At 52.4% G+C, this 49,082-nt stretch carries 50 protein-coding genes; 16 read left to right on the forward strand and 34 right to left on the reverse strand.

Translation table 11 applies throughout. The annotated features are described in order from the left end of the window. The 17 genes from VEI96_00920 to rpiA form a co-directional block, all read right to left on the reverse strand. Positions 1–2,332, reverse strand: a 2,332-nt coding sequence (locus VEI96_00920; protein HXX56544.1) for an ATP-binding protein, incomplete at its 3' end; no start/stop codon positions are given. Beyond that, a complete protein-coding gene (locus tag VEI96_00925; GenBank protein HXX56545.1) occupies positions 2,325–3,326 on the reverse strand; it encodes an HD domain-containing phosphohydrolase in 1,002 nt (333 codons plus the stop codon). The genes VEI96_00920 and VEI96_00925, both read right to left, overlap by 8 nt. Positions 3,327–3,759: 433 nt before the next feature. Beyond that, a complete protein-coding gene (locus VEI96_00930) occupies positions 3,760–4,656 on the reverse strand; it encodes an energy transducer TonB (protein HXX56546.1) in 897 nt (298 codons plus the stop codon). Between the two features lie 152 nt (positions 4,657–4,808). Beyond that, positions 4,809–5,936 (reverse strand): NAD(P)/FAD-dependent oxidoreductase, encoded by a 1,128-nt coding sequence (locus tag VEI96_00935; GenBank protein HXX56547.1) that lies wholly within the window; start codon positions 5,934–5,936, stop codon positions 4,809–4,811. A gap of 87 nt (positions 5,937–6,023) precedes the next feature. Further along, the gene (locus VEI96_00940) at positions 6,024–6,557 is read right to left on the reverse strand and encodes a Mov34/MPN/PAD-1 family protein (GenBank protein ID HXX56548.1); all 534 of its coding nucleotides are present in this window, start codon (positions 6,555–6,557) and stop codon (positions 6,024–6,026) included. Positions 6,558–6,565: 8 nt separating this feature from the next. Then, positions 6,566–7,009, reverse strand: a complete 444-nt coding sequence (locus VEI96_00945; protein HXX56549.1) for a universal stress protein — start codon at positions 7,007–7,009, stop codon at positions 6,566–6,568. A gap of 2 nt (positions 7,010–7,011) precedes the next feature. Continuing rightward, a complete protein-coding gene (locus VEI96_00950; protein ID HXX56550.1) occupies positions 7,012–8,004 on the reverse strand; it encodes a galactose-1-phosphate uridylyltransferase in 993 nt (330 codons plus the stop codon). After that, positions 8,004–8,894 (reverse strand): type III pantothenate kinase, encoded by an 891-nt coding sequence (locus VEI96_00955; protein HXX56551.1) that lies wholly within the window; start codon positions 8,892–8,894, stop codon positions 8,004–8,006. The genes VEI96_00950 and VEI96_00955 overlap by 1 nt, the downstream gene beginning before the upstream one ends. Further along, positions 8,800–9,585, reverse strand: coding sequence for a biotin--[acetyl-CoA-carboxylase] ligase (locus VEI96_00960; protein ID HXX56552.1), 786 nt, complete (start codon positions 9,583–9,585; stop codon positions 8,800–8,802). The genes VEI96_00955 and VEI96_00960 overlap by 95 nt, the downstream gene beginning before the upstream one ends. A 105-nt stretch (positions 9,586–9,690) precedes the next feature. Beyond that, positions 9,691–11,730: an excinuclease ABC subunit UvrB gene (gene uvrB / locus VEI96_00965; protein HXX56553.1), complete on the reverse strand. Its 2,040-nt coding sequence runs from the start codon at positions 11,728–11,730 to the stop codon at positions 9,691–9,693. A gap of 87 nt (positions 11,731–11,817) precedes the next feature. Continuing rightward, complete coding sequence (mtgA, locus tag VEI96_00970; GenBank protein ID HXX56554.1) at positions 11,818–12,618, reverse strand: monofunctional biosynthetic peptidoglycan transglycosylase; 801 nt, start codon at positions 12,616–12,618, stop codon at positions 11,818–11,820. Between the two features lie 27 nt (positions 12,619–12,645). Next, positions 12,646–13,164: a hypothetical protein gene (locus tag VEI96_00975; protein HXX56555.1), complete on the reverse strand. Its 519-nt coding sequence runs from the start codon at positions 13,162–13,164 to the stop codon at positions 12,646–12,648. Between the two features lie 25 nt (positions 13,165–13,189). Beyond that, on the reverse strand, positions 13,190–14,068 hold the full coding sequence (gene argB / locus VEI96_00980; GenBank protein ID HXX56556.1) for an acetylglutamate kinase: 879 nt from the start codon (positions 14,066–14,068) through the stop codon (positions 13,190–13,192). Between the two features lie 7 nt (positions 14,069–14,075). Continuing rightward, complete coding sequence (locus VEI96_00985; GenBank protein ID HXX56557.1) at positions 14,076–14,657, reverse strand: FmdE family protein; 582 nt, start codon at positions 14,655–14,657, stop codon at positions 14,076–14,078. Between the two features lie 109 nt (positions 14,658–14,766). Then, positions 14,767–17,436, reverse strand: coding sequence for an AMP-binding protein (locus VEI96_00990; protein ID HXX56558.1), 2,670 nt, complete (start codon positions 17,434–17,436; stop codon positions 14,767–14,769). 111 nt (positions 17,437–17,547) lie between these two features. Then, a complete protein-coding gene (locus VEI96_00995) occupies positions 17,548–17,958 on the reverse strand; it encodes a HEAT repeat domain-containing protein (protein HXX56559.1) in 411 nt (136 codons plus the stop codon). A 40-nt stretch (positions 17,959–17,998) separates the two neighbouring features. Next, a complete protein-coding gene (gene rpiA / locus VEI96_01000) occupies positions 17,999–18,817 on the reverse strand; it encodes a ribose-5-phosphate isomerase RpiA (protein ID HXX56560.1) in 819 nt (272 codons plus the stop codon). A 136-nt stretch (positions 18,818–18,953) separates the two neighbouring features. On the opposite strand from rpiA, the gene ettA reads away from it, so the two are divergent. Continuing rightward, complete coding sequence (ettA, locus tag VEI96_01005; protein HXX56561.1) at positions 18,954–20,639, forward strand: energy-dependent translational throttle protein EttA; 1,686 nt, start codon at positions 18,954–18,956, stop codon at positions 20,637–20,639. 42 nt (positions 20,640–20,681) lie between these two features. Here the strand turns inward: ettA and VEI96_01010 are convergent, their stop codons facing one another. After that, positions 20,682–21,140, reverse strand: coding sequence for a hypothetical protein (locus VEI96_01010; GenBank protein HXX56562.1), 459 nt, complete (start codon positions 21,138–21,140; stop codon positions 20,682–20,684). 59 nt (positions 21,141–21,199) lie between these two features. Continuing rightward, on the reverse strand, positions 21,200–22,078 hold the full coding sequence (locus VEI96_01015) for a cytochrome c3 family protein (protein HXX56563.1): 879 nt from the start codon (positions 22,076–22,078) through the stop codon (positions 21,200–21,202). A 299-nt stretch (positions 22,079–22,377) separates the two neighbouring features. Between VEI96_01015 and VEI96_01020 the strand changes: the two genes are divergently transcribed. The 5 genes from VEI96_01020 (at position 22,378) to VEI96_01040 (ending at position 26,334) form a co-directional block, all read left to right on the forward strand. Then, positions 22,378–22,848, forward strand: a complete 471-nt coding sequence (locus tag VEI96_01020; GenBank protein HXX56564.1) for a hypothetical protein — start codon at positions 22,378–22,380, stop codon at positions 22,846–22,848. 161 nt (positions 22,849–23,009) lie between these two features. Continuing rightward, positions 23,010–23,276: a hypothetical protein gene (locus VEI96_01025; GenBank protein HXX56565.1), complete on the forward strand. Its 267-nt coding sequence runs from the start codon at positions 23,010–23,012 to the stop codon at positions 23,274–23,276. 46 nt (positions 23,277–23,322) lie between these two features. Then, a complete protein-coding gene (locus VEI96_01030) occupies positions 23,323–23,667 on the forward strand; it encodes a YajD family HNH nuclease (protein HXX56566.1) in 345 nt (114 codons plus the stop codon). A 119-nt stretch (positions 23,668–23,786) separates the two neighbouring features. Beyond that, a complete protein-coding gene (gene thrC, locus VEI96_01035; protein HXX56567.1) occupies positions 23,787–25,133 on the forward strand; it encodes a threonine synthase in 1,347 nt (448 codons plus the stop codon). Then, positions 25,126–26,334, forward strand: coding sequence for an aminotransferase class I/II-fold pyridoxal phosphate-dependent enzyme (locus VEI96_01040; protein ID HXX56568.1), 1,209 nt, complete (start codon positions 25,126–25,128; stop codon positions 26,332–26,334). Before thrC ends, VEI96_01040 begins: the two co-directional genes overlap by 8 nt. A 6-nt stretch (positions 26,335–26,340) precedes the next feature. Here the strand turns inward: VEI96_01040 and VEI96_01045 are convergent, their stop codons facing one another. Genes VEI96_01045 through VEI96_01055 form a run of 3 tightly spaced genes read right to left on the reverse strand, consistent with a single transcriptional unit; the run spans position 26,341 to position 27,566 of the window. Beyond that, positions 26,341–27,108 (reverse strand): CBS domain-containing protein, encoded by a 768-nt coding sequence (locus VEI96_01045; protein HXX56569.1) that lies wholly within the window; start codon positions 27,106–27,108, stop codon positions 26,341–26,343. Between the two features lie 37 nt (positions 27,109–27,145). Next, positions 27,146–27,406 carry a DUF1059 domain-containing protein gene (locus tag VEI96_01050; protein HXX56570.1) on the reverse strand — a complete coding sequence of 87 codons (261 nt, stop codon included), beginning with the start codon at positions 27,404–27,406 and terminating at the stop codon, positions 27,146–27,148. Beyond that, a complete protein-coding gene (locus tag VEI96_01055; GenBank protein ID HXX56571.1) occupies positions 27,399–27,566 on the reverse strand; it encodes a hypothetical protein in 168 nt (55 codons plus the stop codon). The genes VEI96_01050 and VEI96_01055 overlap by 8 nt, the downstream gene beginning before the upstream one ends. 348 nt (positions 27,567–27,914) lie before the next feature. On the opposite strand from VEI96_01055, the gene trxB reads away from it, so the two are divergent. Next, positions 27,915–28,865: a thioredoxin-disulfide reductase gene (gene trxB / locus VEI96_01060; protein ID HXX56572.1), complete on the forward strand. Its 951-nt coding sequence runs from the start codon at positions 27,915–27,917 to the stop codon at positions 28,863–28,865. Between the two features lie 19 nt (positions 28,866–28,884). On the opposite strand, the gene VEI96_01065 is transcribed toward trxB, so the two are convergent. Together VEI96_01065 and VEI96_01070 are read right to left on the reverse strand one after the other, a co-directional pair. Beyond that, entirely contained in the window at positions 28,885–29,487 is a 603-nt protein-coding gene (locus VEI96_01065; protein ID HXX56573.1) for a DNA-3-methyladenine glycosylase, read from the reverse strand. After that, entirely contained in the window at positions 29,456–30,043 is a 588-nt protein-coding gene (locus tag VEI96_01070; GenBank protein HXX56574.1) for a DNA-3-methyladenine glycosylase I, read from the reverse strand. Before VEI96_01070 ends, VEI96_01065 begins: the two co-directional genes overlap by 32 nt. 280 nt (positions 30,044–30,323) lie before the next feature. Between VEI96_01070 and greB the strand changes: the two genes are divergently transcribed. Together greB and VEI96_01080 are read left to right on the forward strand one after the other, a co-directional pair. Next, on the forward strand, positions 30,324–30,818 hold the full coding sequence (gene greB / locus VEI96_01075; GenBank protein ID HXX56575.1) for a transcription elongation factor GreB: 495 nt from the start codon (positions 30,324–30,326) through the stop codon (positions 30,816–30,818). 407 nt (positions 30,819–31,225) lie between these two features. Beyond that, positions 31,226–32,377 carry a hypothetical protein gene (locus tag VEI96_01080; GenBank protein ID HXX56576.1) on the forward strand — a complete coding sequence of 384 codons (1,152 nt, stop codon included), beginning with the start codon at positions 31,226–31,228 and terminating at the stop codon, positions 32,375–32,377. A gap of 56 nt (positions 32,378–32,433) precedes the next feature. On the opposite strand, the gene VEI96_01085 is transcribed toward VEI96_01080, so the two are convergent. Next, complete coding sequence (locus VEI96_01085; protein HXX56577.1) at positions 32,434–33,123, reverse strand: hypothetical protein; 690 nt, start codon at positions 33,121–33,123, stop codon at positions 32,434–32,436. Between the two features lie 233 nt (positions 33,124–33,356). On the opposite strand from VEI96_01085, the gene VEI96_01090 reads away from it, so the two are divergent. Then, on the forward strand, positions 33,357–34,160 hold the full coding sequence (locus VEI96_01090; protein ID HXX56578.1) for a dienelactone hydrolase family protein: 804 nt from the start codon (positions 33,357–33,359) through the stop codon (positions 34,158–34,160). 16 nt (positions 34,161–34,176) lie between these two features. On the opposite strand, the gene VEI96_01095 is transcribed toward VEI96_01090, so the two are convergent. From VEI96_01095 to VEI96_01105, 3 genes are all read right to left on the reverse strand, one after another. Beyond that, on the reverse strand, positions 34,177–34,629 hold the full coding sequence (locus tag VEI96_01095; protein ID HXX56579.1) for a hypothetical protein: 453 nt from the start codon (positions 34,627–34,629) through the stop codon (positions 34,177–34,179). Positions 34,630–34,768: 139 nt separating this feature from the next. Next, on the reverse strand, positions 34,769–35,731 hold the full coding sequence (gene sppA, locus VEI96_01100; protein HXX56580.1) for a signal peptide peptidase SppA: 963 nt from the start codon (positions 35,729–35,731) through the stop codon (positions 34,769–34,771). 125 nt (positions 35,732–35,856) lie between these two features. Continuing rightward, the gene (locus VEI96_01105; GenBank protein HXX56581.1) at positions 35,857–37,029 is read right to left on the reverse strand and encodes a PQQ-dependent sugar dehydrogenase; all 1,173 of its coding nucleotides are present in this window, start codon (positions 37,027–37,029) and stop codon (positions 35,857–35,859) included. A gap of 255 nt (positions 37,030–37,284) precedes the next feature. On the opposite strand from VEI96_01105, the gene VEI96_01110 reads away from it, so the two are divergent. After that, positions 37,285–37,455, forward strand: coding sequence for a hypothetical protein (locus VEI96_01110; protein HXX56582.1), 171 nt, complete (start codon positions 37,285–37,287; stop codon positions 37,453–37,455). A gap of 253 nt (positions 37,456–37,708) precedes the next feature. Here the strand turns inward: VEI96_01110 and VEI96_01115 are convergent, their stop codons facing one another. The 3 genes from VEI96_01115 to VEI96_01125 form a co-directional block, all read right to left on the reverse strand. Beyond that, complete coding sequence (locus VEI96_01115) at positions 37,709–38,455, reverse strand: lipid-binding SYLF domain-containing protein (GenBank protein HXX56583.1); 747 nt, start codon at positions 38,453–38,455, stop codon at positions 37,709–37,711. A 430-nt stretch (positions 38,456–38,885) separates the two neighbouring features. Next, entirely contained in the window at positions 38,886–40,925 is a 2,040-nt protein-coding gene (locus VEI96_01120; GenBank protein HXX56584.1) for an ATP-binding protein, read from the reverse strand. After that, positions 40,922–42,268 (reverse strand): sigma 54-interacting transcriptional regulator, encoded by a 1,347-nt coding sequence (locus VEI96_01125; GenBank protein HXX56585.1) that lies wholly within the window; start codon positions 42,266–42,268, stop codon positions 40,922–40,924. The genes VEI96_01120 and VEI96_01125 overlap by 4 nt, the downstream gene beginning before the upstream one ends. 232 nt (positions 42,269–42,500) lie before the next feature. Here VEI96_01125 and VEI96_01130 point away from each other — a divergent pair, with 232 nt between their 5' ends. The 3 genes from VEI96_01130 (at position 42,501) to VEI96_01140 (ending at position 45,044) form a co-directional block, all read left to right on the forward strand. Then, complete coding sequence (locus VEI96_01130) at positions 42,501–43,070, forward strand: universal stress protein (protein HXX56586.1); 570 nt, start codon at positions 42,501–42,503, stop codon at positions 43,068–43,070. Between the two features lie 36 nt (positions 43,071–43,106). Then, positions 43,107–43,616, forward strand: coding sequence for a universal stress protein (locus VEI96_01135; protein HXX56587.1), 510 nt, complete (start codon positions 43,107–43,109; stop codon positions 43,614–43,616). A gap of 333 nt (positions 43,617–43,949) precedes the next feature. Continuing rightward, on the forward strand, positions 43,950–45,044 hold the full coding sequence (locus tag VEI96_01140; protein ID HXX56588.1) for a YeeE/YedE family protein: 1,095 nt from the start codon (positions 43,950–43,952) through the stop codon (positions 45,042–45,044). Positions 45,045–45,146: 102 nt separating this feature from the next. On the opposite strand, the gene VEI96_01145 is transcribed toward VEI96_01140, so the two are convergent. Together VEI96_01145 and VEI96_01150 are read right to left on the reverse strand one after the other, a co-directional pair. After that, positions 45,147–46,178, reverse strand: a complete 1,032-nt coding sequence (locus tag VEI96_01145; GenBank protein ID HXX56589.1) for a hypothetical protein — start codon at positions 46,176–46,178, stop codon at positions 45,147–45,149. A 279-nt stretch (positions 46,179–46,457) separates the two neighbouring features. Continuing rightward, complete coding sequence (locus VEI96_01150; protein ID HXX56590.1) at positions 46,458–47,192, reverse strand: RNA methyltransferase; 735 nt, start codon at positions 47,190–47,192, stop codon at positions 46,458–46,460. A gap of 369 nt (positions 47,193–47,561) precedes the next feature. On the opposite strand from VEI96_01150, the gene VEI96_01155 reads away from it, so the two are divergent. Further along, positions 47,562–47,903 carry a hypothetical protein gene (locus tag VEI96_01155; protein ID HXX56591.1) on the forward strand — a complete coding sequence of 114 codons (342 nt, stop codon included), beginning with the start codon at positions 47,562–47,564 and terminating at the stop codon, positions 47,901–47,903. Between the two features lie 50 nt (positions 47,904–47,953). On the opposite strand, the gene VEI96_01160 is transcribed toward VEI96_01155, so the two are convergent. After that, positions 47,954–48,259 (reverse strand): hypothetical protein, encoded by a 306-nt coding sequence (locus VEI96_01160; GenBank protein ID HXX56592.1) that lies wholly within the window; start codon positions 48,257–48,259, stop codon positions 47,954–47,956. A gap of 241 nt (positions 48,260–48,500) precedes the next feature. Between VEI96_01160 and VEI96_01165 the strand changes: the two genes are divergently transcribed. Further along, the coding region (locus VEI96_01165) for a hypothetical protein (protein ID HXX56593.1) at positions 48,501–49,082 on the forward strand (582 nt) is incomplete at its 3' end.

The following is a 49,082-nucleotide window of genomic DNA, read 5'->3' on the forward strand; positions in this document are numbered from 1 at the left end:
CGGTCAGAATGAAAATCGGGATCTTTTTCGTCGACGGGTTTTCCTTTAACTCTTTGATGACGTCGAAACCGAGCATATCGGGGAGGAGAAAGTCGAGGAGGATTACGTCAGGCATTAACGCCGAGGCGAGTTCTATCCCACGCCTGCCTTCCTGGGCAGAGTAGATGAGAAACTCCTGAGATTGCGAGGGCTCTTTCAGAGAATCGAGTCCGTCAGCTGCCTGGATGATGAGTACCGTCACCGGCCGTTTCTTATACCGCAGAATACCGAGGCCTTCAAGCCTGTCGAGCAGGATTTCCTTTTCAAGGGGTTTCATGAGATAGTCCGTGGCGCCGAGCGCAAATGCGAGTTCCTTATTATCGATTACGGAATGAATGAGGACAGGGATATGAGCGGTAGACTCGTCGTCTTTCAAAGACTGGAGAACCTCCCAACCATCCTTTTTCGGGAGCATGATATCAAGGAGGATCGCGAACGGTCTCAGCTTCTTTGTTTTTTCTATAGCTTCCTCGCCGTCAAAGGCATGGGCAACCTTATACCCCGCCTGCGTGAGGTGCAGGGTGAGGAGTTCCGCACTCGAAATGTCATCCTCTACGACGAGTATGAGGGGTGCCCTCTCTTCCATCCAGGGGAAGTTGAGGTTCACTGCTTCCGCCTCCTCGGCAGGCGCTTCCTGGACGGGCACGGTCAGCGGTAACACAAAGGTGAACGTACTCCCCGCGCCGAGTTTGCTCTCGACGGATATCCTGCCCCCGTGGAGTTCAACAAGCTTCCTCGATAGTGCGAGGCCGAGCCCGGCACCCCCGTACTTCCTCGACAGCGCCGTGTCCGCCTGTTCGAATTCATCGAATATCCTCTCTCTATCGTCTGGACCGATCCCTATGCCGGTATCCCAAACGGAAAATCTCACGAACTGCTGACTCTCCAGTTCACCCTTTCCCTCCGTCCTTTCAATCTGAACCCCGATCTTTCCCCCCTCCGGCGTAAACTTAATAGCATTTGAGAGGAGGTTATAGAGGACCTGTTTCAGTTTGACCCTGTCGGCGGTGACGTATTCGATGTCACTGCTTATTGAGAGGTCGAGATCGATGATCTTCTTCTCGGCCATCGGCTGCATTATGGTGAAGACCTCGGAGAGCACCCCCATCACCGTGAAGGTCTCATAGCTCATATCGTATTTGCCTGACTCGATCTTTGCGAGGTCCAGACAATTGTTGATAATATCGAGGAGATGCTTGCCCGATGACTGGATCGTCCGCAAGTATCTCTTCTGGTCCTCCGTGAGTTCACCGAAGGTCTTCTCGAGCAGGATATCGGAAAATCCTATGATCGAGTTCAGGGGCGTTCTCAGTTCATGGTTTATATTGTTGATGAATCGTGACTTCAACTCACTCGATCTCTCAAGCTCCTGATTCGTCTTTTTGAGTTCATCTGTCCTCTCCGCCACCTTCTTTTCGAGGTGTTCACGGAGTTCCGAGATCTTTCCCTCCTGTTCCCTGATTCTCTGGAGCGCGGCGCTTCTGTCCGTCATGAGGCCGATGATCCTCGAGAGGAGATTGATGGCCCGTTTCTGTCTCTCAGAGACCTGTCGGGGTTTGAAATCGTCGAGGTACATGATGCCGAAGATACGTCCGTCTGCCATGATCGGAGAAACAAAAACCGCTGCGATCCCTTCATCCATGAGCGCGGCGTTGTTCGTATAATTGACCTTCGAGAGATCGGGTATCTCGATCATCTCCTTTTTCCTGATGACGAGATCCGTCAAGCCGTCGGCCATGATATTCCAGCGTTCATTAGCGGAGAACCTCTTGCTCAGGCCCTTGGACGCGAGGAGATGCATCTGTCCGTCCTCTATCATCGCGATGCTTCCTGCGGGCGAATCGGTCATCTCCAGTGCCCTTTCGAGAACGAATCTCATGAATCCGGGGAGGTCTTCTGCCCGGGAGATGTCTTCAGTGATCGTGATAATCCTTTTTTCGTCCTCTATAGCCTTGTAGAGTTCGACCATCGCCTTCTTCTGTTTCTCTATCATCTTCCAGAGAAACTTTGCACCCGATGCGTCGATAACCTCCATGTGCCTAAAGAGCGTCCGTATCGTATCGCTCAATATCGCGTCATCGGTAACATTGAGAATAATTTCGGGCTCGGCGGCCTTTGCAAGAAGCGTGACGTTATCGAAGACAGGAATTCCCCATTTCTTTGCGAGGACTACCCCGGGGGTCTCGAGGTTTCTTTCGTAAACCCCGACGATCTTTATATCGGGCTCACCCCGCAGCATGGAAAGTATGGTGCTCCCGGTTATGTTCCCGCCCGCGAGGGCAATCTTAAGCATTGACCATCCTCTGCAGCCCCGTCACCTGCATCATTTCGAGGAACTGGGATGTGAGAACCGGGTCCCACTGCCCGTCATTCCTTTCGAACCTTAATACCTCGAGCGCCGTCATAACAGATCTGCCTTCCCGGTACGGTCTCTGCGATACCATGGCGTCGAATGAATCGGCAATCGAGAGGATCCTGGCATGCAAAGGAATTCTTTCGCCTCTCAGCCCGTCAGGAAACCCGTTTCCATCCCACCTCTCGTGGTGGTTCCTAATGGCCGGGAGGGAATCTCGCATCGAAACGAGGGGTCTGCAAATCTCTTCTCCGATGAGGGTGTGGCGCCTGATTTCCCCGAACTCCTCCTCCGTGAGATTTCCTTCCTTGCAGAGCAGAGTGGAACTCAATCCTATCTTGCCGATATCATGGAGAATGCCTGCCTTCCTCAACTGTTGCTGTACCCTGCCCCCGAAGCCGAGGAAGGCGGCAAAGGACTTCGAAATGTCCCCCACTCGCGTTGAGTGTCCTCGGGTATAGGGATCACGCGATTCCATAGCCACGGCGAGGGTGAGGATCACGTTTTCGGAATGCTCAAGGTCATCCTGGAGGCTCTTCAACCTCAGCAGTGACTTCACCTTTGTTATGAGTTCCTCGGTGTCGAACGGCTTGCTGATGAAATCATCGGCACCGCTTTCAAGGCCGATGATCTTACTCTGCTTGTCAATGAGCGCGGTGAGGAGAATAACGGGAAAGAACTGTTTTTCGTTCATCTCTTTTATGGTCTTGCAGAGTTCGTAGCCGTCTATCCCCGGCATCATGACGTCAAGAACGGCTATGTCAACTCTTTGTGTCTGGAATATTTCGATCGCCGAATATGCGTCGAGTGCGGTAAAAACGACGAAGCCGTTTCTCGTGAAGATCGCTTCGAGGAGTTCGAGGTTCGGTAGGAGGTCGTCCACAACTAGGATGGAAGGTTTTTCCTCGGCGATGAGAACTTCTGTGGGAACCATAGAGAAATTAAAGCACGCATCAATTAATTTGTCAAGAAATTTCTTTTAATATTTGCGTGTTATGAGAATTATCTCACAAAAAACTTAAGGCTTAGAGAAGTCGCAGGCCAGCATAATAGCAGCAGCACTCATTGTCGAGGTCATTGATGAAGGATCTCTCCGAACCATCTTCAAAGAGAATTCTCACAAAACAGAAACCACCGGGAAGGCTCGAATGGCTTTCCTGAACGACCTCGCCATCACCCCAGTGATCGTGTCTGATATGTTTTACCCTATCACCAATTCGCAAATATAACCGCTGTTTCATTTCTTATTATAACACCGAGAAAGTACGCGCATTTCAGCGAGGCAAGTCGCGCAGTCTCTTGTGAGGGGCTGGCAGCGGCCTGAAATTCGCTGCTGTCTTTGGCGTGTCCTTCAAGCAGCAAATCGGCTAACGTATATACGTTCCATAGATGCTATAGACAAAGTGGCCGGTAATGGTGAGGTCGTCCTTACCCCACTCAGTCGGCAGGGGCCAGAACGGTTGAGCATCCCGTAACGCCTGCTGGGCCGCTTCATCAAGGCTCCTGTGTCCGGAAGTCCTCAACAGCTCCATATCTCCGAGCATCCCGTTCTTCTTTATCGTGAACCTGATATAGAGATCACCATAGATGCCCCTCATGGCTGCGTCAGGAGGGTATTTCCAGATGCCCTCGATCTTCTCTCTCAACCGTTCCATATACGTGCGATACTTGAATTCTTCATTGTGAAACGTGAGCGTGTTTTCACTTTTCTGTTCCTCCCGCTTGGCGAATTTTTCGACCACTTCCCTGTCGAAAAGCTTCTCTCTGACCGACGGCATCGGGACAGTCCTTCCCAGGTCTCCGGGTTTTTGAGAAGGCAGAGAGCGAAGTCCTTCTCCATCCTTCTGCCCTCCCGATGGAGCACTTCCGGGTGACTGTGCCTGAGAAATGCTTTTGTCTGTTTCTCCGGAAGCCCTATCAGACTCCTCGCGGGAAGGCGGAATGGGCAACTGGCGGGGAGGCGAAGATTGTGCAGGCTGCCTCTGAGGTCGGGCAACCGACGGTCTTGCGATACGACTATCCGCGGGTTTCACGGGAGGGGAAGGTCTCGAAGCGGATGGAGGATTAGCCCGCGCCTCCGGAATCTGCTTCAGTTCATCGGGGTTCACGAGCCGGGTAACGAAGGGTTTCTCCTTCTCCTTTTTTTCTGTCGGCAAGAGGAAGAATACCAGTCCAAGCAAGAGATGGACCGTGACGGAGAACACGATCGCCCCTCTCCAGGAGAGAAGTCCTCTCATCGTTCTAACGATGCGGTTTCTCTTCATGCGCAACTTCCAAACGTACCGTGCCGATCGGAACACCCGGCACTGCTAAGACGGGAAAGCGGAGAAGAGAGGACCCCTTTCCTTTGAGGGGAGTGCCGGAGATTCTTCCGGTCTTGAACGAGATTGTTATCGCTAAACAAAGAATACCCGGTTCAACGTTTCCAAGCAAGTAATCTTCTGAAAAGGTTCATGTAAGAGAGGATACTTCCTCTCCCCGGATCCTTCTTGAGCCAGAGCCTCATGGATGCGTCCTGCACCTCCGGTCTCTTGTGGAACTGAACGAGCCGTTCTGTCTGGTTGTCGTCCCTCAGGAAGAATTCCGAAAGGCGTTTCATGAGCGAAAACCGTTTGCCGAAGGCTTTTTCCCAGAGGCGCTTATACTCCCCTCTCCTTCCTTCAATGATCGCCGCTGCTGCAAATTCTGCAGACTTCATCGCATAATAGATTCCTTCATAGGTCAGCGGCAGCACCTGACCGGCCGCGTCTCCCGTAAAGAATACCCCGTCCTTTACAAAGATGTCACCCTGCCAGAGAGGTATCCGATGACCGCGTAAAGAAGCCCCGTTTCCCGTCATAGGGGTCCCTGCCTTCAACGCCCTTCTCTCGGCAAAACGCCTCCAGAGCATTCTTATCTCGCTGTTATTGACGGATCCTGTCCCTACGGATATGCCTCCGTTTTGCGGAAAGACCCATGAGTAGCAGCGCGGAGCGTGGGAGGAACCGAACCAGAATTCGCAGCAATCCGTCTGCGGCCCCTGTATCTTCGCCGAGACCGCGAGGAGAGACGTGACAGGTTGGATGTTGAGCGCTGCCCGGACCCGTGAGTTGACCCCGTCAGCCGCTATGACATGATCGGCTTCAATCAGAACTGTCCCGCCATGCACCGACACTTCCGAGACTGCCGTCTTACCGACCTTCACGAAGCGCCTGAATTCCCCTTCCATGAGCCATGCCCCGGACTTCCGCGTTTCCTCCCTGAGGGCCGAGTCGAAATCCCCCCTGTTAACGATGGCTATTGTGGCATCCTTCAATCGGATAGGAACGGGTTCCCCCCCGGGAGAGATGATCTTGATCGTATCCACGTGCTTCGTGACGGCGCTCTCAGTCAACTGCAGCTCGGTAAAGGCAGTAGACGGAATGCCCCCGCCACAGGGCTTGATGAAGGAGAGGTTCTTCTCGATGAGGACCGTGTCAATGCCCTCCCTCGCGAGCGCCCTTGCCGCTATCGACCCTGCGGGGCCCCCGCCCACTACCAACACTGCGGTTCTTATGCTCTTCATGGTTTATAATTCTGTCTGAGATTATCTATGGCCTGATTTCCGTCGCTCCGAAGAGTCGGGAGATCCTGATCGATGTCTTTCTATTCTTTAACTGACGGCAGGAGAACGGTTCGGGTTTAGAAAACTCGGCGGAAAGGGGCAATGGATCTTCGCTCTCTTGAACATATTCCGGTTCATAAAGTAGGCTGAAACCTTGAAGAAGAAGTCGCCTACGGAACCGGAGATCGTACCGTCTCTGTTTTCACCCCATCCCACGGTCTTCTCGTTATTATTGATCGCAATGATGAGGTAGACGAGACCCTTCTTCATTCCTTCTATGTCCTCTTCGCTCGGTATCGGGAGCCCTTTCGTCGTGCCAAACTGGGTATGTGAATGGAAATCACCGATAATCTGGAGCCTGTCGAATCTCTCGAGGATCGGCGCTATCCTCTTATGGTTTTTGTCATGAACGATAACACCTTTGTGCCTCCTATTCGCCGTTTGAAAACTGAAGGCATGCTCGACGATGAACCGGTCCTCCAGCCGGTACCCGAGAAGATAGCCAAGGCATTCCCTCTTATACACCTCAGCCGAGCTGAGGAGAATGTCGATAAACGCATTCTCTGACAGATATACTCTCATTTCCTAAATCATCGTGGTGCCCCCACGGTCAGGACAGGGCACCGTGCATTTCGCACGATCCGTTCCGCGGTGCTGCCGAATATAATCCTATCCAGTCCCTTTCTGCTGTGGGTACCCGTAATGAGGATGTCAATCGTATTCTCGTCTGCAAACTTCAGAATCTCTTCGTGAGGGATTCCCTTCAGGATCCGGTATTCGATCTCTTTGTACCCTCTCAGCTCTTCACAACACCACTTCTCGCATTCCTTCAGGGCATTCCGTTCCATGTCGCTGTAGAGCTCTTCTATATTAACATGGGGCACATAAAATCCGGTTCCTTTCGCTATATCATAGAGGACGTGAACGACGTAGAGCCGCGCCTGGTAATGCTTTGTCAGATCCACAACATAGGGGACGGCGTGTGCGGAGCCTTCCGAAAAATCTGTCGGGAAAAGAATTCTCTTAATTTCCATGGTCAAGCCTCCCTTAAATATTTTGCTGCATCCTCAGGGGATGTCGTAAGGATATGGAACCCCGACCCCCATTCAAATCCGCTTGTCCTGAGCAGACGGGGCATGATCTCGATGTGCCAGTGAAAATCCTCTCCCAGGGTGTGCCAGTGGTTACGCCGTGGAACCCTGTTTGGCGCGGTATGGAGGACATAACTGTACGGAGGGTCCTTCAAAATGGACCTCATGTTCTTGAGCATGCGAGAGAGGGTGAGTCCGAGGTCCTCTGTTTCCGCGTCACTGATGTCCTGGAATGCGCAACTATGCTTCTTCGGCAGTACCCAGAACTCAAAGGGAAACCTCGGGGCGAAGGGGCTGAAGACAAGGAAGTCTCTCGTTTCAGATATTATCCTGTCGCCGAACCTCAGCTCTTCACGCATCATGTCGCAGAAGATACACCTCTCCTTATAGACAAAGTACTGTTTGGCTCCGTCAAGCTCTTCCTTGACCTGTTTGGGGATTACCGGCGTTGCCGCAATTTCGGAATGGGGGTGGGTAAACGAAGCGCCGGCCGACCTTCCGGAATCCTTGTAGATAAGGGTGTAACGCAGCCTCGGGTCTCTTTCGAGGTCAGCGATCCTCTCCCGGTAAAGCCTGAGAACCCTCATGACTTGTTCCACTCCGATATCCTCCGGTTGTTTTGTGTGTTCCGGGGTCTCGACGATTAACTCGTTCGCACCGATGCCGTTCATCTTGTCATACATCCCGAGGCCTTTTCGTCCGAGTTCACCCTCAATCTGGAAAACAGGCTCGAAATTTGGGATGACCCGTGCCCACCATTTCCCGTCTTCCCGTACCGAGGCTATTTCTTTCGGGGTCTTTGTTTCGTTGCCGGCACAGAGGACGCAGGATGTCTCGTTCCTTTTTTCGGTCGTGGCATCGTATGCTTCCGGTGGTTTTGAGTCGTTCAGGACGGCCACCCATCTGCCGAGCAGCGGGTCTTTTCGCAGCTCATGCATCAGGTGTTCCTTTCATAAATCAACCTCAGGCCGCTCAGAGTCAGATCGGGTTCCATGCGGAAGCCTCTCCTGAGAAACCGTGCCATGATTCCGGCGTTTCCTCCCGTAATTACGACCTTGAAGTTGCAAGACGCTTCGTGTTCCATCTCGGTTACAAGCCTTTCGACGGCACCTGCCGTACCGTATATAATACCAGAAACCATGCAGCTCGGCGTGTCTTTTCCGACAGCAGACGGCCTGCGCTCCCCAGAGATTCGGTCGGGGCTTATATCGAGAGGGGGGAGCAGCGCCGTGCCGCCATGGAGCGCTTCAGCCATCAGACTTATCCCCGGCAGTATCGACCCTCCGATAAAGGTGTCGTCCTTAACCGCGCTGAGTGTCGTCGCCGAACCGAAATCGACGGCAATGACAGGGGATCCAAGGAGATTATACGCGGCAACAGCATTTGCGATTCTGTCTGTGCCGACATCAAAGGGTTTTGAGAGGTCGAAACGCAAACCTGTGTTCATGGAGGCAGTGATCATTAGCGGGTCACTGTTGCTTAAATTGGCAACTGCTTTACTAATGAGCCCGCTAAGTTCCGGGACCACTGAAGATAGCGCAACCCCTGCAAGCGGTTTTGGCCTTCGCGGAGACTGTCGAAAGGGCAGGAGAAATTCCTTGATTTCAGACTCGTATGCCCGATAAGGCCTCCTCGGACGGACAGGGATCTTCAGCCTGCCCCTGAGGATCGCATCGGAAAAAAGGCCGATCGTGATAAAAGAATTGCCTATATCTACCGCAAGGAGCACCCCCCTATTTCCCGTTCTGTTGAAGAATCGTGAGATCTCCTGTATGTATCGTCCTGATTTCGCCTGTCCGTACCTTGAGGAGTAACATGCCATGCTCATCTATATCTTCGGCGGTTCCGGTGAGGACTTCGGCTCCGGTCGTGACCCTAACAGTCTTCCCGAGTGTTGAGGAGAGGCGGCGCCATTCATCGAGCATTACCTTCCTCTCGTCTCCCATGAGAGCATCGTACCAGCATGCCATCTCATTGAGTATACCCGCGACGAGGACATCCTTCTGCTGTTCCCTCGATGCCTCTATCTTGAGAGACGTTGCCGTATCCCTCAATTCCGGAGGGAAGGCGTCGCCGTCTGCATTCGCGTTGATCCCGATGCCGATCACGGCAAAGATGATACGTTCGCCGGCTGATTTAATCTCGGTGAGAATGCCTCCCACTTTCTTATTCCCAATCATCAGGTCATTGGGCCATTTTATCGTTATCGGAAGCGCCGTCCCTTCTCTCAATGCACGCGCGCAGGCAATCGACGCCGCCATTGTCAGAAACGTTGCATTCCCCGACGTGATGCCGGGCCTGAGAATCAGGCTCATGTAAATATTGGTCCCGGAGAGAGATGCCCACGTTCTCCCGAGTCTCCCCTTGCCCTTCGTCTGACTCTCGGCAATGACCACCGTTCCATGGGGCGCCCCGGTCCCGCCCAATTCCATGGCAAAGGTATTAGTAGAAACGACTGTCCTGAGGACGACCAGGTTCCTCCCGATTGTTCCCTTGATCAGGGCTGGTAGCTGCTCCATTTCGGTTGCATTATATCACAAGAAAGTCGGTCCACGTCCCTCACGGAAGAATACGGCGATGGGGATAACCCTCCCGGACAACCTCTTCGCCAAAGCGATCTTCGATTATCTTCTTTTCGCCACCCGTTTTCTCACCTTCGGCTTATCAGGGGCCGTTGACGTCCCGAGTCCAACCTCGAGCAGGCTCTTCTTTATTTCCTTGATCCTCTCCCTCAGCACAACGGCCTTTTCGAAGTCCAGCTTCCCGGCTGCCTCTTTCATCTCCTTTTCGAGCCTTTTTATCGTCTCCTCATCATTCGCGTACGGGGAAGCATCTTCCGCTGCTGAAACCGTCCAGTAATCGGACTCATAGATCGAACTCAGGATGTCTTTAATACTCGATTTCACCGTCTCCGGCGTTATCCCCATCTTTGCATTGTATCTCTTCTGAACTCTCCTTCTCCTTTCCGTTTCCTCCATAGCCCTCTTAATGGAACCGGTGATGGTGTCAGCGTAAAGGATCACTTCACCGTTCAGGTTCCTCGCGGCCCTTCCCGCTGTCTGTATCAACGACCGTTCTGAACGGAGAAAGCCCTCCTTGTCGGCATCGAGGATTGCGACAAGAGATACCTCAGGAAGGTCAAGTCCCTCCCTCAGGAGATTCACCCCGATAAGGACATCGTATTTGCCCTGCCTCAGATCCCGCAACAACTCGACTCTCTGGAGGGTATCGATGTCAGAATGGAGGAACCGCGCCCTCACCCCTAATTCGATATAATAATCGGTCAGGTCTTCCGCCATCTTCTTTGTGAGCGTTGTAACGAGGATCCGTTCACCCTTTCCCGCCCTCTTTCTGATTTCGGAAAGGAGGTCATCCACCTGTCCCGCAATCGGTCTCACCTTCATCTCAGGGTCTATGAGGCCCGTGGGCCTTATCAACTGTTCGACGACTCCGCTCCGCGACTTTTCGAGCTCGTAAGGTCCCGGTGTCGCTGATACGTAGATCACCTGTCTCACTCGGTGCTCGAATTCTCTGAAGGTTAAGGGCCGGTTATCCAGGGCAGATGGCAGTCTGAAGCCAAAATTGACCAGGGTCTGTTTCCGCGACCTGTCTCCTTCGTACATCCCCCCCAGTTGCGGAACCGTTGCATGAGACTCGTCAATTATGATGAGGAAGTCTTCCGGAAAGTAGTCAATGAGGGTATATGACGGTTCACCGGCTGCCCTTCCGCTCAGGTGTCTCGAGTAGTTTTCTATTCCGTGGCAGTACCCGAATTCCTTAAGCATTTCGAGGTCGAACCTCGTTCTCTGCTCGATCCGCCGAGTCTCGAGAATCTTGCCCTCCTTGAGGAAATATTCGACCTGTTCTTTCATCTCGGCCTCTATCAGCTTGAGTGCAGGTTCGAGACGTTCCCGCGGCGTTATCCAGTGGCTGTTCGGAAAGAGCGCAAATTCGTTGAGCCTCTTCAGCACATCGCCGGTGAGGGGTTCGAACTCATAAAGGGCGTCGATGTCGTCCCCAAAAAATTCGAGCCTGACAGCCTTGTCGATAGAGAAAGACGGATACACCTCTATGATGTCTCCGCGCACCCTGAAGGTCCCTCGCCTGAAATCCGTGTCGGAGCGGATATACTGCATATCGACAAGCCTTTCGAGGAGACTGTCCCTCTCGGTATGCATCCCTTCCTCGATTACAAGATGCATGTCCCGGTAATCCTGGGGGGAGCCGATGCCATAGATGCACGAAACAGATGCGACGACAATGGTATCCCTCCGCTCAAGGACAGCCCTTGTGGCGGAATGGCGCAACCTGTCGATGTCGTCATTGATCATCGCGTCCTTCTCGATGTAGGTGTCGGTCGTGGGAATGTAGGCCTCGGGCTGATAGTAGTCATAATAGCTGACGAAAAACTCAACAGCATTTTCAGGAAATAATTCCTTGAATTCGCCATACAGCTGGGCCGCAAGGGTCTTGTTATGGGCGATGACGAGGGTCGGCCTGTTCACCTTCGCAACAACGCTAGCTACCGTGAATGTCTTTCCCGAACCGGTGACCCCGAGGAGGACCTGATGGTTCAGGCCTCTTCCTATGCCTTCGGCTAATGAGCTGATCGCTTTTGGCTGGTCGCCTTTCGGGGTAAAGCCTGTTGAGAGCTTAAAGTCCATGATTCAGTCTATCAATCAAGGTGAAGGAGGGTCAAGGATAAGTAGAGAATCGAACCGCCCGCTGGGAATAACGTAATTCGTGACGAATTAATCCGATGGTTTTTGCAGCTCAATATGAGCAGACGGGAAATCTCTTCCCTGCTCCGGTGAATGGTCATCGCCTTCGGTGACTTCGTCATAGTGAGGGATGACAATTCCCCTCCTGACCATAATGGTGTAAATGAGATTTGAACGGCTGACTACGTACCGCTGATCCCCATTGGGGTTATATTTCCTCGGGTTCGGAAGAACCGCAGCGAGCCGCGCAGCATCCTCCGGCTTGAGTTGCGATGCGGGCTTCCCGAAATAGTGCATCGAAGCGGCTTCGATCCCGAATATCCCTTCGCCCCACTCTATGACATTGAGATAGATTTCGAGGATCCGCTTTTTCGAAAGGACCTGCTCCATCCTCCAGGTTATTATCGCCTCAGCAATTTTTCGGAGCGGGTTCTTTGAAGGCGAAAGATAGAGATTCTTTGCGAGCTGCTGACTTATCGTGCTGCCGCCGAGCCTGAACTTCTTTGCCTTTATGTCCTTCTCAACAGCCTTCTCTATCGCCTCGTAGTCGAACCCCTCGTGCTTGTAGAACTTGTCATCCTCCGCGATGAGGACCGCCCTGATGAGATAGGGAGATACCTTCGAAAGGGGCACCCAGGCCTGGTAAATCTTGACTTTCTTCCCTTTCTCTTTCCATTCTCTCTCCCGATACTCCATGAGGGAGGTCCTTTTCGGGTTTTCTTTCCTGAGACGCGAAATGTCCGGCATGAAGAAGAAATAGGAGAGGGAGAGGAGAATGAGGAGAATAAGAAAGAGCGAAGAAGCCACCTTGAAAATCTGACGTTTAGTCACCGCTACAGAAATCTTCTTAAGTCCCTCTTATTGAAGTGGTCCCTTGATGAGACGGACATCGTCGATCCAGACCGTGCCCTTTCCGTTGATTACGAGATTGAGTTTTATGAGGTCAGGTTTTTCACCCTTCTTGAGGAAAAAAGGGGTTTCTGCCGTGGACCAATTCGTCGTTCCGGACAGAGGGTTCTGGAGGCCCCGCGAGAAGAACTCGCCCTTGCCCGGGAAATGACACCACATCTCGAGATAGACCTGGCCTTCTACGTTCTCCGTTCGGAGTTTTGCCTGGTACGTCAACCGAGCGTCTTCGACATCAATATCGTTCACCTCAAAGAGTCTCACTACCGTCGGTCCGGGTGCGGTGATCCTCAGAGAACCCTTGCCGTCGCTTGAAGTCTCTTTGTCGATTACGGCACCGGACTGCGTGATAATCCCGTCAAGACTGTCGAGGGGATATCTCTTCAGTTCTACCACCTGCTGGGAAGCCTTTGAACATCCGAGACTACAAAAGATCACGACACATATGCAGACGACGAGAAATGTCCTCATGTCTTGGCCTCCTGATCGATACTCATCACTTTACGATCTCTGTCCCGATCCCCTTCTTTGTGAATATCTCGAGAAGGAGACAGTGCGGAACCCTGCCGTCTATGATATGGGTCTTTTTCACCCCGGCGTCGAGGGCGCGGGTACAGGCCTGGACCTTCGGCAGCATCCCGCCCGAAATGACTTTCTCGCCGATAAGCTCCATGATATCCCTTTTGTCGAGCGTCGAGAGGATCTTACCCTCGCTGTCCTTTATCCCTTCCACATCGGTAAGGAGCATCAATTTTTCGGCCTTTAGCGAGGAGGCGATCGATGACGCCACGTAATCGGCATTGATGTTGTAGGCTTCACCTTTGGCCCCGACCCCTATGGGAGAGATGACAGCGATGAAACCGGGCTTTTCGAGTGAGTCCAGTATCGCCGGATCTACGGATTCGACCTCTCCCACCAGTCCGATGTCGATGGTCTCCTCACGACCCTTCTTTGCCGGCTTCTTCAGGAGTTTCTTTTTTGCCCTGATGAGACCTCCATCCTTACCGCTCAAGCCAACCGCTCTGCCCCCGTGACTATTTATCAACGCGACGATCTCCTTATTGATGAGGCCGCCGAGTACCATCTCCACGATATCCATGGTCTCGCGGTCAGTCACCCGCTGACCCTCAACGAAGGTCGGCTCCTTGCCCATCTTCTTCATCATGTGGCTGATCTTCGGTCCTCCGCCGTGTACGATCACTGGCCGTATGCCGATGAAGCTGAGGAGGACCACGTCCTGAGCAAAGGAGTTCTTCAAGGCGTCCTCAACCTGTGCGGCACCGCCATACTTTATGACGACGGTCTTGCCGTAAAAATTCCGGATATACGGCAGGGCTTCGACTAAGATGTTCGCCTTCTCAACTAAGTGTTTCACGGCTTAATCACTCCGCGCATGGGATGCAGACGGCCTTCCCCTCTTTGACCCGTGCCCTCGGTTCCGCAACCTTCTCTCCGCACCTCGCACACGTGATGCTCTGGTATATCTTTGCCTCGGGGGGGAGGGGGATATTCACCTTCTTTATTGTCAGGAGTTCCGATGCTGAGGCCTCCAGAATAGCCTCTGTCTTCCGCGTTTTTCTGTCATGCACGGCCTGTAAAACATCCTCAGAGCGGTCACCCTCTGCATAACGCTTCCAGACCTTCTTCTCTCCCTCCGTCTCGGGAGGGGGAGTAAAATCTATCGCGATCCGCACCGCCTCGCCGGACGGTCTCTCTATGAATGAATAAACCTGCTTCCCGTGATCTTTGAAGATGAGATTTCCCTTTCCGAAGGTGCAGCCAGTCAGAACCTGAATGGCATCGACAGCGCACGAATCGTTCTCGACTATCGCGACGAGCTCTTCATCCTCGGAGATCCCTTTCATGGCCAGTTTCTCCATTGCCGCCTTTGCAACTCGGTAGCCCAGCGCAAGCCCCGGGCAGCTATGGCCGTGAAATTCGACAACCTCTCCGAAGGTCTTCATTGCATCGATTTTACACCAAAGAGACGATTTTTAAAAGGACCGAACGCGATGCTTCCATGACGAATGCCGAACTCTCCCTATGCTTTTTATTGGCAACATGTGGCGCCGTTCAGGCACGTTCTCCTCGCAGCGTCCTCACGCGTTCCCTTATCTCATCGGAGAAGAATTGATAGTCATCGGTGCCTTCAGGTTTTCTCGTGAAGTCCATTTCCGACGGGTAAAGGGCATTCCCGAAAGTGAGCCGTATCTTCTCGATTCTCGGCCACAGTGCGCCTCGCGGCAAGGCACGAAAGGTGCCTTCGATTAAGACCGGTACGACCGGGATGTTATGCTCAACGGCGAGGATGCCGATGCCTTTCTTGAATTCCATGAGGGTTCCATCGGGAGACCTCCCTCCTTCGGGGAATATGCAGAGGGACCTCCCGTTCCTGAGGACGTAGGAAGAGAGCTGAAAGGCCTTGCCGAGGAACGTTTCGGGATCGATCGGTATGACGTGGGCGAGTCTCGCGAAGAGGGAGAGGAGGCGACCCGTGAAATACTTCTGATACCCCTGGAAATATAACACCTTGAAGATATCTTCCGGAACAGCGGAGCCGACGACAAATCCATCCATGTTACTGCAGTGATTCGGCGCAATGATGAACGGCGATGCCGGAAGGCTTTCGCTGCCCCTGACTTCGAACCTGAAAATGGACCTCAGGATAACTCTGAGAACCGCAAGAAGAACCACAATGAGAGACCACTCAATCCTGCCTTGTCCGAGCCCTATTCTCGCCCTTTCCTCATCCGTCGGTTCTTCGGCAAAGACATCCTTCCAGAATGGTTTCTCCTCTCGCTCCGCAGAACCCTTCAACGCAAATTCTTTTATGCTCGCGACAAGTTCACCGACGGTCTGGACCGTCGATGCAAACGTCTCCGGTAGCTTCAGAGAGAAAGCCCTCTCGAGAGCGACGACAAGCTCGACCCTCTGAAGAGAGTCGAAGCCAAGGTCGAGTTCGAGGCTGTCAGACATTCGGACCGTCTGTTGCTCCTTCAAGAACCTGGAAATACATTCTGCAACGACCCTTCCGATTTCATCTCTCAGTAATTCCGGGTCTTCTCCCCCTGACTCTCGATTCTTGGCTCTCTTCTCGTCAAGCAATCCCCTTATCATATGTCTCTTCAATTTCCCGAGAGGCGTTCTCGGCAGAGGGCCGGGATAAAGCGTGAAACCTTTCAGCCTCGCGTAGGGCGGTTGTTTCATAGAGACCCCGTTTATTGCGGATCTCAGGGATTCATGGATGTTCCCTATACGCTCCTTTCTCGCACAGTCGAGGTCAGGCACAATGATTCCATGAAGAGACGCCGCGCCTCCGCGGGCCCCATAATGGGTGACACAGAGTTCTTTTATTAACGGGATTTTCAGGTACGCCCTCTCGACGTCCTCGGGATAGACATTCTTCCCGGAACTGAGGACGATAACCTCCTTCACCCTCCCGGTAATGAAAAGGTAGTTCTCGCCATCGAGATAGCCGAGGTCTCCGCTCATAAACCAGCCGTCGCGAACGACCTCCGCGGTAGAAACAGGGTTCCTGTAATAGCCTCTCATAACCATCGGTCCTCGGATAGCTATCTCCCCTTCTCCGGCCTCCGACGGGCTCACGATCTTTATCTCGACGGACGGAAGGGGCTTTCCCGCGGAGCCGGGTTTTCTCTTCGCCAGGGGATTGAAGGTCACAATAGGAGATGTTTCGGTCAGGCCGTATCCTTCAAGCACCGTGAACCCGAGGGCCTCAAGGTCTTTCATCACTGAAGGGTCAAGCCGGGCTCCGCCGCAGGCGAAGAATCTAAATCGGGCGCCGAATGCGCGACGTACGGATCCGAACGCCCACTTGCCCAGGTTCAGGCCCGTCAGTCCTCTCAGCCTGCCGCAGAGATTCAGGAGCGCTCTCAGGGAAAAGGCAACGGCTGCGGGCGTCTCCTGAAACCTTCTCAGGATGCCGTTCCGCATGAGTTCGAGAATCTGGGGCACGGCGATGAGGATCGTCACCCCCCTGTCCTTCATTGTCGAGATGAGTTCGGGCCCTTTCATCCCGAGCGGGTATGTAATGGTCGCGCCGAGAAAGACAGGAACGAGGAAGGTGCACATGAACGAATAGGTGTGATGAAGGGGGAGGATCGAGAGTACGTTGTCTCCACGCGTCACAATCCCCGCGCTTATCGCCGCCTCAGCATCGGAACAGAAATTCCGGTGTGACAGCATCACCCCTTTCGGGTTTCCCGTCGTTCCCGAGGTGTATAGGATGGATGCCAGATCCTCCTCTGAGATCTTTTTTCTATCCTCACCAAATGGAGACGGACGAAGGCGCTGGGAAGTGTCACCGGCGATGCCGCACTCTTCCCGAAACTCGTCTGAATCCAGGTTCATCGTCTTGACCGTGACCCTCACATTTTCCGCTGTTTTCTCGCTCTGAAATAAAAAGACTGCCCTGGAGTCTAAAAGGAGGTTCCCCACCTCATCAGGCCCGAGCTGCGCGTCTATGGGGACAGCCACCCCACCCGCCATGAGGATTCCAAGATACGAGACACACCACTCAAACCTATTTTCTGAGAGAATCGCTACTCTGTCGCCGTTCTTAATCCCGGTCTTCATCAGATGCGATGCTATCCCCTCCGTGCACTTCAGGAAATCTCTGTAGGTGACTGTTTTCCAGGAGCCGTCAAAATATGCGAAGGCTATATCGTCGGAATAAAGTTCTGCAGAGTTCAGGAACCGGCCTATTATGGTGTCACCTTTCAAAGTTTAACCCGGAAGTCAATGGTGACGGACATGTGTCAGGAGAGATGAAGAACGGGCAACGGAGACGATGTAAAATTCGGAGGCCTGCTGCTGCCTCTCATCTGCTGATGCTCACCGGTTTGGTTTACCCAGAATCGACTTGATCTCATCTATCGCTTCCGTTGCGATCCGCCTCACTTCGTCATGCTCATCATGCAGGGCCTCAGACAAGAAAGGGATGGCCTCGCGGTTGCCGGTAATCCCCAGGAGATAGGCGGCATCGCCCCTGATGGTGGGGTTTTCGTTGTCGAGGAGAGCGACAATGGAAGGGATTGAAAGCGCGATATTCCCCGCGTCTTCCTCGGCAAGGGTCTCGAAAAGGGCCGAAATGCCGAGCCTGACACGCATTCTCTCATCTTTCATGAGGTCGCCGATCAGGGGATAGAGGCCCCTGTCGTGTTTGAACATGTCGACGATATTTTCGAGGAAGCCCTTTTCCATGTAATCGCCGATCATCGCCTTCATATCGAACGCATTCGTCATCGTAAAATAGCATACCACAAATAAAACCCTGTCAAGCGCGCTATGCCGGACCGGGCCGATCGGAAGGACGACGGAGTTCCAGAACCTCTGCGCCTTTCCCGATCAAGACGATGTCAGTCATGGCAATGAAGAGGCCGTGCTCCACCACGCCGGGCATGTGAGAGAGTTCACCCGCAAGCCCTGCAGGATCGGGAATCTCCCCGAAGCTGCAGTCCAGGATATGATGACCCTCATCCGTGACGAACTGCCGTCCTTTCCGGTCTTTTCGCACGGTAACGGAAGCGCCGAGCGCTTCGATGCGCCGGGCCAGCAGGGCCTGTGCGAAAGGTACGACCTCTACGGGCAGTGGAAAATTTCCGAGCGCCGGGACCTGCTTGCTCGCATCCGCGATGATAACCACTGTATGGGAGGCGCTGGCAACGATCTTCTCGCGCAGGAGGGCACCACCACCACCCTTAATGAGATTGAGAGCGGGGTCGATTTCATCGGCGCCGTCGATCGTCACATCGATCTCCGAACATTCGTCGAAGGTCGTCAGGGGGATACCGAGACCTGCCGCCAGGACCCGTGAGTTAACGGAGGTGGGGATGGCGCGGATTTTCAGGCCGGCCTGCACGAGTTCTCCCAGGAGGCGGATCGCGTGCGAGGCGGTAGAGCCGGTCCCGAGCCCCACTACATAGCCATCCCGGACGAAGGCGAGACTTCGTCCGGCCGCTGCCTGTTTTTCCCGTTCACTTGCCATTGCGGTTCGACGTTGCGCTGCCGGCATCGATATGCTCACGGACAGCGCTCGTGGCCTCTCATAATCTTCGGTACAGATAATAGTTGATATCTCGCGCGTATCACCTCTTTTTATCATACGGCGCGACGCCTGTCAAGGAGATACAGGTCCCTCATCACGGAACCGATTGGGATAGCGCTGATTGTGGTATACTTCAAAACCGTTACTGCCTTGACGAGAAGATTATCGGTCTGAAGGAAGGATCTGGAATGCGATGAGCAACGAACCGAATAAAGTCATTTACTCCATGGTCGGGGTGAGCAAATATTATGATAAGAAGCCGGTCTTGAAGGATATCTATCTCTCCTATTTCTATGGGGCGAAGATCGGAGTACTGGGCCTCAACGGATCAGGCAAGAGCTCGCTCCTCCGCATCCTTGCCGGCGCGGATAGAGAGTTCATCGGCGAGACCGTCCTCTCACCTGGTCACAGCGTGGGCTTCCTCGAACAGGAACCGCAGCTCGATGACAAGAAGAGCGTGCGGGATGTCGTCGAGGAGGGTGTTCAGGAGATCGTAGATGCGCTTCGGGAATATAACGGTATCAATGAAAGATTCGCAGAGCCGATGTCGGATGATGAGATGAACAAACTCATCGAACAGCAGGGAAAGGTGCAGGAGAAGCTCGATCTCCTCAATGCATGGGACCTTGATTCACGTCTCGAGATGGCGATGGACGCCCTGCGCTGTCCGCCGGCAGATACACCGGTCAAGGTCCTCTCGGGAGGGGAAAGGAGGCGTGTGGCGCTCTGCAGGCTCCTTCTCCAGAAACCGGATATCTTGCTCTTGGACGAGCCGACCAACCACCTCGATGCCGAGACCGTTGCATGGCTCGAGCGCCACCTGCAAGGCTATCCGGGCACCGTCATCGCCGTGACTCACGACCGGTATTTCCTCGACAATGTTGCCGGATGGATTCTCGAACTCGACAGGGGAGAGGGGATCCCCTGGAAGGGGAATTACTCCTCATGGCTCGCGCAGAAAAAGGACCGTCTGCGGAGGGAGGAGAAGGCCGAGGGCGAGCGGCAGAAGACCCTCCAGCGTGAGCTTGAATGGATACAGATGTCGCCCAAGGGACGCCATGCAAAGGCAAAGGCGCGCATCAATTCCTACGAAACGCTCCTCGGTCAGGACATCGAGAAGCGGTCAAAGGAACTCGAAATCTATATCCCGCCCGGACCCCGCCTGGGTCAGGTTGTGATTGATGCCGATTACGTGTCCAAGGCATACGGCGACAATATTCTCATGGAGGGGATGACCTTCTCTCTGCCACCGGGAGGAATCATCGGAGTCATCGGGCCGAACGGAGCAGGAAAGACGACGCTCTTCAGAATGATAACGGGCCAGGAAAAGCGCGATTCGGGGACGTTTCAAATAGGAGAGACCGTAAAGCTGGCTTATGTCGACCAGAGCAGGGATACCCTCGACCCGAACAAGACGATCTGGGAGGTGATTACCGGCGGTGAAGATTTCATTCAGCTCGGGAGGAGGCAGATCAACTCACGAGCGTACGTGGCTCGTTTTAACTTTTCCGGGTCCGATCAGCAGAAAAAGGTTTCGATGATCTCCGGGGGAGAGAGAAACCGCGTCCATCTCGCCCGGATGCTGAAGGAAGAGGCGAATGTCCTTCTCCTTGACGAACCGACGAATGACCTCGACGTCAACACCATGCGTGCCCTGGAAGAGGCGCTCGAGAATTTTGCGGGTTGCGCCGTCGTCATCAGCCATGACCGGTGGTTTCTCGACCGTGTTGCAACCCATATCCTTGCCTTTGAAGGAGACAGCAAGGTCGTATGGTTCGAAGGGAACTACTCAGAATATGAGGCAGACAGAAAGGCGCGTCTCGGCGCTGCAGCGGATCAGCCCCACCGCATTAAGTACAGGCATCTGTCGAGAGGCTAAGTACCCGGATTTCTCCCGGGGGATTTAGCCGGAGAACCTCCTTCAGCAATTCACTTCCCTGCAGACAGCCATTTCTATGAGGTGAAAACTGCTCTCCGGCGATATGGCTTCCCATGATGCCTGCGGGTGATCGACTGAATGAAGGATATTCTTATTGACGTCGTACAAGATGGTAATCAATTCCCTGTGTCTCTTCCTCAAACAATCTATTTCGGACAGGAAGCCGGTATAGTCGTAGGAGAGCGCCTGGTCTTCTCTGCCTTTAGCCATCAACTGGCTTCGCGCTTCGAGCAGGAAAGCACTCTCACTGTCTGGGACTATCTTGACCCAGAGACTTACCCTGTCGACGGACGGGTAAGCTATGCTCTGTCCATTGATGAAGACATCTTTTTTTAGAGAAATCCACCCTTCAGAATATTCTTCTGCGAATACATGGACTCCCACGACCAAGAGGATGCCGGTGAACGATATCGCCACGGTAAACGCCTGCAGTCTTCTCATAGTTCTCCTCCTTGCACTATGAACACTCGTTTTCCTTCTATTGCGTTCCTTCCTCTCCCTCACATATTGTGACAACCAAAACAGATGCTTTCATTCGGCATCCGGAGTTTGAACGGCGCGTCTTCGCCTGCCCTGGCAGGACCCGAAGAGATGACCCCCTTTTGATGGGGGTTATGACAGGTCGAACAGGTAATCCGGTCCCTATTGAGGAGTGGGAACGTCACTCCGTCTTCAGCCTGAACTTTCATCATATAATCGAGAGTCCGTTTTTTCGGCTTCACCAGGAAATGTCCCTTAAAGAAGCCGTCATTGGCCATGGGGGGATGGCACCTCCAGCAGAGGAAGGCCACATCAGCCTTGAAGGTCACCGTCACAGGACTGACCGTCTCGTCCGGAACAGCGGCATGACAGACGAGGCAGATAGGTTCCCCATCGATCTTTCTTATCGTGCCCTGCTCGTCCGTCATGCGATGCGGGTTTACACGGACGGTAAAGCCCTTGTCATGACAGAGAAAACAGATCTCTGTTCTCGACGCATAGGGCCCTCCTCGCAGGAGCATCGGCCTCCCCGTGCCACCCTGTTCCCCGTGCACCTTATGACACGTGAGACACTTGATCTCTCCATCAAAAAGAGGAAAGGATTCGCGGCCCGCATTCATGAATGTACTCTTCGGTACGAAATTTACCGGATGGTGGTTATCGCTGTAATGATGGCAATCGAGACAGCTGGAAGAGGGCTCTACCCCTTCCGGGAATAGATTGGTTCCAGAGATCTCCTGCGGTGATATTCTGTGGCAGGATACGCAGGAGGCGTGATTCTTATCTGTGACGATATCAGAGGCGCAGACATTTTGATCCTTTAGGAACGGGAGAAATACGAGCAGGAATAACAAGAATATCGCATGCCACCTGAGAGCACTCTTCCCTGTTGCTTTCATGCTTACCTCCCCTAATGGAAAATTTGGTCACAAATTCGTGATCCTTATAGTCTCTTTTTTCCGTCTCTGCTTCAGCGAAACGGGATTTGTTCGGGAACAGGCTAGAGAATAGCACGCATTTATGAAAAGGAAATGAAAGTCTCATTAAGTTATATTCATGATTCAGCTTCTTCGTGTCGGTTCCATAATGTAGTAAAATAGAAATCGCCGAGCCCGGATCTGAGCGATTCTTAATAGTTGGGACCGGGTGATCGCTGTGAACGAAAAGAAGTTACGTAAGGTGATACGGGTGAACATCAGTGATTTCCTCCTCATATAGGAATGACTTCCTCTATGTTGCATTGCGGCCCGACATAAGCAGGGGCGAGGGCGTCCTGATCTATTGTTCAGGCGTCAACGTTTCCCGCTTTGGACCGATTACCAGGGGGCGGCATGGTATCGGTTCAAATCCTTCCGTGAGGGGGCTGCAACTGGTAAATCTCGGCGTGAGGGACCTGGCGCTTTCAAAAGGAGCGACTCCGAAGGCTGTTCGGGGAAATGTCTGTGGAGGAATTGTCCCGACAGGGGATACCTGGTACACCGAGGCCCTGTTGCTCGAAAATGCGCCCGTGTTGTCTCTCGACGAGATAATCGATTATGCGGTAACAAACCTCGTCAGGAAAATCTTCAAGGCTTCAATGCTCGATCTCCACCTGCCCGATAAACCCTTCCAGCCGGATGAACTTCAAGTCTTTCTTGAGGACCTCTGCAAGAAATACGGCGGGCTGTAATCTGATATAATACATAACGTAACCGCTTCTGACGGACTTCGGGATCTCTCCCTTTTTTTACGGGTCTTTTGAGGGGAGGATCCGATGTATTGTTGAAGGCGTGAGGCATGAGAGGTTGTCCCATTCCCCCTGTGATGCGGAGACGAGAAGATGAAGAGATCATGACCGGTTTCAGGATGCTCCGGACGCGTCAATTAATCGCTCTCTCGGTGACCCTGGTCCTCCTTGTACTTCTTGCTTTGCTCTATCGTCGCCCGGATCTCTTCGGAGAATTTTCAAAAGGTGCGATCGATACTGCGCAGATTGTACTCATCATGGCGTTTATCGCGTTCAGCGTCTTTAACTGGAGATGCCCTGCATGCAAGAAATATCTGGGCTCAGATATCAGCAGACGCACATGCAGACGGTGCGGGGCCAGATTGCGATAATCCGCGTTTGCCGTTATTCCTGCAGCTGAGAGAGGAGGCGAATTTCTTGGGAGGAAGACAGAGAATAAAGTTCAGGAAACCACGCCCGCAAAAACCCTCGGGAGAGAGAACCGCAGCCGAAATCATCAGGGAATTGAAGGAGTCTCCCGCAAGTGCTTCGGGCTATAGGGAAGCGTCTCTGAAAATCCACGGCCTGATCTGCGCCAAATGCGGAAGAGAGTTCGATTTCAAGGACCGGAATCTCCTTACGGTCCACCATAAGGACGGGAATCACCGGAGCAATCCCCCTGACGGCTCTAACTGGGAGAATCTCTGTGTTTACTGCCATGAGGATGAGCACAGCCGGGGGCTTCTCGCGGATTATCTCAAGGGGAAAGGTGGCAATCCATGAACTCAAGCCGACGAAGCAACGCGCTCTTGGGTAGAGATGCGAAGAACAGTGTTGCTCAACTGTTGGGCGTTATGATAATCTTCTCTTAAGTCTGAAGAACGTGATTCTTGAAGGTGCCTATGCCATATCGAGCCTGGTTTCAATGTATCAACGAGCAGTGTAAAGCGATCTATCCACTGAACTCGATCATTTACCGTTGCAAGACCTGCGGCTCACTCCTCGAAGTGCAGCACGACATGAAGGCCCTTGCCCGCCGTGACGCCAAGGCTTGGATGAAGCTCTTCGAGGACCGCTACAAGTCGACCCAGTGGCCATACGGTTCGGGCGTGTGGGGCAAGAAGGAATGGATCCTCCCGAAGATCGAGGACGACAACATCGTTTCGCTCTATGAAGGCGGTACCAACCTCTTCTGGGCCGAGCGATTCGGCAAGATGATCGGCTGCGACAACCTCTGGATCAAACTATGCGGCAACTCCCACAGCGGGTCATTCAAGGACCTCGGTATGACGGTGCTTGTTTCGATGGTCAAGCAGATGATCAGTGAAGGTTCGCCGATCAAGGCCGTTGCCTGTGCCTCTACGGGTGATACGTCAGCTGCCCTGGCAGTCTACTGCGCTGCCGCGGGCATTCAGTCCGTCGTGTTGCTGCCCAGGGGAAAAATCTCGATAGCCCAGCTGGTGCAGCCCATCGCCAACGGCGCCCTCGTGTTGTCGCTGGACACTGACTTCGACGGCTGCATGCGCATCGTACAGGAGATTACCGAGGACGAGACGATCTACCTGGCTAATTCGATGAATTCGTTACGCATCGAGGGGCAGAAGACCGTTGGTATCGAGATTGTCCAGCAATTCGACTGGGAGGTTCCCGACGTGATTATCATTCCCGGCGGCAACCTTGGGAACGTCTCGGCTCTGGGCAGCGGGCTGCTCATGATGCGGGACCTTGATCTGATCGCCAGGCTGCCGAGAATCGTCGTTGCACAGGCCGAGCGTGCCAATCCTCTCTACCGCTCCTATCTCAAGAACTTCGAGACCTTCGAGCCGATGCACGCTGAAAAGACGCTCGCCAGCGCGATCCAGATCGGGAACCCTGTCAGTGTCCAGAAGGCGATACGCACGCTGAAGAAGTTCGACGGCATCGTCGCAGACGCGACCGAACAGGAACTGGCCGATGCCGCTGCGCTCGGCGATACCACGGGGATGTTCAACTGCCCGCACACCGGCGTTGCTCTCGCCGCGTTGATGAAGCTGATAAAAGCCGGCAAGATAGACAAGTCAGAGCACGTCGTAGTCATCTCGACCGCTCACGGTCTCAAGTTCACCGACTTTAAGGTCGGTTATCACGAGGGGTCACTCGGCTTCCCCTGCCGGTACGCCAACAAACCGATCGAGCTGCCGGCGCGGATGGACGCAATCAAGGAAGCCTTGCAGGACGCATTGAAGAAGAGGAGGAGCAGAAATGTCTAAGAGGAAGCCAAAAGATAAGAGCCGGAAACCGGCTACCCTCGGTGTCCACGGCACAGACCGCGTCCCCCATGCCCACTATGCGGTATCGATGCCGATCGTGCATACCTCCAATTACTACTTCAACAACACCGCCGAGGTCTACGAGTTCATGAAGGCCAAGAGCGAGGGACGGGTCATACGCGAGCACGAATACGGTCGCTACGGAAATCCGACCCAGACGGAATGCGAGCGGAAGCTGGCCGCCCTCGAAGGCGCCGAGCGCGCTGTGCTCTTCTCGACCGGTATGGCTGCCGTGATTCTGACCCTGATGACATACATGCGCCGGGACGGGCACATCATCTTCACGAATGACTGTTACCGGCAGACTCGCGACTTTGCGACGAACCTGCTCGCCGAGTTCGGCCTGCAGGTTTCACTCGTAGACCCCACCGCCAAGGCCATCGAAAAAGCGATCAGACCGAAGACCAACATCATCTTCACGGAGTCGCCTACGAACCCCTACCTCCGATGCCTGGACCTCCCTGCGGTAGTGAAGGTCGCCAAAGAGCATAATGTACTGACCGTCATCGACGCGACCCTCGCGACCCCGTACAACATCAAGCCGCTTGAGATGGGAGTGGATATCGTCGTCCATTCCGCCACGAAGTATCTCGGCGGGCATAATGACTTGCTGGCCGGTGTTGCACTCGGCAGGCGTGAACTGTTGAATGATCTCTACCGCATGCAACGGATGTTCGGTGCCACGCCGGGACCGCTCTCCTGCTTTTTGCTCGAACGGGGCCTGAAGACCTTTGCACTCCGCATGGCGCACCATAATACGGCCGGACTCGCCGTCGCGCGCATGCTCGAATCGCACCCGAAGATCGAGAAGGTATGGTATCCTGCCCTTCGGTCGCACCCGGATTACAATATTGTAAAAAAACAGATGAAGGGCTTCGGCAGCGTGGTCACTTTCCTTGTGAGGGGCGGCGACAGAGAGACGAGGAAATTCATCGACGGACTCGACCTTTTCCTGATCACGCCGAGCCTCGGCGGCAGCGAGAGCCTTGTCACGCAGATGGCGCCGATGTCCTTCTTCGATTATCCTGCCGAGTACCGCAGGGAGATCGGGATGGTGGACAATCTGGTCAGGCTCGCCCTGGGTCTCGAGGACGTAGACGACCTCATCGAGGACCTGATTCAGGCATTGGACGCAATCTGAAACGGCTCATTGGTTTGCGGAATCGGGAGCACCGCCCGAAAGCTTTTTCCCCATCGCCTTTACGATATCAGAGCGTGAAATAAGGCCGATGAGTCTTTCGTATTTGTCTACAACGGGCAGTCGTCGTATCCTGCGGCCGTCCATGATTCGCACGGCTTCGCTGATCTCGGTATCGAGATAGACGGTGATCGCCGGCGACGTCATGATATCTCCCACGAGATGTCCCATCTTCCGCTCGGGCAGAGGATGACCGACGATAGAACGCAATATTTCTTTAAAAGTGTGCGCCCTCCGCGATCCGACCATCGAAACGACGTCCGCTTCGGAGATTATGCCGACGACGCGGCTCTCTCTGTCGACGACGGGAAGACCGCTGATATTTTTTTCTGACAGGAGCTTCACCGCAAGGCTGATATCGTCGAACTTGCTGACTGAAAGGACATCGCGCGTCATCGCGTCCCGGACCCGCATCGAGGACGCACAACGCGCTTGCGCGTGTCTCAAGGCGACCGCGTATATCTTTTGGAGGTCCTCTGCCGTGAGGGTAACGCCGAGTTTCAGGTCCCTGACAGCAGCCGCGACATCTTCGTCGCAGATCTCATTCTGTATGCTCTCAAGTTCGTAGCTTTCCACAAAACCGCCCTTGGCAGAAATCACGTATACGTACATGATAATGACAGGAGCAGGAATATGCAAGGGGCTTATGCCCCATCTCTTTGCGTCTCGCCCGAGGAGATCTATTCCATTCTGCCGAAGAGCGAAAAAAAACGGCATGCGATGAAACTCATTCGATGCCGTTCAATCATTCGATTCAGCTGATTCTTTCATCGTGTACCTTCGGGCGCCACGAATCGAGGTAGTCTTTTGTGACCTCTTTTATGTCGTGATCTCTCTTGGCATGTTCAGAAGCCTTCTTAAGAACTTCGTCTACGGTTCTTCCCCGCGCTTGAAAGGCGCAGTTGACGCCTATATCTTTGCAGGACAATACTTTCATGATTGCCTCCTTTCTAACGCTACGTCTCAGGGAAAGCTCCCTCTTTGAATTCCCCTTCCCGTTTATGCTCTCAGACAACTTTCTTGAGGAGTCTTCTCACCGAATCCTCCTCATCGCGGAGAGCAGCGCGCCATTCGCGACTATCGGTTTTTGCCTTTTCACCCTCAAGCTCCACTTCGAGAACTTCAAGGGCACGCCTAAGCGTCTCTCTTTCTTTCTGGTCTAATTCGAGTAACATCGTATTCACCTCATTTTGTCGACCCAATAAGCTGCCCCTCTGTTGAAGGTCCGAATATTCGTATTCATCACTCCTGATTTCATGCTACAACTGCGCATGCATTTGCGCAATCATGAAACTTTGATGAGGATATTCGTTTATTGACAAGATGTGGGCAGAAATTTGCAAATACTAAGGAATGCTTCTCTTATTTTCTTTCTACTTCCTTTATCTCGGTTTTACACGAATAGTGTTCATAGCAACGCAATAGCTGCCTTGGGAACTTTCCAATTTTTATGGTATATTTGACTATTAGGTGATTCCATCCTGAATCCGGATGGAGCGGGAATTGCCCTGTAGGTAAGTGTCATGGCGAACAGCGAGATTTATGAGGCGATCATTGTCGGAGGGGGTCCTGCGGGACTCGCGGCGGGCCTCTATTGCAAGAGGGCTGCGCTGAAAACGGTCCTTTTCGAGAAAGGCTTGATCGGCGGTCAGATCGCGATATCAAAAGATGTCGAGAACTACCCGGGCCTGGAGGGTATAACCGGATTCGACCTTGCTGAGAAGCTCGTCCATCAGGCTCAGTCATTCGGGTTGAACATAATCCAGGAGGAGGTCGAGACGGTAAATGCAGGCGCCGGTCTGCATTCGGTCCGGCTTGCGAACGGTGATCTGCTCGAGACCGTAGCCCTCATACTCGCGCCGGGCGGCTCGGTGAGGAAACTCGGTATCCCCGGTGAAGCAGAATACCTCGGCATCGGCGTTTCCTACTGCGCAACCTGTGACGGGTTCTTCTTCAGAGATAAGACCGTTGTTGTTGTCGGCGGGGGCGACACCGCAGTCGAGGAGGCGCTGTACCTGTCGAAACTCACGAGGAAGGTCTACCTCGTTCACAGGGGAAATGCGCTCCGCGCGAGCAAAATACTTCAGGGTCGCCTGATGAGCGAGCGTGGTATAGAAATCATCTGGAATACGACCCTTACCGCGATCAAGGGTGACGGAAAATCCGTTGGCGCCGTTGCGTTCAAGAATGTCCTCACCGGGGAAACGGGAGAATTCGAGACGGAGGGAGTCTTCATCTTTATTGGTTATTCACCGAATAATCAGTTGATCCCCCCTCAAGTTATGATGAACGAAAGGGGTTTCGTAATTACGGACGATACGTGTGCTACGAACGTTCCCGGCATCTTTGCCGCCGGTGACTTGCGACAGAAGTTTGCGAACCAGATCGTCGTTGCTGCGGCTGACGGATGTATTGCAGCACTGGCTGCAGCGCATTATGTGGAGCTTCAGAAGGCCGGAACCAAGTCGTCCTGATGCGGCAGGCGGAACCGTCTTAAGAACGTAGGCGCTGCCGACCGCTCACAAAAGGATTGCCTCGCTCATAGAAGCGAAGCATGCGGTCGGCGGCCCGTGTGATGCCGATGCGTTCACTCCTCCCAATGGGGCCGGATTCTCTCACTTCTCTTCCGAGCCGGAGCGGCCCGCCTGCACAGAGGTCGGCACCGTCATATCGTTTATCAATACCCATCGCCGAGGCGAGTCTGCCCGGGCCCCTGGCGAGGTCGAGCACCCTTCTTGTGCGGCGATGGCGCACCATTAACGTGATTCCATCGAGAGGTTCGAGTGCACGCAAAAGCACCCCGGCGCCAATACCGTCCAGCTCGCTCGAAATGTTGAGAAGATACGAGGTTCCGTATGCGAGGTGGACGTAGGCATGTCCTCGAGCGAGATAGAGAGACCGATTGCCCTTTGTTGGTCCGCGAAAGGCGTGTCCGCTCGGATCACCGACCGGATATGCCTCCGTCTCGACAATACGTCCCATCAACCTCTCCACGGGGAGGTCATGGATAAGCGTCTTGCCGATGAGATACCGAGCGAGTTCGACAGTATCGATGGGCAGTTCCTTACGATGAAGACGACGGATGACTGAGTCCACGGTATCTGAAGCAGCCCGTCGTATGGTCGTTCACCATTCCGACCGCCTGCATGAAGGCGTAACAGATAATCGGACCGACAAAGGCAAACCCCCGCTTCGAAAGGTCCATGCTCATGGCATCTGATTCAGGTGTTCTTGAGGGAACTTCCTTCGCGATCCTCCACGAGTTCACCTTCGGTTTGCCGCCCGTAAACTGCCAGATGTACGCGTCGAAGCTCCCGTACTCCTTCTGAACCCTGAGATAGGCCCGGGCATTCCAGATGGCTGCATTGATCTTCAGTCTGTTCCTGATTATCCCCTCGTCTTTCATCAACGATTCGACTTTTCTTTCATCGTAACGAGAGATCATCTTTGCATCAAATCCATCAAAGACATGCCGGTAATGTTCTCTCTTCCTGAGGATGATAGGCCAACGCAACCCGGCCTGCACCCCCTCCAACAGCAGGAATTCGAAGAGCTTTCTCTCATCGTGGAGAGGCACCCCCCATTCCCTGTCATGGTACTTCTTGACGAGTTCGTCATCGGTAACCCATCTGCATCTGGTCTTCAGAACCATCGCATCATCCCGTAGACCGCTTCCTGAAAAGTTCAGAAGGTAGGTCGATCGCCCCTTGAGAGGGCAGACGCAACCCTCGATAAATAGCTACGAAGAGGTTTGACTTCATAGATTATTCGGTCTCTCTCCTGTCACGGACTCTGATTAAAGTCTATCTCAAAGAAACCGCTTGTCAATGGAGGAGCTACCCGTGGAGGCCAAAAGGGGAGAGGAGACTCGCTTATCTACGTCCCATCTCCAAGAGAAAAAAGCGATTCCGGTATAATAAACTGGAGGAGAAATGCAAAAGCCAGTACATGGGAAGACGGGTATTTCGCCCTATATCACGCCGGAAGGCCAAAGTCGATTACAAGAGGAGCTCTCCCATTTATGGAAGCATAAACGGCCCCAGGTTACTCAGGCTGTTGCTGATGCCGCTGCGATGGGCGATCGTTCGGAGAACGCTGAGTACATTTATGGTAAGAAGCAACTGCGGCAGATCGATTCCCGCATACGGTTTCTCACAAGGAGGTTGAGCGAGCTGATCGTCGTTGACAGGATACCCGATGACACCTCAAGGGTATTCTTCGGTGCTTGGGTTGAAATTGAGGACACCGATGGAAATGTATTCCGATATCGCATTGTCGGTCCTGATGAATTCGATCCTGAAAAGGGGTTTATCAGCATCGACTCACCTATGGCCAGAGCGTTGTTACGGCGGAAGGAGGGCGATGAGGTCGTCGTGAACGTCCAGAACAGCACCAGCGCCTTTGTCGTGCTTTCCGTCCGGTATTGATTCTGCTCGCTTAACCTTTCGCAGTTCCTAGGTTGACCGTTCGAAATGGAGAAAAGCCTCTCTCGTTGTTCGTCATTCGCAGGATTTTTGTATCTTATGCGACAAAAAGAGCGTGACACATTCTGAGAATCGGGAGAACTTGACAGTATGAGGTTTCGCGATAGACTTGATCTAAGAGGTGAGGACAACCGGTCCGAGCCACGTTCCGAAGCAGCGAGCGGCCCGGAAAAACTGAAAGAGACAGCGAATATCGACCGCACAGACACAGGCAACAGGGAGACCCCGGCAGTCGTTCAGCAAAGGCTTCAGGCTGATGATTCCATAGCCATGCTATCGCCATCTTTGTTGAAAGCTTCCAAGCCCCGATTCTTGAAAGTAAAGAAGTGAAACGGGAGAGTTCTCTGTCTATGGTTCGGGAGCTTATGATCGAATTTGCCGATCGTACGGGACTCTTATCCGACAAGAAGCCTCCTCGTCGATACTTATGGACTGACGCCTTCGCAGTTTGCAACTTCCTTGAGCTCTATCATGATACAGGTGATGAGCACTATCGCCGCCTCGCGCTGAGCCTTGTCGATCAGGTCCATGCCATACTCGGCAGACACCGTGAAGACGACACGCGAAACGGCTGGATCAGCGGGCTCGGAGAGCAGGAAGGCAGACTGCATCCTACCATAGGCGGTTTGCGTATCGGTAAACAGATGAACGAGCGAAGGCCTTCCGATCCCTTTGATGAAGACCTGGAAAGGGACCGGGACGGGCAGTACTACCATTACCTGACGAAGTGGATGCATGCCCTGAATCGCGTCAGCCGGATCACGGGGGATGCAACGTACCTTACGTGGGCGATGGAGCTGGCGAAAACGGTCCATGCAAGGTTCACCTACGTCCCGTTGTCGCAACGGCAGAGACGTATGTACTGGAAGATGAGCATAGACCCTTCCTATCCTCTCGTGCCATCTATGGGTCACCATGATCCTCTCGACGGATATATCACTTACAACGAGCTTCAGGCTAGCGCGGGCGAAATTGCCGGAGGATCGACGTTGCCGGACCTCTCCGGCGAGATTGCCGATATGGCCGCTATCTGCAGAGGGAAAAGCTGGGCCACGGACGACCCCCTTGGAATAGGCGATGCCCTGTGCATTGCCTGCAAGGTGGTCCAGCTGTTCGCGAAGGGTCATTTTGAAGAAACCGACTTGTTCGAGAATTTATTGGATTCTTCCCTGGTCGGTTTGGAATCCTATGCCGGAAGGCATTTCCTGCAACTTCCCATTGAATACCGTCTCGCCTTTCGGGAGCTCGGACTATCGATCGGATTGCGCGCTGTCGAAAAGATGCGCGGATTGATGAGGAAAAGGCCGGATCTCTTCGATAGGGAACGCCGGATAGATTCGCGGGTTGAAACCCTGATGCGGCATGCGCCGATTACTGAAACCATCGAAACTCTCTGGCTCCAGGGCCCGAGCAGAGAAGCGAGGAGTTGGACTGCCCATCGCGATATCAATACGGTGATGTTGGCAACGAGCCTCGCCCCTGACGAGTATCTGACCCTTTGAGCAGAATCGATAAGGGAGAGGGAATCGCGCAGAAGGTCAGCAAACTGAGAGAAAAATTAGAGCGCCGTCAGGAGCAGAGAGGGTTCACCTCGCTCGATCTTTATCTTTACGTGAAGGCCTTTCAACTTGAGTCTGTAGTCGCCGGGGAGGGGAACAGACTTCCAGTCGAGCCGATCGAGGAGCGAATGGAGTTTCTCGGAAGTCGTGGCTCCCCAGATCTCTCTGAGACCTCCTTCGTCGTTGAAATAGAGCAAGACCTCGGCCGTGCCATCGCTCCCCCCTTCCGAGTAGTCAGTTTCGATACCCTTGTGGAGAGCTTTCTTGATAGACTCCGATGCAATTTCCGCAAAGGTCGAGGCGCGGAAAACAAAGGCGTGGTGGATCTGTGCGAGCCTCGTCATCTCCTGTCCCTGGGCGGCCATGTCCGCGGTAGTCGTCGGAGAAGTTTCGGGACCCTTCGCCGGTTCGGTGATTGACTGGGGTTTTCCCTCATCGTTCACTTCCTTATCTGCCGGGAGCTCGGTCTCGACGGCTCTTTCTTCGGCTGCCTCCGCTGGCTTGGCGGTCTTGATCTGCGCGTCGGTTCTTGTCTGACTGGCGTCCGTCGTCAGCCCCGGGTTGTCCTCGTAAAGTGCAACCGTTAGGGCCGGAGGCGCTTTCGGATGAAACTGCGAGACTGCTGCGAGAAGCAGTACCGCGATGAGATGGACGAAGACCGAAGAAATGCACTGTTCCTTGATATTCATGACTATTATTTTACACTGGGAGGGTCTACAAAAACCACTCGCAAAAAGAGTACGCGAAAATGCGAGTGAAGCTTCAAACCCCTGAATCCTTCCGAACGTTGGGCTTCTCATTTATTTGACGGGAAGAGGCAAGAGTTCTGAAGAGGATGTTTGTACCCTCCCCGATTTCTGATAGACTTTAGACAGAGCCTATATTGATCTCGGGCAAACGGATGCAAGGGAAGGAGGATTTCATGGAAAAGATATTGCCTGTACTCTTTATTTTTTCGCTGGTCGTAACGGCTGGAGGTTTTGCGGCAAAGCAGGATATCGAAGGGAAGGCGGTGAGCTACAGCGCGCAGGGGGTGGTGATGAAGGGTTACCTTGCCTACGATAAGGGTATTTCGGGCAGGAGACCCGGTGTCCTTGTCGTTCACGAATGGTGGGGACTGAACGACTATACCCGTAAGCGTGCGAGGATGCTTGCAGAGATGGGCTATACCGCCCTCGCTCTCGACATGTATGGCGGGGGGAAGCAGGCGATTCATCCTGATGACGCGGGGAAATTCTCATCGGAGCTCATGAAGAACTTTGACGTCGCAAAGGCCCGGTTTATGGCAGCTCTCGATTTTCTCAAGCAACAGCCGACGGTTGACCCTCTTCGAATCGCTGCCATTGGATATTGCTTCGGAGGAGGGGTGGTGCTGAACATGGCACGGGAGGGCGTTGACCTGAAAGGGGTCGCGAGTTTCCACGGTGGCCTCAACGCAGTGAAACCAGCCCAGCCCGGAGCGGTGAAGGCCAAAGTCCTTGTGCTGCACGGAGCGGATGACAAGTTCATCACGCCCGAGCAGATTGACGCGTTCAAAAACGAGATGAAGAATGCCGGAGTTGATTATCGGTTCATCGCTTATCCGGGAGCGATCCACGGCTTCACGAACCCCGAAGCAGATGAATACGCGAAGAAGTTTAATCTCCCGCTCGGCTATAACGCAGAAGCCGACAGGAAGTCGTGGGAGGAGCTTGAGAAGTTTCTCTCGACAATATTCGAGAAATAGTCTGAGATAGGATTGCCTATGGTGCCTCTGCGGAGATTAATACGAGGTCCAGCGTTGCACCGGATGCGGACTTTTCAGGGTAGTGCTGTGTCACGAGCGTCTTGAATCCGGCTGCAGAGACGCGTACGTGAATGTGAGGGGGCCTGTCATTGTAATGACCAGGGTAGTCGCTCTCGAAGCGGAATGCTCCGGCATTGTCTGCATAGACCGTTGCCCGGTGATTGTCATCATACTTCCCGTCAGGTCCGGCAAGCCAGAATTCAATATTCGCGCCTCTGATCGGGGAGCAGTCCCTCGATGACCGGACGACACCGTTCAAGACGTATCCCCTTCCGACGCTCGATCGCACCGGGGCACCGGCCTTGTAAAAAGGTCCGAGCATATCGGGTTCCGTCGGCTTGCAGGTTTCTGCTTGGGCAAGCGAGAAGACCGCCGTGAGCAAGACGGGGAAGAAAAGGAAGATTTTCACAATATATCTCATACCATGTCTTAACAATACATCAGATTTTTTCTCTCACCAATACCGACGAACAGGGAAGTCCGGCCTCCTCCCAGAAAAAAACTATTTGAGGTTTTCATCGTATTTGTCTCCCAATTTCGTCCGGTGGTCATGGGTTCCACAGATACATGAATTGCGTCCCTGAAGGCACCGGGAAGTCCTCCGCATTTATGGAGATAAGGTTGACGACTTGCGGGCCGGACGGTGGCGTTTCGGAATATATCGTCGACTTGAAGGCCTTGGGGCGGACATAGGTTATGACCCTGGCATGTTCGATATTGAGCGCCGTCTTCATGCCGTTTATCGTTTCATCCAGATAAGCGACCTGGTCGATGAGTCTTGCATCGAAGGCCTCTCCCGCCGTGAATATGCGGCCGTCGGCAAGGACCCGCACCTCCTGTTCCGTCAGAAGTTTCTGCCTGTTCGCATAGACCACCTCGACGAAGCGGGCGTAAAGTTTATCGATGATGTCCTGAAACATCTTCTTCTCTTCAGCCGTGGTCGGGCGGAAAGGAGACCAGAAGTCCTTCTTGGCCCCCGATTTGAACGTCTCTTCGGAGACCCCTATCTTTGAGAGAAGCCCCTCTACATTGAACTTCATGGCAACAACACCTATGCTGCCTGTTATCGCGGTGGGACTCGCGACGATACGATCAGAAGCGGCTGCCACATAATAGCCCCCTGATGCGCCAAGCTCCATGATGAAAGCAGTTACGGGTATTTTTCTTCTCTCCCTGAAACTCATGATCTCATGATAGATCGTGTCGCTTGCGGAAACGGTACCACCGGGCGAATTGACCCTTACGATCACTCCTGCGATGTCAGGGTCCGCCTCTGCCTTGAGGAGCGCCTCCCTGAAAGAAGCGACTTTCGAGGGTCGCGTTCCATGGAGGAGACTATCCCTCTCCTCCTTAAAGGAGATCACGCCATCCAGATCCACCAGGAGTATTTTCTGTTTTCCGTCGCCTTCAAGCACCTTTTCATCGAGAGGTTTTGTCTCGGGCAGAAGCGACACCGCGCACCCCGAAAGGACCAAGAGGGAAAGGACAAAGAGAAGTGCATTTCTTTTCATCTCCGACTCCTTAACCGAGCGGCATCAAGAATAGAATAGATATATAAATTATAGCAGAGAAGAGGGCAGATCGTTATATTTCCCGTACCGTCGACGGCTAGGCGGTGCCGAGCGGCGATCGGAAGTCATTGCCGGGGAGGAACCCTGTTCGGAACGATGCGGTAAATCCTGTCGTCTCCCGGCAGCGGATGTCCCCTTCCGTCCCTGTTGTTTGTGAGAAAGTAGAGAGCTCCGTCAGGCCCTTCGACCACGTCCCGTAACCTTCCGTATTTCCCTTCATTGTAGTTACGGGCAAACCATCTCTCGATTCTTGCGGGTCTTTCCCCGTTCCCTTCGAATTGTATCCGTATGAGGGCCTGGCTCTTCAGCGTAGCAACAAAAAGGTTGCCCCTGAGAGAATTGAGGAGATGTCCTTTATAAAATGTTATGCCTGAAGGCGGGGTAGTCTTTTTCCAAACGATGATAGGGTCGAGATAGGGTTTCTTGCCCGGTGCGCCGATCACCTCCGGCCAGCCGTAATTTCCGCCTTTCACGATCACATTAATTTCGTCATTCGCAAAATGTCCGAATTCACCTGAGGGCCCGTGCTCTGATTCGAAGAGTCTTCCTGTGCCGGGTTGCCACGCGATGCCCTGTGGGTTCCTGTTGCCGTAAGAATAAACGGGAGAGTCTTTGAAGGGGTTATCGGCAGGGACTGCTCCTTCGGGAGTCACCCGCAATATCTTTCCGCCAAGGGAAGACAGGTCCTGAGAGAGGTCTGCCTGAAAGGTCTCGCCCGTCGTGATGTAGAGCATTCCGTCTGGACCGAAGGCTATCCTTCCCCCGTCGTGAAACCTGCCGCCCGGGATATTGTCGATCACGACCCTGTCGAATGTCCCCGTATCACCGTCGTCCTTGAGTCTTATGACCCTGTTGCAAAGCCTTCCATCTTTTTCATAGGTATGCATGGCATAGACATAGGGCTGTCGGGGGAATTCCGGATGGAGTGCGAGCCCCATGAGTCCCCCTTCGCCGATAGCGGCGACATTGAGCGTCGCATATGCCTTTTCCCGAACCTTGCCGTTCTTGATGAGCCTCACTGTCCCCGGCCTTTCGCTCACGAGCGCTTTCTCATCACTCAGAAAGACGAGGGACCACGGTACGTCGAGATCTTTAACCCACGTCTCGACGTTTACGCGATCTCCATTTATCAGGAAGACGTCCTCTATCTTTTGGGGTTTATCTCCCTCTATCTGAGAACATGAGCCGACAGTGGCGATAAGATGGAGAAAGGCTACGATTAGTAATATCCTCTTCATGCGGACTACCTTATCTCATCTTATCATACTCCACGACCGGTAACGATACCAGTTTCTTGAGGGCCCCGAACCCGTCATTTGTCGGCGTTAAGCCCCTGCGTTGTCACACTGACAGATGAGACCGTGGAAATGACATTCTTTATCCGTCTCCGTAATGGCGCTTCGATTGACAGCACCGTTAATGCCTGATAAACTTTTGTCACACCATGGAGAGGTTCGCCTCTATCGAAAAAAATGAGTTCTTGAGGAGGAATAATGGTAAAGAAAAAGACTGTGAAGAAAGTTCTGAAGAAAGCAGTGAAACAGGCTAAAGGAGTAGAAAAGAAGATAGTAAAGAAAGTCGTGAAGAAGGCAAAGGAGATCGAGAAAAAAGTCTCGAAGCGGATCTCGTCGACGGCAAAGACAGTCAGGAAGAAGGTTCTTTAATAAATACCAGAATCCACATGTCGGTTTTTTTTCTCGGATCCGCTGACTCTCCTCACGAGAGCGGCGACTACTAGCGTAGTTTGCGAACTTCATTCAAAAGATAACTTATTTCCGTATTGATTATTTCCGAGATATCTTCCAGAAAGTTACGCGATACCTTTCTTCTGGTAAAGACCGATGCTCTTTCTCATAGTGATGTCCCTTTTCATTTCTGAAAAAGGACATCATATGTGAACAGGCTGTTAACCGATGCTTACTGTTCAAATCGGACAGCAGCAAAACGAGAACACCCGCCTTTGACAGATATTGACTCTTTCTTTAAAGCGCTCAAAAGGCTTTGGGCTCCGTTGTTTTTGACATCATTTTTTACGACGATATCAGCTGGCCTCACATCCCTGCCGTAGTAGGCGCTGTTTAGACCGTCCCGGACAGCGACAACCGATCCTTCCAGGTTGAGTCCCGCATAGAGTCCCTTGGCCTTTGCAAAGGAGATGAAATCAGCCGTTACATTGGCCTTTGCGCCTGCACCTACCGGTCCAAGGGCAATAGAGGTGTCACCTCCAAGCTTCACCGACGATGACAGCAATGAATCAATGGCGCTCTTGCTCATCGCCATCATTATCACCTCTGCTGACTGGGCTCCTATCTGGAGGCCGAACGTGCCTGAACCGATCGTATAAAACGCTGGGTTCATCCAGCTGCAGCTCTTCTCATCCCTGACAACGAGAACTCCTGTACCGCCCGAACCGCCAAAGATAAACCCTGCCTTAAGAACCTGTGGAAATATCAGGAGTCCTCGCGCCCTCCCCAGGTTTTCGTGAAGCCATGTGTAGTTCTTATCATGCATAAAGTCATCAAAAGTCACCTTGGCTCTATCAACCACGGCCTGTGCATCACTCATATCCGATGCGACTGCCGGGGCAAGTCCCATTATCATTACGCCTGCCATAGCAACCAAGGCTACAAGCAAAGTTGTCATATATATTTTTTTGTCTTTCATATCAATTGTCCCCATTTCCTTACCACTCAACTGCCCGTGTTGCGAAGACTCCAAAAGGGAATACGAAAACTGCTCCCTCTCTTAACTATATGTTACATCTCAATTGACTATTTAGCAACGAAGCAACATACTGAAAATAATATGTTTTAAACAACTTAAGTAGGGGTCTTACCTCTCAAGTCCGCCGATTATTTCTCGGGTGTCAGATCGTGCAACTGGTCAGGATTTCTGCCTTGAAATCTGAACACCAGGTTGAGCGGGCCTGCAATAGAGACTGCCCTCCCAAGAATGAGTATCTGGATGGGATATCCTCTCGAAGCGGGAGGTAGACTATGTCATTAGTGTCGAATCGTCGCTGTTTCGGGCGAGGTTCAGTTGCAAGGACTCATTAATCCGCCCTTGCTCAATGAATCCCTGTCCAGCACCGCTATTACTTCCAGTTGTGGGGAACTCCTTTGTCTGCCTTCCTCAGCGGCAGCGTAATCACAAATCTGCAGCCTTTGCCGGGTTCGCTTTCCGCCATCATGGTTCCATTAAGCTTCCGAATAATGCGATAGCTGACCGCAAGACCGAGGCCTGTCCCCATTTCGTTTGCAGTCTGAAGCGGATCGAATATCCTGTTAAGAACCTCGGGGGTGATGCCGGGCCCGGTATCTTCGAAATCGACGACAACGTTATCATTATCCCTTCTGCTTCGTATGGTGAGAGTCCCCCCATGCGGCATTGCGTCAGAGGCATGCAGTATGACATTTACGAAAACCTGGCGGAGTTGGTTGCTGTCAGTGGCGATTTCCGGTATAGCGGGCGAGAGGTCCTTCATGATGGTGATGTCCTGCACTCGCTTATCATAATTCATGAGGGCAAGGGAATCCTCTATAAGGTTATTCACCCTTGCGGGCTTGAGTTCCAGCGGCGGCATCTTTGAAAAACTGGAAAGTTGCTTCAGGATGTCCGCGATTCTCTTCATGTGCGAATATATGGTCTCAATGGTCTCTCTCTTCAGCTCGTCATTTTCCATTTCCCTCAGCATCTGTACAAAACCGAAAACTGATGTCAAAGGATTTCCTATTTCCTGAGCTATGCCGGAAGTCAGTCGTTCGAGAGCTGACAGCTTCTCGGAGTGAATCAATTGCTCTTCGCTCCTTCTCATCTCTGTCACATCCTGTAGCAGCTTGATATACCCCTCTATTGAGCCGTCCTCGGCCTTAACAGGAGCTGTGGTCATCTGATAATATCTGTCGCTTCTTCCAAAAAGATTCGATATGATTTCCGTCTGTAATCCATGCTCTTCATAGGAGCTGACGACGGTGTAGTCGGAACAAATTTCCTCGCAGGACTTTCCTGAAATATCCCTGCCCGCAATATCCTTCATGGTCTGGTTTATCCATTGTATCTTGCCCCGGGCGTCGAGGAGGAGAAGGCCGCTTCCCAGGGCGCTTACGACGGTATGGAGCTTTTCTTTCTCCGTCGAGAGTTCTTTTGTTCTCAGATCGACTTTATGCTCCAGTTCTTCAGCCTTTGCTTTTTTCCGGAAAAAGACGATGAGAATTACGGACGTGAACCCCATGGTGAGGACGATGAACATAACAAACAGCGAATAAACCTTCATCGATTTCCCTATGAGCATGGTGACCTCGGTATAGGGAGCCGACACGGCGACAATCCACTTTGCACTTCCGACAGATAAGGTGGAAAAGGCGAGAATCTTGTCTTCACCTGATGGTGCCACGTACCTTCCATGGAAGTCTCCGCTCCCCTCGATGATCTTCTTTTCCGCATCAAAAGACTTGTGGCAGGTAAAACACGAAGAATCGGTTTGGTAGAGATTCTTGCCCATCATATCCGCCTGAGTCGGATGGTAAATGAGACCCCCCTTATTATCCATCATCCATGCATATCCCCGCGAGCCTGATTTTATCGGGCTGAGGAACATCGTGGCGATATCCTGCAAGTCGATGAAGACCATGAGCGCACCGGTGAGGGAGCCGGAACGACATACGGGCGCGGTGAGACGCAGCCTCTTTGAACCTTGCTCAATCGCTATTTCATCCTGGCAACCGCTTTGCACCGCTTTTGCGAAATACTTGTCGTCCAATTCCTGAATCGCCATGGTCCCCCGGGTAAAGCGTATCTTCCCTTCACTATCCAGGAACACGACCCGCCTTTTTATGTCACCGATATGCCTGCAAACGGCGTCAGTAAGCAAGCGAAAATCGGCTTCCTTGGGTACATTCATCACCGCCGCGAACTGCGCGACATGAAGTATATCCTCTTTTATCACGCTCAGATAGCTCTCAATGCGTAATGCTTCCGTTTTTGCGAGGAGGAGTTGCTGGTGGTTGAACTGTTCGGCCATTTCCATTTTAAGCGACCGCTGAAAATGGATATTCAGGGTCAAAAGTGCCAGAATAATAGCAGCAAATATCCCCACGATAAAACCATACTCTCTTAGCGCATGTCTCACATTCATTGCTCCATCCCCAGCGTCTTCAGTTTCTTCCAGAGCGTAACCCTGCTGATACCGAGATTTTTTGCCGCAAGGGTCTTATTGCCCTTATAGAGCGCAAGGGTTGCGCGGATTTTTTCAGGATCAATGCGGGTTTCGCCCCCATCTGCTTTCTTCTCATAGACAAGATAGTCCGGCAGGTCCGAAACTTGAATCGTATCAGTTTTACACGTAACGACGCTATGCTCCAAGGCATTGATGAGTCTGCGCACGTTCCCCGGCCACGGGAAATTTATTAAGATTTCCATGGCCGGAGGGCTGATGCTCGTGATCTCCTTGTTGTTTATCGAAGATATCTTTTTCAGGTAGTGGAAGGCAATGAGAGGGATATCTTCACTTCTTTCTCTCAACGAAGGCACCTTGATGGTAATGGAATTTATCCGATAAAGAAGATCTTCCCTGAACGTCCCCGATTGTATCAGGCTGGTCAAGTCTTTGTTCGTGGCCGATATGAGCCTGATGTTAACGGGGATTGGCTTATGGTCGCCCACTCGCTCCACCACTTTCTCTTCAAGAACCCGCAGGAGCTTTACCTGCATTGACATAGGCATGTCACCGATTTCATCAAGGAAAACGCTCCCGTCATGCGCTGCCTCGAATCTTCCCGTCCGGTCACTCACCGCTCCGGTGAAAGCTCCCTTCTTATGGCCGAAGAGCTCGCTTTCGAGGAGCTGTTCATTCAGTGCAGCACAGTTCATCTGCATGAAGGGCCCGTCCTTCCGTCTGCTCAGCTTGTGCAATGCACGAGCAACAAGGTTTTTCCCCGCCCCGCTCTCTCCGTATATCAGAACAGGGGCCTCGCTCATAGCGGCATTCCGAATATGTTCATATAATCTTTGCATGGGCACACTCTTACCCAGGAGTCCCATGAACCAGTATTCCTGTCTGAGCTCCTGCTTGAGGCCCTGCAGCTCCATCTCCTTTTTGTAAAGAGACGTTATATCCGTCATTGACTCGACCGTCCCTATGATCTCGCCATCCTCGTCTCTCAGCGTGACGACATTCTTCAAAAGGTGCACCCACCGACCATCCCCTGACCTTATCCGGCACTCCATGTTGTAGGCGACTCCGAATTCTTTGAGTTGTGTGTCCGTCTCACCTCCCGTTTTCTTCGGTTCCACTTCACAATGCAATATAGAAGTCTTTCCCCCTATGACGTCTTCTTTTCGATAACCGGTTATTTCTTCAGCTGCACGATTGAATAATACGATATTACCTTCATTATCTACTACCATGAGACCGTCTCTCAAGGTCTCAAAGACTTCAGGCAAAAATTGAGGGTTCTTCATTAATTTATCTAACATCATTGTTTAGGCAGTCCTAATATTACTCGCGCGGTGTTAACACCGTTAAAGTCTGATAATCATAATGTTAACGGATTAACGCTTATTTTTTCAATAAGATAATGGCACGTTTATGGCAACTTATTGATATAACAAGATAAATCAATTTATCAGAAATATGGCATGCGATTTGCTTGTTAATGTTAACGTAACGAGTTGCATGTAAGAAAAGTGAAATGAAGAAGAAGGAGGAAAAATGAAAAAGGTTTTAATAGCAGTGGACGGTACCAAAGCCTCGACTGCTGTGTTGTCAACTTTCTACAACTTAGTAAAGAAGCCCGAACACGTCATTTTGCTTCATGTCCAAAAGCTGCAGGGAAGGTCGTTGATGTTAGACATGCTAGGCGATGCTGAAATGTCTACCTTGAAAGAGTCTGTGGACGGTACGGAACACAAGGAAGCCCTTGACCTAAAGGCCGCTAAGATCCTGAATTACTATAAAGGCGAATTGGAGGATAGCGGCACAGCCAGCGTTACGACAAAAATACGGGCCGGCCATCCCGGCGATGAGATACTGAAGGTTGCGTCCGAAGAGAACGTTGACCTCATTCTCCTTGGTAATAGCGGGAGGAGTGGGCTTAACAGGGTCATTTCCGGCTCTGTAGCCCGTGAAGTACAGAAACAGACAAAAGTCCCGGTGCTCGTGGCAAAGAGACCGTCGACTTGCGAAGAACCATATAGTTGGAGGGATGCTTTCGCTTCCGTTTCTGTTACAGGCGCAATTGTTCTCGGCTTGTTTCTCTTGGGAACGTTTGTCGGAAGATAGCGATAATTCTATTTGTTGATAAGAAAAGGAGGAGATATGAAAAAGGTATTGATAGTGGTAGACGACACAAAGGGTTCAAAGGCAGTATTGTCGGTTTTCAAGAATTTGGTTCGGCCGCCTGAAGAGGTGTTGCTCCTTCATGTTCAGCGGCTGCAAGGGAAGTCGCTAATGATTGATATGCTCGGAGATGCCGAGCTCTCAACGCTGCGAGAGTCTCTCAAGGGCACCGAGTACAAGGAGAAGCTTGACAGGGAATCGGAGAAGATCCTCAAGTATTATAAGAAGGAATTTGAGGATGGTGGGTTAATCAGCGTAAAGACTTTGATCAGGGACGGCATCGCGGCCGACGAGATTCTGAAAGTTGCCGAGGAAGAGAAGGTTGATCTCGTTATAACCGGCGCGAATGGAAATAAGGGAATGTTGAGGCTTATCGCGGGGTCCCTGCCCAGCGAAGTGGAAAGAAGATCCAAGGTCCCGGTTCTTATCGGCAAAGAAGAGGGCTCGACCGAGGTCTATGGTCTGGAGGGAGCTGCAGCAAAGATATAGATAGTCGGGATAGTTTAGATGTCAATGCATTGCGCGATTGAAACGTCGCTGATAACGGTCAGTGGCGTTTCAATCGCTTACAATTGTCTCATCAGTTGCCTCATGTTCCGACAATTTCGTTGACAATTTGATGGTAAAGACGTTACTATTCGAAGACTAATTCATGAATGCTTATAATTCACGAATGCTTACGAAACAATGTTAACACCATCATTAACAAGCTGTTAATTCGTTGCAAAGGGGAGGAAAAGAAGACCGTGGAGAGATTTTCGGCATTTCCATTTCGGGAAGACTGTACGAATATTTTTTGGATGATGATCGGGAGGGATACGTATGCCATTCGGTAGTGGTATTTCGGCCTTGACAGCCATAATTCTTGGGACTGCGCTTGGATTTATTCTGCAGAGAGGGCGTTTCTGCCTCAATTCAGCATTCAGGGACATCATATTCATTCAGGACCTCACATTCTTTAGGGCATATCTGCTTTGCATTGCCGTCGCGATCGTAGGCACGAACGTTCTGGAAAGCGCCGGGCTCATATTCACGTACGACCAGGCAGCGGGGCATTTTGTTTCGACTCAACTGATGCGTCAGAATTTCGTTCCTATCGCCAATATCCTCGGCGGGTTCCTCTTTGGTCTCGGAATAGTTCTTGCCGGCGGATGTGCAAGCGGCATTGTCTACAGGTTAGGAGAGGGCCAGATCGGGGCATTCATCGCTATCGTCGGGTTCTTCCTCGGTATCGGTATGACAACGGACGGAATGCTCCGTCCCGTCCGTGACTACCTGAAAAGCTTCAAAGTTGAGGTCTTTGGGGTGACTAACCCAGCCATCTGGGATCTCTTCGGAGGAGGCACGGTAGCAAAATGGGGCACAATCGCAGTTTTTACTATAGTAATACTTGCATTTGTCTTTAAGGGAAAGCCCTCCTTCGGCAAGTCCGGCAAGGGCTATGCATGGGGACTGACCGGTATTCTTGTAGGGTTGTTGACCATACTCGCATGGGAGGTTTCTTCTGTCTTCGGGGGCACCCCGAGAGGTCTTGCCATAACCACCCCCTTGCGAGAGTTATTCTATTCGATGCTGACCAACAGTACAAATTCTCAATTCCGGGAATTCAGTTTCATCGGGATCTTTACGGGTACATGGGGCGTATTCTTTATTCTTGCCGTTCCTCTCGGCGCTTGGCTCAGTGCCAGGGGCCTCGAGGAGTTCAAGTGGAAGACGCCGCCTGCAAAGGAGATAATTACTGTCTTTTTTGGGAGTATCCTTATGGGCATAGGCGCGGTCATCGCCGGAGGCTGCAACCTCGGGCATGGTGTTACGGGAATGTCCACCATGTCGCTTGCCAGTTTGGTGGCGATTATTGCGATCATGCTTGGCAATTGGGTAATGGTCTATTTCAAGTTCATCAGGGCGACGGAATAAATTTAATACCGTGACGGGATCAAGGGGGCTACCTTCGTGATAAGAAGGTAGCCCTTTTTTGTTAATGAAATCGATATGATACTGCTGCATTCAATAAAGGGATTAGCTGCGGGAGGATGTGAGACTGTTGTCAAGATGCTCAAGCCTTGCCCCGAAAACAGGGACCTTAAAGACTGCAGAAAGACAGTGATCGTCGCCGGCGCCATCTGCTTTCAGTATCCAATGAATTCTCCTGTCGCGTGATACCGTGTCGGTCTCCTCTGTGTTCTCCGGAATATTGAAGGAGACCGGGAATGAAATTCCGCAGGGTCCCATTCGAATGTCGTCGATCTGGACTTTCTTTTTCGACTCCCAAAGAACCGTTTCCGCTATGCTATGGATGGATTTCCGAAAGGAGATGTCCATTTCAACGCATGAGAGCTTCAGATCGAATCCGCTGCAGGGGACACGTCTGCACCTCGTCTGGATTTCGCCCTCAAGCCTTCCTCCAATGACTCCCGGGAAGGTAGACATCACAAAGGAAGATCGCTTGAATTTCCTCCACTTGTTCGTGGAGCTCACGGCAAACCTGACCGAAAAAAAAACTCCCATGCCAAGAACATAGAGAATGACAAGACCGTCCATCCGGTTTTCTTGGAAACGTTTGAGAATCCCCTCCGTATTCAAGAAAAAGCCCAGTGCTATTCCAGTGATGATAATTGCTGCGGTAAGATAACTGAAGATAATCTCGGCCTTGTCGGAATATTCGATCCTGTTGCTCCGCCACCGCTTGCTCCACCTCCAAGGGGAATCGGGATAGCGCTGCCTGAGTTTCTTCGTCTGGATCTGTTCCATCTGTCTTTTGATAGACAACTCATAGAGCAGGTTACCGCCGGCGCCGACCAAGACGATGGAAAGAAAGAGAGCCAGGGTGACCAGCGTCCTAGATTCAGTCCTGCCGATGAGGAAGTCACTTAAGACTGTCCAGATGACGACGCCGGCAAGGACTATTCCGCCGCCAAGGATAAACCACTTAAACAGTCTGGCATGGAAGGCTCGCGTTTGCTCCTTGCGAATCCATAGAGGGGAGAGGGCCCCTCCAAACAGAAGGAACAAAAGAAAACTCAAGATGAAGACCCAAAATACGTGGAGCACGGCAAACGTCCCTTTCAGTCACTCAGAGAGTCAGGTCTCTTTCGAGTCCTTTTCGCTCTTCACCCGACAATCCTGCTTTTCGATAGATATCTTCGCGCCTTTCGCGGTGCAGTATGCCAGAATAAAAGGAGACAATATTCTTCATTATAACAAACGCCGCGTCATTCTGGTATTCCAGCTTCAGGCGTGTCTTCCTGAACGTATGTGTTCGGTGATCCCCCAGAGCGCAGCGCGCCTTTCTGTTCCTGCCTTTCTTGAGCCGGATTCGATCTGCCCAATCTACGACCCGATGTTCTTTCTCGCACTTTTTTCTATCTGCGAGATGATACCGTGGAGCATGCGCGCCTCCCGTTCCGTGATCGCAATCCTTGCGATGAGGCGTTTCAGGTCTGTCATGATTCCTTCCTCATCATCTCTGATGCCTTTCGGCGCATAACCGATCATTGTCATGACCCTCCGCAGTCTCCGAAAGAGGTTCGAGAGTTCTTTATTACTGATAATGGAGGGCGGCGAGACGTGGGCGTAACCTGAGCAAAAAAGTTCGTAGGCTACGATGAGCACAGCCTGCGCAAGATTGAATGATGGGTTTTCAGGTGCGGTAGGGATTCTGATCATGAACGAACAGGCAGCGGTTTCCTCGTTCGTCAGCCCTCTGTCTTCTCTTCCGAAGAGCAGGGCGATGCGGTTAGTTTCCGAAAGGTGCCTGATCCTGTCAGCCGCATCCCTGACAGGATAGACGATGCCTCGCTTCTTGCCAACCCTCCTTGTCGTGCCGATGATCACGGTCTTGTCTTTCATTGCATGCTCCAGTTCGGCATAAACCTTGGACTTAGAGAGAATATCTTCAGCACCGTGGGCGAACCACCCGGCTTTGTCAGAGGGGAATTCCGCAGGGCGAACAAGTTCGAGTCTTGAGAATCCGAGGTTCTTCAGCGCCCGCGCTGAGGCACCGATATTCCCGGACTGGATCGTTTCGATGAGGATGAAAGAGACATTGTCTTTCCATCTGTTCATGGGAATAAGCATAAAAGAAGCAGGAGCGGAAGCGCAACCTCGGATGATAGAAAAAAGGCGCCTGGCTATCCTACATGGGAATCTTAGGCGTGGAAGGGTGTAGAATATATTCCATGGACAAGAAGGTTGAGCAAAAGAATCCCTGCCCCGACTGCACCTTTTGTCAGTATTGCTGCGATTCTCGTTGCTCCATGTGTCGCTCTCCACGCCCTCAGAAGAAGTCCGGGGAGAAAAAGCCGAAGATTCATAAGCCGCTCTTTCTTAAATATTGATGAGGCTTGTCACCGTTACCCTCCGAGTTGTCATCGTCCTGAAAATGAGAACCGAATCCCCTTCTCCATGAATATCCTTCCCATGTTACAATGAACCGTGTCCGACGAAAAATCGAGATTGGTCTACTCAACGGAACGAGCGGTCCCGCGAAAACAGCAGACCGCCGAAGAGGTCCCCTGGACGAGTTTGCCGCCCGCGCAACAGAAGGTAACGATCCGGCTTGACCGCAAGGGCAGAGGGGGGAAGGTCGTGACTGTTATCGCTGGCCTGCAGATGGAGCAGAAAGACCGGGAGATACTCCTGAGGCGATTGAAGACGGATCTCGGCACGGGCGGTACGGTTAAGGATGCTTCTCTCGAAATACAGGGGGACCATCGCGACGCGCTCATGAGGATGCTCGAAAAGATCGGATGCAGAGCGAAACGCTCCGGCGGGTGAAGGATAGCGCTTTCCTTCTCGTAAGCGCAGCGGTTAGGGCAGGGACCCGATCATTTCCGGGAAGTATCTCTTATCCCGATTTCTTTTCCAACCTCTCGTAACAACTTCTCCTGGTGCTTCAGTATGTTCATGCAAGATGTGGAACCTTCGCAGGCATTTATGAATTCGCTTAAGGTCTTGTATTTCGCCGTCATCCCCTCCCTGTTCATGACAACCTTTCCATTCAGAACCGTTTCTCCGTCATGGCAGGCCTCGCAGTGTCTTTCCCAGGAACTCAGAGGCTGATTTTTGGAACAGTTCGACACGACGAAGAAAAGAAATACGATAGCTACAATCTTTGTCGGCAGAGCCCTCATCGTTCTCCTCTCGGTCAGTATAGCAGATTTTCTTCCTGCTGATAACCACACTTCGGAAAGGACATTCCTCAACGATAGGGAAGCAGCTCAAGAAATGCTCGAGCTATTCGAAATCCAAGAGAAATGCACGATGGGCCGAATCGCGCGTCCTTCACAAGGCTATTTGGGCGTAGTGCCACTATCTTCTCTTTCGTGGCATGTGGTACAGTCCTTGGAAAAGGAAGTCGGACAGGAGGTATTCATGAGCGATCGACTCAGTGAGATTCTCGATGAGATACGGGAACTCGAAAAGAGCATTCAGGTGGAAATGAGGCGGAGGGAGGAAGAGTTACGGTACAGCGTCAGAAAAGGTAAGGTCATATTCGAAAAGGAGATTCTTGAGCTCCATAGGAAGATTGCGAGTTCATGGTTTCTTTACATCATCAGGGCCTCTTATCCAAACGTCCTATCAGCGCCCGTAATATACACGATGATAATCCCGGCGCTTCTCCTGGATCTCTGTCTCTGGATCTATCAGTCCATCTGTTTCCCGATCTACGGAATCCCCAAGGTCAGACGGAGAGATCATATCATCCTTGACCGGCATTACCTAAAATACCTGAACTTCATCGAAAGACTGAACTGCGACTATTGCAGCTATTTCAACGGCCTTGCTTCATATGCCACGGAAATTGCTGGACGTACGGAACAGTACTGGTGCCCGATCAAGCATGCCTCGGGAAAGGCCCGCCGCCATTCACGCTACCATCTCTTCCTTGATTACGGCGATGCTGAGGCCTATAGGAAGAGACTGACGGAAATTCGCAAGAAGTACGATGACCTT

Source organism: Thermodesulfovibrionales bacterium (assembly GCA_035622735.1).
Classification (GTDB): domain Bacteria; phylum Nitrospirota; class Thermodesulfovibrionia; order Thermodesulfovibrionales; family UBA9159; genus DASPUT01.

What these genes read in the sequence shown, in the direction of transcription:
- VEI96_00925 (HXX56545.1), bottom strand. Translation starts at nt 3,326, where the DNA reads ATGGTTCCCACAGAAGTTCTCATCGCCGAGGAAAAACCTTCCATCCTA.
- VEI96_00930 (HXX56546.1), bottom strand. Translation starts at nt 4,656, where the DNA reads ATGAAGAGAAACCGCATCGTTAGAACGATGAGAGGACTTCTCTCCTGG.
- VEI96_00935 (HXX56547.1), bottom strand. Translation starts at nt 5,936, where the DNA reads ATGAAGAGCATAAGAACCGCAGTGTTGGTAGTGGGCGGGGGCCCCGCA.
- VEI96_00940 (HXX56548.1), bottom strand. Translation starts at nt 6,557, where the DNA reads ATGAGAGTATATCTGTCAGAGAATGCGTTTATCGACATTCTCCTCAGC.
- VEI96_00945 (HXX56549.1), bottom strand. Translation starts at nt 7,009, where the DNA reads ATGGAAATTAAGAGAATTCTTTTCCCGACAGATTTTTCGGAAGGCTCC.
- VEI96_00950 (HXX56550.1), bottom strand. Translation starts at nt 8,004, where the DNA reads ATGCATGAGCTGCGAAAAGACCCGCTGCTCGGCAGATGGGTGGCCGTC.
- VEI96_00955 (HXX56551.1), bottom strand. Translation starts at nt 8,894, where the DNA reads ATGAGCATGGCATGTTACTCCTCAAGGTACGGACAGGCGAAATCAGGA.
- VEI96_00960 (HXX56552.1), bottom strand. Translation starts at nt 9,585, where the DNA reads ATGGAGCAGCTACCAGCCCTGATCAAGGGAACAATCGGGAGGAACCTG.
- uvrB (HXX56553.1), bottom strand. Translation starts at nt 11,730, where the DNA reads ATGGACTTTAAGCTCTCAACAGGCTTTACCCCGAAAGGCGACCAGCCA.
- VEI96_00975 (HXX56555.1), bottom strand. Translation starts at nt 13,164, where the DNA reads ATGAGGACATTTCTCGTCGTCTGCATATGTGTCGTGATCTTTTGTAGT.
- VEI96_00985 (HXX56557.1), bottom strand. Translation starts at nt 14,657, where the DNA reads ATGAAGACCTTCGGAGAGGTTGTCGAATTTCACGGCCATAGCTGCCCG.
- VEI96_00995 (HXX56559.1), bottom strand. Translation starts at nt 17,958, where the DNA reads ATGACGAATGCGTTCGATATGAAGGCGATGATCGGCGATTACATGGAA.
- rpiA (HXX56560.1), bottom strand. Translation starts at nt 18,817, where the DNA reads ATGATAAAAAGAGGTGATACGCGCGAGATATCAACTATTATCTGTACC.
- ettA (HXX56561.1), top strand. Translation starts at nt 18,954, where the DNA reads ATGAGCAACGAACCGAATAAAGTCATTTACTCCATGGTCGGGGTGAGC.
- VEI96_01010 (HXX56562.1), bottom strand. Translation starts at nt 21,140, where the DNA reads ATGAGAAGACTGCAGGCGTTTACCGTGGCGATATCGTTCACCGGCATC.
- VEI96_01015 (HXX56563.1), bottom strand. Translation starts at nt 22,078, where the DNA reads ATGAAAGCAACAGGGAAGAGTGCTCTCAGGTGGCATGCGATATTCTTG.
- VEI96_01025 (HXX56565.1), top strand. Translation starts at nt 23,010, where the DNA reads ATGACCGGTTTCAGGATGCTCCGGACGCGTCAATTAATCGCTCTCTCG.
- thrC (HXX56567.1), top strand. Translation starts at nt 23,787, where the DNA reads ATGCCATATCGAGCCTGGTTTCAATGTATCAACGAGCAGTGTAAAGCG.
- VEI96_01040 (HXX56568.1), top strand. Translation starts at nt 25,126, where the DNA reads ATGTCTAAGAGGAAGCCAAAAGATAAGAGCCGGAAACCGGCTACCCTC.
- VEI96_01045 (HXX56569.1), bottom strand. Translation starts at nt 27,108, where the DNA reads ATGCCGTTTTTTTTCGCTCTTCGGCAGAATGGAATAGATCTCCTCGGG.
- VEI96_01055 (HXX56571.1), bottom strand. Translation starts at nt 27,566, where the DNA reads ATGTTACTCGAATTAGACCAGAAAGAAAGAGAGACGCTTAGGCGTGCC.
- trxB (HXX56572.1), top strand. Translation starts at nt 27,915, where the DNA reads ATGGCGAACAGCGAGATTTATGAGGCGATCATTGTCGGAGGGGGTCCT.
- VEI96_01070 (HXX56574.1), bottom strand. Translation starts at nt 30,043, where the DNA reads ATGGTTCTGAAGACCAGATGCAGATGGGTTACCGATGACGAACTCGTC.
- greB (HXX56575.1), top strand. Translation starts at nt 30,324, where the DNA reads ATGCAAAAGCCAGTACATGGGAAGACGGGTATTTCGCCCTATATCACG.
- VEI96_01080 (HXX56576.1), top strand. Translation starts at nt 31,226, where the DNA reads ATGGTTCGGGAGCTTATGATCGAATTTGCCGATCGTACGGGACTCTTA.
- VEI96_01085 (HXX56577.1), bottom strand. Translation starts at nt 33,123, where the DNA reads ATGAATATCAAGGAACAGTGCATTTCTTCGGTCTTCGTCCATCTCATC.
- VEI96_01090 (HXX56578.1), top strand. Translation starts at nt 33,357, where the DNA reads ATGGAAAAGATATTGCCTGTACTCTTTATTTTTTCGCTGGTCGTAACG.
- sppA (HXX56580.1), bottom strand. Translation starts at nt 35,731, where the DNA reads ATGAAAAGAAATGCACTTCTCTTTGTCCTTTCCCTCTTGGTCCTTTCG.
- VEI96_01105 (HXX56581.1), bottom strand. Translation starts at nt 37,029, where the DNA reads ATGAAGAGGATATTACTAATCGTAGCCTTTCTCCATCTTATCGCCACT.
- VEI96_01110 (HXX56582.1), top strand. Translation starts at nt 37,285, where the DNA reads ATGGTAAAGAAAAAGACTGTGAAGAAAGTTCTGAAGAAAGCAGTGAAA.
- VEI96_01115 (HXX56583.1), bottom strand. Translation starts at nt 38,455, where the DNA reads ATGAAAGACAAAAAAATATATATGACAACTTTGCTTGTAGCCTTGGTT.
- VEI96_01120 (HXX56584.1), bottom strand. Translation starts at nt 40,925, where the DNA reads ATGAATGTGAGACATGCGCTAAGAGAGTATGGTTTTATCGTGGGGATA.
- VEI96_01125 (HXX56585.1), bottom strand. Translation starts at nt 42,268, where the DNA reads ATGATGTTAGATAAATTAATGAAGAACCCTCAATTTTTGCCTGAAGTC.
- VEI96_01130 (HXX56586.1), top strand. Translation starts at nt 42,501, where the DNA reads ATGAAAAAGGTTTTAATAGCAGTGGACGGTACCAAAGCCTCGACTGCT.
- VEI96_01135 (HXX56587.1), top strand. Translation starts at nt 43,107, where the DNA reads ATGAAAAAGGTATTGATAGTGGTAGACGACACAAAGGGTTCAAAGGCA.
- VEI96_01140 (HXX56588.1), top strand. Translation starts at nt 43,950, where the DNA reads ATGCCATTCGGTAGTGGTATTTCGGCCTTGACAGCCATAATTCTTGGG.
- VEI96_01150 (HXX56590.1), bottom strand. Translation starts at nt 47,192, where the DNA reads ATGAACAGATGGAAAGACAATGTCTCTTTCATCCTCATCGAAACGATC.
- VEI96_01160 (HXX56592.1), bottom strand. Translation starts at nt 48,259, where the DNA reads ATGAGGGCTCTGCCGACAAAGATTGTAGCTATCGTATTTCTTTTCTTC.